The organism is Streptomyces sp. NPDC056628 (assembly GCF_042792555.1).
GTDB lineage: Bacteria > Actinomycetota > Actinomycetes > Streptomycetales > Streptomycetaceae > Streptomyces.
The window spans coordinates 169,658-225,804 of sequence record NZ_JBHTWG010000008.1; the positions used below are offsets into that span (position 1 = coordinate 169,658).

54 protein-coding genes and 1 riboswitch (2 of these 55 running past the window's edge) are annotated in these 56,147 nt (G+C 73.3%); of the genes, 22 read left to right on the plus strand and 32 right to left on the minus strand.

All coding sequences use genetic code 11. The features are described 5' to 3' along the window. The 5 genes from murF to rsmH all read right to left on the minus strand — a co-directional run. Window positions 1-288, minus strand: the beginning of a protein-coding gene (murF, locus tag ACFRAC_RS13960; protein WP_382924114.1) for a UDP-N-acetylmuramoyl-tripeptide--D-alanyl-D-alanine ligase. Its footprint begins 1,119 nt before the window's first position; the window shows 288 of its 1,407 coding nt (coding positions 1-288); its start codon is at window positions 286-288; its stop codon lies beyond the left edge, outside the window. A 4-nt stretch (window positions 289-292) separates the two neighbouring features. Further along, a complete protein-coding gene (locus ACFRAC_RS13965) occupies window positions 293-1,822 on the minus strand; it encodes a UDP-N-acetylmuramoyl-L-alanyl-D-glutamate--2,6-diaminopimelate ligase (RefSeq protein ID WP_382924115.1) in 1,530 nt (509 codons plus the stop codon). Between the two features lie 171 nt (window positions 1,823-1,993). Beyond that, entirely contained in the window at window positions 1,994-3,955 is a 1,962-nt protein-coding gene (locus ACFRAC_RS13970) for a peptidoglycan D,D-transpeptidase FtsI family protein (RefSeq protein ID WP_382924116.1), read from the minus strand. A gap of 5 nt (window positions 3,956-3,960) precedes the next feature. Continuing rightward, a complete protein-coding gene (locus ACFRAC_RS13975) occupies window positions 3,961-4,509 on the minus strand; it encodes a septum formation initiator family protein (RefSeq protein WP_382924117.1) in 549 nt (182 codons plus the stop codon). Between the two features lie 76 nt (window positions 4,510-4,585). Beyond that, entirely contained in the window at window positions 4,586-5,581 is a 996-nt protein-coding gene (gene rsmH, locus ACFRAC_RS13980) for a 16S rRNA (cytosine(1402)-N(4))-methyltransferase RsmH (RefSeq protein ID WP_382924118.1), read from the minus strand. Window positions 5,582-6,002: 421 nt separating this feature from the next. On the opposite strand from rsmH, the gene ACFRAC_RS13985 reads away from it, so the two are divergent. The 4 genes from ACFRAC_RS13985 to ACFRAC_RS14000 all read left to right on the plus strand — a co-directional run bounded on the left by ACFRAC_RS13985 (window position 6,003) and on the right by ACFRAC_RS14000 (window position 11,619). Beyond that, a complete protein-coding gene (locus ACFRAC_RS13985) occupies window positions 6,003-6,551 on the plus strand; it encodes a beta-class carbonic anhydrase (protein ID WP_382924119.1) in 549 nt (182 codons plus the stop codon). Window positions 6,552-6,830: 279 nt separating this feature from the next. After that, a complete protein-coding gene (locus ACFRAC_RS13990; protein ID WP_382924120.1) occupies window positions 6,831-7,874 on the plus strand; it encodes an AAA family ATPase in 1,044 nt (347 codons plus the stop codon). Then, on the plus strand, window positions 7,871-9,238 hold the full coding sequence (locus tag ACFRAC_RS13995) for a DUF58 domain-containing protein (protein WP_382924121.1): 1,368 nt from the start codon (window positions 7,871-7,873) through the stop codon (window positions 9,236-9,238). The genes ACFRAC_RS13990 and ACFRAC_RS13995 overlap by 4 nt, the downstream gene beginning before the upstream one ends. Continuing rightward, a complete protein-coding gene (locus ACFRAC_RS14000; protein ID WP_382924122.1) occupies window positions 9,235-11,619 on the plus strand; it encodes a DUF3488 and DUF4129 domain-containing transglutaminase family protein in 2,385 nt (794 codons plus the stop codon). Before ACFRAC_RS13995 ends, ACFRAC_RS14000 begins: the two co-directional genes overlap by 4 nt. A 184-nt stretch (window positions 11,620-11,803) precedes the next feature. Here the strand turns inward: ACFRAC_RS14000 and ACFRAC_RS14005 are convergent, their stop codons facing one another. The 3 genes from ACFRAC_RS14005 to ACFRAC_RS14015 form a co-directional block, all read right to left on the minus strand. Further along, window positions 11,804-12,196, minus strand: coding sequence for a DUF3040 domain-containing protein (locus ACFRAC_RS14005; protein ID WP_382924123.1), 393 nt, complete (start codon window positions 12,194-12,196; stop codon window positions 11,804-11,806). Between the two features lie 289 nt (window positions 12,197-12,485). Next, the gene (locus tag ACFRAC_RS14010) at window positions 12,486-13,310 is read right to left on the minus strand and encodes a methyltransferase (RefSeq protein WP_382924124.1); all 825 of its coding nucleotides are present in this window, start codon (window positions 13,308-13,310) and stop codon (window positions 12,486-12,488) included. 246 nt (window positions 13,311-13,556) lie between these two features. Then, on the minus strand, window positions 13,557-14,123 hold the full coding sequence (locus tag ACFRAC_RS14015; RefSeq protein ID WP_382924125.1) for an SAV_6107 family HEPN domain-containing protein: 567 nt from the start codon (window positions 14,121-14,123) through the stop codon (window positions 13,557-13,559). A gap of 171 nt (window positions 14,124-14,294) precedes the next feature. Between ACFRAC_RS14015 and ACFRAC_RS14020 the strand changes: the two genes are divergently transcribed. From ACFRAC_RS14020 to ACFRAC_RS14040, 5 genes are all read left to right on the plus strand, one after another. Continuing rightward, window positions 14,295-15,086 (plus strand): ATP-binding cassette domain-containing protein, encoded by a 792-nt coding sequence (locus ACFRAC_RS14020; RefSeq protein WP_382924126.1) that lies wholly within the window; start codon window positions 14,295-14,297, stop codon window positions 15,084-15,086. Further along, window positions 15,058-17,142: a YhgE/Pip family protein gene (locus ACFRAC_RS14025; RefSeq protein WP_382924127.1), complete on the plus strand. Its 2,085-nt coding sequence runs from the start codon at window positions 15,058-15,060 to the stop codon at window positions 17,140-17,142. Before ACFRAC_RS14020 ends, ACFRAC_RS14025 begins: the two co-directional genes overlap by 29 nt. Window positions 17,143-17,165: 23 nt before the next feature. After that, complete coding sequence (locus ACFRAC_RS14030) at window positions 17,166-17,795, plus strand: TetR/AcrR family transcriptional regulator (protein WP_382924128.1); 630 nt, start codon at window positions 17,166-17,168, stop codon at window positions 17,793-17,795. 382 nt (window positions 17,796-18,177) lie between these two features. Beyond that, window positions 18,178-18,795, plus strand: a complete 618-nt coding sequence (locus tag ACFRAC_RS14035) for a DUF4126 domain-containing protein (RefSeq protein WP_382924129.1) — start codon at window positions 18,178-18,180, stop codon at window positions 18,793-18,795. A 55-nt stretch (window positions 18,796-18,850) separates the two neighbouring features. Then, complete coding sequence (locus ACFRAC_RS14040) at window positions 18,851-20,359, plus strand: phytoene desaturase family protein (protein ID WP_382924130.1); 1,509 nt, start codon at window positions 18,851-18,853, stop codon at window positions 20,357-20,359. Between the two features lie 30 nt (window positions 20,360-20,389). On the opposite strand, the gene ACFRAC_RS14045 is transcribed toward ACFRAC_RS14040, so the two are convergent. The 6 genes from ACFRAC_RS14045 to ACFRAC_RS14070 form a co-directional block, all read right to left on the minus strand. Continuing rightward, window positions 20,390-21,337, minus strand: a complete 948-nt coding sequence (locus tag ACFRAC_RS14045) for a hypothetical protein (protein WP_382924131.1) — start codon at window positions 21,335-21,337, stop codon at window positions 20,390-20,392. A gap of 57 nt (window positions 21,338-21,394) precedes the next feature. Continuing rightward, window positions 21,395-22,318 (minus strand): methylenetetrahydrofolate reductase [NAD(P)H], encoded by a 924-nt coding sequence (metF, locus tag ACFRAC_RS14050; RefSeq protein WP_382924132.1) that lies wholly within the window; start codon window positions 22,316-22,318, stop codon window positions 21,395-21,397. A gap of 179 nt (window positions 22,319-22,497) precedes the next feature. Next, window positions 22,498-23,145 carry a thiamine phosphate synthase gene (gene thiE, locus ACFRAC_RS14055; protein ID WP_382924133.1) on the minus strand — a complete coding sequence of 216 codons (648 nt, stop codon included), beginning with the start codon at window positions 23,143-23,145 and terminating at the stop codon, window positions 22,498-22,500. Window positions 23,146-23,361: 216 nt separating this feature from the next. Further along, complete coding sequence (locus tag ACFRAC_RS14060) at window positions 23,362-23,727, minus strand: Rv2175c family DNA-binding protein (protein WP_382924134.1); 366 nt, start codon at window positions 23,725-23,727, stop codon at window positions 23,362-23,364. A gap of 76 nt (window positions 23,728-23,803) precedes the next feature. Continuing rightward, complete coding sequence (locus ACFRAC_RS14065) at window positions 23,804-24,988, minus strand: NAD(P)/FAD-dependent oxidoreductase (RefSeq protein WP_382924187.1); 1,185 nt, start codon at window positions 24,986-24,988, stop codon at window positions 23,804-23,806. 61 nt (window positions 24,989-25,049) lie between these two features. Beyond that, a complete protein-coding gene (locus ACFRAC_RS14070; RefSeq protein ID WP_382924135.1) occupies window positions 25,050-25,397 on the minus strand; it encodes a hypothetical protein in 348 nt (115 codons plus the stop codon). Between the two features lie 52 nt (window positions 25,398-25,449). Further along, a riboswitch (TPP riboswitch) is annotated at window positions 25,450-25,561 on the plus strand. Between ACFRAC_RS14070 and thiO the strand changes: the two genes are divergently transcribed. From thiO to ACFRAC_RS14100, 6 genes are all read left to right on the plus strand, one after another. Beyond that, a complete protein-coding gene (gene thiO / locus ACFRAC_RS14075; protein ID WP_382924136.1) occupies window positions 25,559-26,719 on the plus strand; it encodes a glycine oxidase ThiO in 1,161 nt (386 codons plus the stop codon). It overlaps the preceding riboswitch by 3 nt. Then, a complete protein-coding gene (gene thiS, locus ACFRAC_RS14080; RefSeq protein ID WP_382924137.1) occupies window positions 26,716-26,916 on the plus strand; it encodes a sulfur carrier protein ThiS in 201 nt (66 codons plus the stop codon). The genes thiO and thiS overlap by 4 nt, the downstream gene beginning before the upstream one ends. Before the next feature lie 3 nt (window positions 26,917-26,919). After that, window positions 26,920-27,714: a thiazole synthase gene (locus tag ACFRAC_RS14085; RefSeq protein ID WP_382924138.1), complete on the plus strand. Its 795-nt coding sequence runs from the start codon at window positions 26,920-26,922 to the stop codon at window positions 27,712-27,714. 118 nt (window positions 27,715-27,832) lie between these two features. Next, window positions 27,833-29,764 carry a Stk1 family PASTA domain-containing Ser/Thr kinase gene (pknB, locus tag ACFRAC_RS14090; RefSeq protein WP_382924139.1) on the plus strand — a complete coding sequence of 644 codons (1,932 nt, stop codon included), beginning with the start codon at window positions 27,833-27,835 and terminating at the stop codon, window positions 29,762-29,764. A 90-nt stretch (window positions 29,765-29,854) separates the two neighbouring features. After that, entirely contained in the window at window positions 29,855-30,748 is an 894-nt protein-coding gene (locus tag ACFRAC_RS14095; protein ID WP_382924140.1) for a deoxyribonuclease IV, read from the plus strand. 74 nt (window positions 30,749-30,822) lie between these two features. Continuing rightward, a complete protein-coding gene (locus tag ACFRAC_RS14100) occupies window positions 30,823-31,314 on the plus strand; it encodes a DUF4396 domain-containing protein (RefSeq protein WP_382924141.1) in 492 nt (163 codons plus the stop codon). Between the two features lie 19 nt (window positions 31,315-31,333). On the opposite strand, the gene ACFRAC_RS14105 is transcribed toward ACFRAC_RS14100, so the two are convergent. Beyond that, window positions 31,334-31,966, minus strand: coding sequence for a sulfite oxidase-like oxidoreductase (locus ACFRAC_RS14105; protein WP_382924142.1), 633 nt, complete (start codon window positions 31,964-31,966; stop codon window positions 31,334-31,336). A gap of 175 nt (window positions 31,967-32,141) precedes the next feature. Here ACFRAC_RS14105 and bfr point away from each other — a divergent pair, with 175 nt between their 5' ends. Further along, entirely contained in the window at window positions 32,142-32,618 is a 477-nt protein-coding gene (bfr, locus tag ACFRAC_RS14110; protein ID WP_382924143.1) for a bacterioferritin, read from the plus strand. 21 nt (window positions 32,619-32,639) lie between these two features. Here bfr and ACFRAC_RS14115 read toward each other — a convergent pair whose 3' ends face one another. Together ACFRAC_RS14115 and ACFRAC_RS14120 are read right to left on the minus strand one after the other, a co-directional pair. After that, the gene (locus ACFRAC_RS14115; protein ID WP_382924144.1) at window positions 32,640-32,897 is read right to left on the minus strand and encodes a bacterioferritin-associated ferredoxin; all 258 of its coding nucleotides are present in this window, start codon (window positions 32,895-32,897) and stop codon (window positions 32,640-32,642) included. Between the two features lie 109 nt (window positions 32,898-33,006). After that, a complete protein-coding gene (locus ACFRAC_RS14120) occupies window positions 33,007-34,359 on the minus strand; it encodes a class II 3-deoxy-7-phosphoheptulonate synthase (protein WP_382924145.1) in 1,353 nt (450 codons plus the stop codon). 96 nt (window positions 34,360-34,455) lie between these two features. Between ACFRAC_RS14120 and ACFRAC_RS14125 the strand changes: the two genes are divergently transcribed. Next, window positions 34,456-34,512: a trp operon leader peptide gene (locus ACFRAC_RS14125; RefSeq protein ID WP_382924188.1), complete on the plus strand. Its 57-nt coding sequence runs from the start codon at window positions 34,456-34,458 to the stop codon at window positions 34,510-34,512. A 94-nt stretch (window positions 34,513-34,606) separates the two neighbouring features. Then, window positions 34,607-36,487: an anthranilate synthase family protein gene (locus ACFRAC_RS14130; protein WP_382924146.1), complete on the plus strand. Its 1,881-nt coding sequence runs from the start codon at window positions 34,607-34,609 to the stop codon at window positions 36,485-36,487. Here the strand turns inward: ACFRAC_RS14130 and ACFRAC_RS14135 are convergent. From ACFRAC_RS14135 to ACFRAC_RS14155, 5 genes are all read right to left on the minus strand, one after another. Then, window positions 36,439-37,434: a 2-hydroxyacid dehydrogenase gene (locus tag ACFRAC_RS14135; RefSeq protein WP_382924147.1), complete on the minus strand. Its 996-nt coding sequence runs from the start codon at window positions 37,432-37,434 to the stop codon at window positions 36,439-36,441. The two genes, ACFRAC_RS14130 and ACFRAC_RS14135, sit on opposite strands and share 49 nt — an antisense overlap. Window positions 37,435-37,515: 81 nt before the next feature. Next, window positions 37,516-38,544, minus strand: a complete 1,029-nt coding sequence (locus ACFRAC_RS14140) for a 6-phosphofructokinase (protein WP_382924148.1) — start codon at window positions 38,542-38,544, stop codon at window positions 37,516-37,518. A 138-nt stretch (window positions 38,545-38,682) separates the two neighbouring features. After that, window positions 38,683-39,375 (minus strand): response regulator, encoded by a 693-nt coding sequence (locus ACFRAC_RS14145; protein ID WP_382924149.1) that lies wholly within the window; start codon window positions 39,373-39,375, stop codon window positions 38,683-38,685. Further along, entirely contained in the window at window positions 39,372-40,607 is a 1,236-nt protein-coding gene (macS, locus tag ACFRAC_RS14150) for a MacS family sensor histidine kinase (RefSeq protein ID WP_382924150.1), read from the minus strand. Before macS ends, ACFRAC_RS14145 begins: the two co-directional genes overlap by 4 nt. A 121-nt stretch (window positions 40,608-40,728) precedes the next feature. Then, window positions 40,729-41,478: a lysophospholipid acyltransferase family protein gene (locus ACFRAC_RS14155; protein WP_382924151.1), complete on the minus strand. Its 750-nt coding sequence runs from the start codon at window positions 41,476-41,478 to the stop codon at window positions 40,729-40,731. Window positions 41,479-41,668: 190 nt separating this feature from the next. Here ACFRAC_RS14155 and ACFRAC_RS14160 point away from each other — a divergent pair, with 190 nt between their 5' ends. Further along, complete coding sequence (locus ACFRAC_RS14160; RefSeq protein ID WP_382924152.1) at window positions 41,669-42,448, plus strand: alpha/beta hydrolase; 780 nt, start codon at window positions 41,669-41,671, stop codon at window positions 42,446-42,448. Next, window positions 42,441-43,079: a hypothetical protein gene (locus ACFRAC_RS14165; protein ID WP_382924153.1), complete on the plus strand. Its 639-nt coding sequence runs from the start codon at window positions 42,441-42,443 to the stop codon at window positions 43,077-43,079. The genes ACFRAC_RS14160 and ACFRAC_RS14165 overlap by 8 nt, the downstream gene beginning before the upstream one ends. Window positions 43,080-43,100: 21 nt before the next feature. Here the strand turns inward: ACFRAC_RS14165 and ACFRAC_RS14170 are convergent, their stop codons facing one another. From ACFRAC_RS14170 to ACFRAC_RS14195, 6 genes are all read right to left on the minus strand, one after another. Beyond that, entirely contained in the window at window positions 43,101-43,856 is a 756-nt protein-coding gene (locus ACFRAC_RS14170; RefSeq protein WP_382924154.1) for an endonuclease/exonuclease/phosphatase family protein, read from the minus strand. A gap of 126 nt (window positions 43,857-43,982) precedes the next feature. Beyond that, window positions 43,983-44,936 (minus strand): ROK family glucokinase, encoded by a 954-nt coding sequence (locus ACFRAC_RS14175; RefSeq protein ID WP_382924155.1) that lies wholly within the window; start codon window positions 44,934-44,936, stop codon window positions 43,983-43,985. Between the two features lie 135 nt (window positions 44,937-45,071). Further along, complete coding sequence (locus ACFRAC_RS14180; RefSeq protein ID WP_382924156.1) at window positions 45,072-45,608, minus strand: DUF5304 domain-containing protein; 537 nt, start codon at window positions 45,606-45,608, stop codon at window positions 45,072-45,074. A 57-nt stretch (window positions 45,609-45,665) separates the two neighbouring features. Further along, window positions 45,666-46,841: an ArsA family ATPase gene (locus ACFRAC_RS14185; RefSeq protein WP_382924157.1), complete on the minus strand. Its 1,176-nt coding sequence runs from the start codon at window positions 46,839-46,841 to the stop codon at window positions 45,666-45,668. A gap of 63 nt (window positions 46,842-46,904) precedes the next feature. Then, window positions 46,905-47,345, minus strand: coding sequence for an SRPBCC family protein (locus tag ACFRAC_RS14190; protein ID WP_382924158.1), 441 nt, complete (start codon window positions 47,343-47,345; stop codon window positions 46,905-46,907). Window positions 47,346-47,486: 141 nt separating this feature from the next. Further along, a complete protein-coding gene (locus ACFRAC_RS14195; RefSeq protein ID WP_382924159.1) occupies window positions 47,487-48,293 on the minus strand; it encodes a metallophosphoesterase in 807 nt (268 codons plus the stop codon). Window positions 48,294-48,589: 296 nt separating this feature from the next. Here ACFRAC_RS14195 and ACFRAC_RS14200 point away from each other — a divergent pair, with 296 nt between their 5' ends. Further along, window positions 48,590-50,386 (plus strand): AMP-dependent synthetase/ligase, encoded by a 1,797-nt coding sequence (locus ACFRAC_RS14200; RefSeq protein WP_382924160.1) that lies wholly within the window; start codon window positions 48,590-48,592, stop codon window positions 50,384-50,386. 92 nt (window positions 50,387-50,478) lie between these two features. Here the strand turns inward: ACFRAC_RS14200 and ACFRAC_RS14205 are convergent, their stop codons facing one another. Continuing rightward, window positions 50,479-51,621 (minus strand): glycosyltransferase family 4 protein, encoded by a 1,143-nt coding sequence (locus ACFRAC_RS14205; protein WP_382924161.1) that lies wholly within the window; start codon window positions 51,619-51,621, stop codon window positions 50,479-50,481. 117 nt (window positions 51,622-51,738) lie between these two features. Here ACFRAC_RS14205 and ACFRAC_RS14210 point away from each other — a divergent pair, with 117 nt between their 5' ends. Then, a complete protein-coding gene (locus ACFRAC_RS14210; RefSeq protein WP_382924162.1) occupies window positions 51,739-52,974 on the plus strand; it encodes a glycosyltransferase 87 family protein in 1,236 nt (411 codons plus the stop codon). A gap of 16 nt (window positions 52,975-52,990) precedes the next feature. On the opposite strand, the gene ACFRAC_RS14215 is transcribed toward ACFRAC_RS14210, so the two are convergent. From ACFRAC_RS14215 to ACFRAC_RS14225, 3 genes are all read right to left on the minus strand, one after another. Then, on the minus strand, window positions 52,991-54,184 hold the full coding sequence (locus ACFRAC_RS14215; protein ID WP_382924163.1) for a hypothetical protein: 1,194 nt from the start codon (window positions 54,182-54,184) through the stop codon (window positions 52,991-52,993). A 32-nt stretch (window positions 54,185-54,216) separates the two neighbouring features. Continuing rightward, window positions 54,217-55,230: an NlpC/P60 family protein gene (locus tag ACFRAC_RS14220; RefSeq protein WP_382924164.1), complete on the minus strand. Its 1,014-nt coding sequence runs from the start codon at window positions 55,228-55,230 to the stop codon at window positions 54,217-54,219. A gap of 229 nt (window positions 55,231-55,459) precedes the next feature. Beyond that, window positions 55,460-56,147, minus strand: partial view of an NlpC/P60 family protein gene (locus tag ACFRAC_RS14225; protein WP_382924189.1) — the 3' portion only. It continues 347 nt past the right edge of the window; only the last 688 of its 1,035 coding nucleotides appear in the window; the start codon falls outside the window, past its right edge; the stop codon is at window positions 55,460-55,462.

Below are 56,147 nucleotides of genomic sequence, written 5' to 3' on the forward strand. Positions count from 1 at the left end.
GACGTGGCGGGCGAGGGCGCCGAGGGCCTTCTGGACGTCCGGCACGACGATGGCGGGCACGCCCACCGGGCGTGAGCCGAGGACGGCGGCGGCGCCGGCCGCGACGACCGCCTCGGCGTAGTCGTGGCCGTCGGCGCGTTCGCCGACGAAGGCGACGAAGAGGCTGCCGGGCTCCACCTCACGGGAGTCCCGGACGACGGATCCGGTGACCTGGACCGACGGATCCGGTATGTCGTACGTCTGCCCGCCGACGACTTCTGCGATCTCGGCGAGAGAGAGGGCGATCACAAGTTCATCCCTGGGTCTTCTTGATGGCTTCGCGCAGTACCTGGCGGTCGTCGAAGGGACGGACCACCCCGGCGATGTCCTGGCCCTGCTCGTGGCCCTTGCCCGCGATCAGCACCGTGTCCCCGGGCTGCGCGCGGGCGACGGCCGCGGCGATCGCGGCGGCCCGGTCCTCGAAGACCTGCACCTCGCCGCGCTCGTGCGCCGGCACGGAGGCGGCGCCCCGGAGCATGGCCGCGAGGATCGCGAGGGGGTCCTCGGAGCGGGGGTTGTCGGAGGTCAGGACGGCGGTGTCGGCGAGCCGCGCCGCGGCCGCGCCCATCGGCTCCCGCTTGGTCCTGTCCCGGTCACCGCCGCAGCCGAGCACCACGTGCACCTTGCCGTCGGTGACCTTGCGCAGGGCCTTGAGCACGGACTCGACGGCGTCGGTCTTGTGGGCGTAGTCCACGACCGCGAGGTACGGCTGCCCGGCGTCCACGCGCTCCAGCCGGCCCGGCACGCCCGGTACGGCGGCGATGCCGTCGGCGGCGGTCTGCGGGTCGAGGCCGGCCGCGGCCAGGGCGACGATCGCGGCGAGCGTGTTCGCCACGTTGAAGGGCCCGGCCAGCGGCGAGGTGGCCGCGATCCGCTCGTCCTTCGGGCCGATCACCGTGAACCGCGCGTCCATGGGGCCGATCCGGACGTCCTCGGCACGCCAGTCGGCGTCGGGGTGGCCCTCGGCCGAGAAGGTGACGATCGGGACGCCGGCCTCCTTCACGAGCCTGCGGCCGTAGTCGTCGTCGAGGTTGACCACGCCGAGCCGGCTGCGCGCCGGGGTGAACAGCTGCGCCTTGGCCTGGAAGTAGTCCTCCATGTCGGAGTGGAACTCCATGTGCTCCGGGCTGAGGTTGGTGAAGACGGCGATGTCGAAGACACAGCCGTCGACCCGCCCGAGCACCAGGGCGTGGCTGGACACCTCCATGGCGACCGCCTCGACGCCGCGTTCGCGCATGACGGCGAAGAGGGCCTGGAGGTCGGTGGCTTCCGGGGTGGTGCGCTCGGACTTGATCCGCTCGTCGCCGATGCGCATCTCGACCGTGCCGATCAGGCCGGTCGAGCGGGCCGTCCTGAGGCCGCCCTCGACGAGGTAGGCGGTGGTGGTCTTGCCCGAGGTGCCGGTGATGCCGATCTGGAGCAGGTCGCGGCCCGGCCGGCCGTAGATGGTGGCCGCGAGTTCGCCCATCCGGCCGCGCGGGTCGTCGACGACCAGGACCGGCAGGCCGGTCGCGGCGGCGCGTTCGGCGCCGGTCGGGTCGGTCAGCACGGCGGCCGCGCCGAGGCCGGCGGCCTGGGTCACGAAGTCGGCGCCGTGCAGGCGGGCGCCCGGGAGGGCGGCGTACAGGTCGCCGGGGCGGACGGCACGCGAGTCATGGGTGATGCCCGTGACCTCGGCGGGGCCGTCCGGCTGCGCCGGCGCGGCGGCACCCAGCTGATCGGCGAGATCCGCCAGGGGTGTGGCGGCGACCTGTACCGGCCTGGGCGGTCCCGGATACGTCACGGGGTGCCCCTTCTGGGTGGTTTGGGACTGATCAGCGTGTGGCACGGCGGTGAGCGTACCGGGAGTACCCCCTTGCGGGCGAAGTGAGGGGCGGGAGGTGCCGTGGTTCCCGGGGTCGGGGGTGATCGTCGTCACGGGGCGGTTCCTGGCTGCTCGGTGCTGATCAGGTGGTCAGGGTTTGTAGGAGACCGGAAGGCTGGCGGGCTTGGCTCCGGTCGGCGGGACCTGGAGGGTCTTCAGCGCGAACTCCATGACCTCCTTGTAGATGGGGCCGCAGATCTGGCCGCCGAAGTAGTTGCCCTGGGTGGCGTTCTGGATGGCGCAGTAGACGGTGATCCGGGGCTTGTCCGCGGGTGCGAAGCCGGCGAACGACGAGGTGTAGCCGCGGTACTTGCCGGTGGCCGGATCCACTCGGTTCGCCGTCCCCGTCTTGCCCGCGACGCGGTAGCCGGGGATGCGTGCCTTGGTGCCGGTGCCCTCGCGGTCGTCCACGACGGACTCCAGCATCCGCGCGAGCGTCTTCGCCGTCTTCGCGCTGATCACCCGGGTCTTCCTGGGCTTGGACGCCTCGGTGAACTGCCCGTCGGGGCCCTTGGTGCCGCGGACGAGCGTGGGTTCGACGCGGACACCGCCGTTGGCGATCGTCGAGTAGATGGACGCCGCCTGCATGGCGTTGAGGGACAGGCCCTGGCCGAAAGGAATCGTGTACTGCTGCGACGTCGACCACTTGCCGGGCGCGGCCAGGATGCCCGGCGTCTCGCCGGGGAAGCCGAGCCCGCTGTAGCTGCCGAGGCCGAACTTGCGCAGGTACTCGTACAGGACCTTGTTCGCCTGCGGCTGGGTCTTGCCGAGCTGGCCGGTGGCGAGGATCGTGCCGATGTTGCTGGACTTGGCGAGCACGCCGTTGAGCGTGAGGTGCCAGGTCTCGTGGTCGATGTCGTCCTTGAAGAGTCGGTCGCCGCGGTGCAGCCGGTTCGGTACGACGACGTACGTGCCGGGGGTGGCCACGCCCTCCTCCAGCACGGCGGCCATCGACATGACCTTCGCGGTGGAGCCGGGCTCGTAGGCGTCCTGCAGGGCCGCGTTGCCCATGTTGGCGCCGCTGGCCTCGGACAGGTCGTTGGGGTCGAAGCCGGGCGCGTTGGCCATGGCGAGGACCTCGCCGGTGCGGGTGTCCTGGACGATCACGTACCCGCGGTCGGCCTTCGACTTCGCGACCTGTTCGGTGATCGCGTTCTGCGCGGCCCACTGGATGTCGCGGTCGATGGTGAGCTCGACGTCGCTGCCGGGCACGGCCGGGGTCTCGGTGGCGTTGACGGTGGGGACCTGCCGCCCGCCGGACTGGGCGTAGCGGATCTCGCCGTCCTTGCCGGACAGTTCACCGTTCAGCTGCTGCTCGACACCGCCGCCGCCCTTGCCGTCGGCGTTGACCCAGCCCAGTATCCCGGCGGCGAGGTCGCCGTTGGGGTACACCCGCTTGCTGCTGGCGACCGACAGGACGCCGCCGAGGACGTTCACCGTGGCCTTGTCGGCCTCGGACTTGGTGGCCAGCGCGGTCTTCAGGTCCTTGATCTGCTTCCAGACCTGCGGGGTCTGGCGGCTGGCCAGCAGGGTGTAGCGCAGGTTCTTGTTCGCCGGCCGGAGCTTCCTGACGATCGCGTCCTGCTCCTGCCCGAGGATCGGTGCGAGCAGGGCGGCCGCCTGCTCGGGGCCGTCGTCGACGCCGAGCTGCTCGCGGCTGAAGAGGGTGGGGTCGGCCGTGATGTCGTACGCGTCGACGCTGGTCGCGAGGGCCACGCCGTTGCGGTCGGTGATGCCGCCGCGCTCGGCGGCCAGGGTGTAGCCGACGTAGCGGTTCTTCTGGGCCTTGGCGGCGTACGTGCTCGCGTCGACACCCTGCACCTGGAGCAGGCGCAGCACGAAGGCGCTCAGCACGAGGGTCAGGGCCAGGCCGACCATGCGCAGCCGGGGCCGGGGGCTGCCGAGCCGGATGGTGTCCCGGGCGCCGGGGCGGGGCCGGGCCGGTCGGCGGGCCGGGCGCGCGCCGGGTCCCGGGCGCCGCTGGACGCCGCCGGAGTGGGCGGGCTTCGCGGGGCCGGGCACACGGCGGCGACGCGGTTCCCTGTCGGACACTTCCGTCACCTGCCGGGGGTCGGGTACGGGGAGGGCTGTGCGTCGGAGGGGTACGGGGCCGCAGTGGGCGTGCCCTGCGGCGGCGCGGCGGACGGGTCGGGCTCGGCGGGTGCCGCGCCGGGCGTCGCGAGGTCCCCGGCGAGGGCCTCGGGGGCGAGCACGAGCGGTTCGCGCGCGGCCGCGGGGTCGACGGCCGCGATGCTGGGGACGCCCTTGACGGTGCCGTCGGGGCCGAGGAACGCGGGGTCGCCGCCGGGCACCATGCCGAGTTCACGGGCCCGGCGCTGGAGGGCGTCGGGCGCGGAGTAGGCGTCGATGTCGCGCTGCAGGGACTGCTCCTCGTCGGTGAGGGACTTCGTCTGCCGTTCGAGGTCGTCCAGCCGGAACGCGCCCTCGCTGATGGCGGAGTTCAGCACGAGCAGCCCGATGAGTCCGCCGCCGAGGAGGAGGACGACGAGGAGGACGAAGGGGGCGCGGGCGGCTCGCCCGGCCCCGGCGGGCAGGAGCCGGGCGAGCCGGGCCGCCCGGCCCCTCAGTTCGGGTTTGCTGCTCACGCGCCCTCCCTGATCCGGTGCTCCGGCCCGGCTGCGTGCTGCCCGGGACCGGGCGTCCGCCCCTGCCTGCCGTCCGTCATTCGATGGACTCCCTGATGCGCTCGGCGCCGCGCAGCCGCGCCGGTGCGGCACGGCGGTTCTCGGCGACCTCTTCCTCCGAGGGAAGTTCGGCACCGCGTGTCAGCAGCTTGAGCCGGGGCTGGTAGCGCTCGGGCACGACCGGCAGCCCGGGCGGGGCGGTGCTTGCCGCGCCGGCCGCGAAGACCTGCTTGACCAGCCGGTCCTCCAGCGAGTGGTACGACAGCACGGCGATCCGCCCGCCCACGGCGAGTGTCTCCACGGCCGCCGGGATCGCCCGCTCCAGGACCGACAGCTCGCCGTTGACCTCGATGCGCAGCGCCTGGAAGGTGCGCTTGGCCGGGTTGCCGCCGGTGCGCTTGGCGGCCTGCGGCAGCGCGTCCCGGATGAGCTCCACGAGCCGGGCGCTGTTGGTGAACGGCTCCTTGTCGCGCTCGCGCACCACGGCGGCCACGATCCGCTTGGCCTGCTTCTCCTCGCCGTAGGCGCGCAGGATGCGGACGAGCTCACCGGGCGGGTAGGTGTTCAGGACCTCGGCGGCGCTGATCCCGGTGGTCTGGTCCATGCGCATGTCGAGCGGGGCGTCCTGCGCGTAGGCGAAGCCGCGGCCGGCCTCGTCGAGCTGCATGGAGGAGACGCCGAGGTCGAACAGGACGCCCTGGACACGCGGGATGCCGAGGCGGGCGAGGACGTCCGGGAGCTCGTCGTAGACGGCGTGCACGAGGTGGGCGCGCTCGCCGTAGGGCGCGAGCCGTTCGCCGGACAGGCGCAGCGCCTCGGTGTCCCGGTCGAGCGCGACGAGCCGGGCCTCGGGGAAGCGCCGGAGAAGGGCCTCGCTGTGCCCGCCGAGCCCGAGGGTGCAGTCGACGACGACGGCTCCCGGCTCCTCCAGCGCGGGCGCCAGCAGGTCGAGGCACCGCTGGAGCATCACCGGGACGTGCCGGTCCTCCCGTCGCCCGCCGTCCGTGTTCGGAAGCGCTTCGCGCCCTTTCACTCTTGGGGCCCTCTCAGATCCGGCGGCGCACGCACCGCCGGGTCTCCCGCCGCTCGTGAAGGGGCGGTCCGCCGGCGCCTGGAGCGTCAGCCGACCGGGAGCGGGAGGAGGCCGAGCCATACGTACGCGCCGCGCACGCGGGGAGGTCTCCGGAAAGTCGCCGGAGCCTCCGGGGTTTGCTGTCCAGCAGGGGGAGTCTCGCCTCCCGCTTCGCGTCACTTTAGTCCACGGTGTCGCGCGGTCAATCAACCGGCCTGCGCGTCGCCGCCCCGGGTCTCGGTGACGCCGCCCGGCCGGCGAAACCGCCCGTATGGGGGCACTCACACCACCCCTGTGGGTTAGCTCACAACCAGCCTCGATGACGTTCTTTGTCCCCTCTCACGAGGGGTCCGGCGCCGAAGTGACCAGTACCGTCATGGGTATGACGACCTCTGCATCGATTCCTGCCGGCTCCGACAGCGCGACAGACCGCAGCGGGACGGTCACCGACCGGCTCGTCGACGCCAACGCGCGGTACGCGGCCGAATTCGCCGACCCGGGCATGGACGCCCGTCCGGTCCTGCAGGTGGCCATCGTGGCGTGCATGGACGCCCGTCTCGACCTGCACGCCGCGCTGGGCCTGGAGCTCGGCGACTGTCACACCATCCGCAACGCGGGCGGTGTCGTCACCGACGACGTGATCCGCTCGCTCACCATCAGCCAGCGGGCGCTCGGCACCCGCAGCGTCGTGCTGATCCACCACACCAACTGCGGTCTGGAGTCCCTCACCGAGGAGTTCCGGCACGAGCTGGAGATGGAGGTCGGCCAGCGCCCGGCGTGGGCGGTGGAGTCCTTCCGGGACGTCGACCAGGACGTCCGTCAGTCGATGCAGCGGGTGCGCACCTCGCCGTTCCTGCTGCACAAGGACGATGTGCGCGGCTTCGTCTTCGACGTGAAGACGGGCCTGCTGCGCGAGGTCGACGCGGCCTGAGCCCGGCGCCGCACCCCCCGTGGTGACACCGAGGGCACCCCTGGCGGCCTTCGGTCTCACCTGTCGTTCCACTGTCGATTTCGCGCTCCGGCGCGTACAAAAACCCCTAAGACCGACATAACGCAGGCAGTTGTCCACAGTCGAGTGACACGAATCGGTAACGGCAGCAAGAATGCGAGTGTGGCAGCACGCGGAACGTTTCCCGCGTGGTGTCCGTGTTTCAGGGGAGGGCCGGTCCGCCGTGTGTCGGCCCGGGAAGAACGGGCCGAGGAGGGCCGGGTGACGACCTATGACGATCGAGCGAGCCTTACAGATCTGACCGCCACAGCGGAGCGAGTCCGCAGTTCGGTGGAGGGTGTGATCGAGGGCAAGCCCGAGGTCGTACGGCTTTCGCTGACCGTACTGCTCGCCGAGGGGCATCTTCTGATCGAGGATGTCCCCGGCGTGGGCAAGACCATGCTGGCCAAGGCGCTGGCGCGATCCATCGACTGTTCGGTGCGGCGGATCCAGTTCACGCCCGACCTGCTGCCGTCCGACATCACGGGCGTGTCCATCTGGGACCAGCAGCGCAAGGACTTCGAGTTCAAACCGGGCGCGATCTTCGCGCAGATCGTCATCGGCGACGAGATCAACCGCGCCTCGCCGAAGACCCAGTCCGCGCTCCTGGAGTCCATGGAGGAGCGCCAGGTCACCATCGACGGACAGACCTACGAGCTGCCCAGCCCCTTCATGGTGGTGGCCACGCAGAACCCGGTCGAGATGGAGGGCACCTACCCGCTGCCCGAGGCCCAGCGCGACCGCTTCATGGCCCGGGTGTCCGTCGGCTACCCCAGCGTGGAGGCCGAGCTGCAGATGCTGGACGTGCACGGCGGGGTGTCCCCGCTGGAGGACCTCCAGCCGGTGGCCCACGCGCACGACATCGTCAAGCTCATCGACGCCGTGCGCGGTGTCCACGTGGCCGAGCCGGTGCGCCGGTACGCGGTGGAGCTGGTCGCGGCCACGCGCATCCACCCGGACCTCAGACTCGGCGCCTCCCCGCGCGCGACGCTGCACCTGCTGCGCGCGGCGAAGGCGTCGGCGGCCCTCAGCGGCCGGGACTACGCGCTGCCGGACGACGTCCAGGCCCTCGCCTCGGCCGTCCTGGCCCACCGTCTGCTGCCCACCGCGCAGGCCCAGCTCAACCGCCGTACCTCCGAGCAGGTCGTCCAGGAGATCCTGCAGCGCACCCCGGTGCCCGCGGCGCCCCACCAGCAGAGCGGCTTCGGAGGTCTCGGCCGCGGCGCCGTCGCGTACGGCCGGCAGCCGCCGCGGAGGCTGGGATGACCTTCGGCGAGGCCGGCCCGGCCGACGCGGACCGCGGTGACCACAGCGGGGTCCGCACGGCACTGGCCGGTCTGACCACGCGCGGGCGGTCGTTCCTCGCCGCGGGCGTCGCGGCCGCCGTCTGCGCCTATGTGCTCGGCCAGAGCGATCTGCTGCGCGTCGGGCTGCTGCTCGCCGTGCTGCCTCTGGTCTGCGCGACCGTGCTGTACCGCACCCGCTACCGGGTCGCGGCCAGCCGTCGCCTGTCCCCCGCGCGCGTGCCCGCGGGCAGCGAGGCCCGCGTGCACCTGGGGATCGAGAACGTCTCCCGGCTGCCCACCGGACTGCTGATGCTCCAGGACCGGGTGCCCTACGTCCTCGGGCCCCGGCCCCGCTTCGTGCTGGACCGCGTGGAGGCCGGCGGCCGGCGCGAGGTGTCCTACCGGGTGCGCTCGGACCTGCGCGGCCGCTACCCGCTGGGCCCGCTGCAGCTGCGCCTGAGCGACCCGTTCGGCATGTGCGAGCTGACCCGCTCCTTCTCGGCGTACGACGACCTCACCGTCGTCCCGCGCGTGGAGCCGCTGCCGCCGGTCCGCTTCGGCGGCGAGGCGAAGGGGTACGGCGACGGGCGGCAGCGCTCCCTGGCGCTGGCCGGCGAGGACGACGTGATCCCGCGCGGCTACCGCTACGGCGACGACCTGCGCCGGGTGCACTGGCGCTCCACCGCCCGCTACGGCGAACTCATGGTGCGCCGCGAGGAGCAGCCGCAGCGCTCCCGCTGCACCGTGCTGCTGGACACCCGGGGCGACGCCTTCCAGGGCGCGGGCCCCGACTCGGCGTTCGAGTGGGCCGTCTCGGGCGCGGCCTCCGTCCTGGTGCACATGCTGGAGCGGGGCTTCTCCGTACGGCTGCTGACCGACACCGGCTCGTCGGTGCCCGGCGAGGGCGCGGACGGGTTCGCGGGCGCCAGCCAGGAGTCGGCGGACGCCGCCGGGCTGATGATGGACACCCTCGCGGTGATCGACCACTCCGACGGCACCGGCCTGTCGCGCGCGTACGACGTGCTGCGCGGCGGCAACGAGGGACTTCTGATCGCCTTCTTCGGCGACCTGGACGAGGAGCAGGCGGCGGTGGCCGCCCGGATGCGGCAGCGCAGCGGGGGCGCGATCGCCTTCGTGCTGGACAGCGGGAGCTGGATGCGGGAGGCGTCGGACGTCCCCGGGCCCCTGACCTCCCGGCAGGAGGAGCGGCTGCACCTGCTGCGCGAGGCCGGCTGGACGGTCCTGGGCGTGCCGCGCGGCGCCTCGCTGGAAGAGATGTGGCGGCAGGCGGACCGGGATCGCAGCGGGCTCGCCGCGGCCGGGGGCGGGGAGGCACGGGGATGAGCGGGCGGACACGGATGGCGCTGTGCGCCGCGGCGGCCACCCTGATGGCGTCCTGCGCCCTGCTGCCGCTGGTCATGTCGGTGAGCTGGCTGGTGCAGGCGGCGCTGCTGCTGGCGATCCAGACCGGGGTGGGCATGCTGACCCGGCGGGTGCCGCTGGCCCGGCCGCTGACCGTGGCGGCCCAGGCCGTCGTCGCGCTGGCGCTGCTGACCCTGGCGTTCGCGAGCAGCCAGGCCGTGCTCGGGGTGGTCCCGGGACCGGAGGCGTTCCGTCACTTCGGCGACCTGCTGCGGGCGGGCGGCGAGGACGTCAGCCACTACTCGGCCCCCGCCCCGCTCACGCCGGGCATCAGGCTGATGCTGGTCGGCGGTGTCCTGGTCATCGGGCTCGCGGTGGACGCCGTCGCGGTGACGTACCGCAGCGCCGCCCCCGCCGGGCTGCCGCTGCTCGCGCTGTACTCGGTGGCCGCCGGGCTGTCCGACGGGGCGGCGGACGGGCTGTGGTTCGTGGTCGCCGCCGTCGGCTATCTGATGCTGCTGCTGGCCGAGGGGCGCGACCGGCTCTCGCAGTGGGGCCGGGTCTTCAGCGGGGCCCCGCGCCACCCCGGCGCGGCGCCGGGCGCGGCGGTGGCGCCGGTGCGCACCGGACGGCGGATCGGGGCGGTCGCCCTGGGCATCGCCCTGGCGGTGCCGCTGGCCCTGCCCGCCATGAACGACGGCCTGCTCGGCCCGGCGGGCACGGGGATCGGCGCCGGCAGCGGGAACGGCGGGACGATCTCCGCCGTGAACCCGCTGGTGTCGCTGCGCGACAGCCTGAACGTGGAGGAGGACCGCCAGGTCCTGTCCCTGCGGACCGACTCCACCGACATCTCGAACATGTACCTGCGGATCGTGTCCCTCGACGACTTCGACGGCACCACGTGGCAGCCGTCCAAGCGGACCATCGAGGCGGTGCCCGAACCGTTCCCCACCCCCTTCGGGCTGGGTCCGGACGTCAAGCGCACCGAGGTCGCGACGACCGTCCGGGCCGCCGACTGGTACGCGCAGAACTGGCTGCCGATGCCGTACCCGCCGAGCGGTGTGCAGATCCCCGGCGACTGGCGGTACGAGCCGCTCGGCATGACGGTCGTCGGCGACCGCCGGCAGACCACGCGCGGCGTCGCCTACACCGTGCGCTCCCTGGACGTGCGGCCGACGGCCAAGCAACTGGCGAGCGCGCCCGAGGCGCCGACCGCGCTGCGGCGCGAGTTCACCCAGCTGCCCGACTCGCTGCCGGACGTGGTCGCCCGCACCGCGCGCGAGGTCACCCAGGGCGCGACCAGCCAGTACGACCAGGCGGTCAAGCTCCAGGACTACTTCTCGCTGACCGGCGGGTTCCAGTACGACACCGCCGTCAAGGTGGGCAGCGGTCCGGGGGCGATCGCCCGTTTCCTGAAGGACAGGGAGGGCTTCTGCGTCCACTTCTCCTTCGCGATGGCGGCGATGGCCCGCTCGCTGGACATCCCGGCCCGGGTCGCGGTCGGCTTCGCGCCCGGCACCCCGCAGGGTGACGGCACGGTGTCGGTGGGGCTCAGGGACGCGCACGCCTGGCCCGAGCTGTACTTCGAGGGCGTGGGCTGGACCCGCTTCGAGCCGACGCCGACCCGTGGTTCGGTGCCGTCGTACACCCAGCCCGACACGTCCAGCAGCGCGCAGCCGGACGAGGCACGCCCCTCGCAGTCGGCGAGCGAGGCGCCCTCGCCGTCCGCGTCGGAGAGCGACAGCTGCGCGGGCCGGCGCCCGGAGCTGTGCGCGAGCGAGTCCACGGCGCCGGCCCTCGGCTCGGACGACCACGGCCCCCGCTGGTACGTGGCGCCGGCCTGGGCGCTCGGCGGGCTGCTGGCCCTGCTGATCCCGCTGGCCCCGGCGCTGTGGCGGCTGCGGACCCGAGCGGTCCGGCTCGGCGGGCACGGCCGGTCGGACGAGGAGACGGCCCTGCACACCCTCGCGGTATGGCAGGAACTGACCGACATGGCGTGGGACTTCGGGATCGCGCCGGACGACAGCCGGACACCGCGCGGGACCGCGGCCCGGATCGTCCGTCTCGGCCGACTCGATCCTCCGGCCGCGGAGGCCGTCCACCGCGTCGCGGACGCGGTGGAGCAGGTCCTCTACGCACCGAGTCCCCGTCCGGTGGCCGGCCTCGCGGAGGAGGTCCGCGGGGTCCGCGCCGACCTGGCGTCGAAGGTGAGCCGGACGACCCGTATGCGGGCGCTGCTCGCCCCGCGTTCGACCGTGCGGGTGGCCTGGGTCCTGTCGGAGCGCTGGACGGCGCTGAAGCAGCGCGTCTCGGCAGCCCGGCCGGCCTGGCGGCGGCCGTCAGCGCCTGGTCAGCGGGGGTGACGGCCGGATCGGCCGGGAGCGCGGCGCCGGGTGAGCGCGAGGGCGGGCTGCCCGGCGCCCCATGCACCGGGCAGGCCCGGCACGGAGCCCCCGCACGCCGGAGGAGTCCGGGTCGCTGAGGGCATACGTCAGGGGGTGACCACCATCCGGTGGTCACCCCCTGTTGTCGTCACGGGAGCCGCGGCTAGTGGCCGCCCTGCTCGTCGCGGCGGCGCTGCCAGCGCTGCTCGATCCTGTCCATCATGGAGCGCCTCTGGCGGGCGGACCGGCCTGCGGGCGGACCGCCCGCGGGCTGCTCGCCCGGCTTGGGGGCCTTTCGCCAGCCGGTCACGGCGAGGACCGCACAGCCCAGCATCACCAGGAAGCCCACCACACTGAGCCACACCTGCTTGGCGACCATTCCAGCCATGAGGAGCGCGATACCTACGAGGAAGCCCGCGACCGCCTGGTAGACCCGTCGCCGGGTGTACGTGCGCAGCCCGCTTCCCTCAAGCGCTGTCGCGAACTTCGGATCTTCGGCGTACAGCGCTCGCTCCATCTGCTCGAGCATGCGCTGCTCGTGCTCCGAGAGCGGCACGGAGTCCTCCTCATCGTGCAGTCGCCGGGGCGACCCGGGGGGTCCCTTCAGGATAGGCAGGGAATCGCCCCCGTGAAACCCGCCCCTCTACGCCAATTGGCCAACCGGGCCCCGGCATGGCGCCCCGGCTCGCTGAGACCTACTTTCCCCAGCGGCCGACCCGTCATGCCGGAACGGTCTCCCCCGATCATACGGCGCCGGGCGCGCGGACGGGGGGCCTGTGGCGTACTCCATGTGCGGCCAAGTCCCTGATCAAGGCATGCCCGGCGGGGTGAACGCGGAGGGCGCCTCAGGCCCCGGCCGTCTCCGGCGTCTCGCCGAGCACATGGAGCTGGGTGGCCACCGACTGGAACGCGGGCAGCTCGGCCGCCGCCTCCTCCAGCTTCAGCAGCGCCTCCAGCGCACCGGGCTCGGTGTCCACGAGCACGCCCGGCACGAGGTCGGCGAAGACCCGCACCCCGTGCACGGCTCCGACCCGCAGGCCCGCGCCCTCGACGAGTCCGGTGAGCTGCTCGGCCGTGAAGCGCCGGGGCACCGGGTCGCCCTGGCCCCAGCGCCCGTCGGGGTCCTCCAGGGCCCGCTTGGCCTCCGTGAAGTGGCCGGCGAGGGCCCGGGACAGCACCGCGCCGCCGAGCCCCGCGGCGAGCAGGCTGAGCACGCCCTCGGTCCGCAGCGCGGCCACCGCGTTGCGCAGGCCCTCGGCGGGGTCGTCGACGTACTCGAGCACGCCGTGGCAGAGCACGACGTCGTACGCGCCGCGCTCGGCCACGTCGAACAGGCCGTGGGCGTCGCCCTGGACGCCCTGCACGCGGTCCGCGACATCGGCCTCGGCGGCGCGCCGCTCCAGGGCGAAGAGCGCGTTGGGGCTGGGGTCGACGACGGTGACGCGGTGCCCCAGGCGGGCCAGGGGCACGGCGAAGTTGCCGCTGCCGCCCCCGGTGTCCAGGACGTCCAGCGCGGGGCGGCCCGTGGCCTTGACCCGGCGGTCCAGGGCCTCTTGGAGGACCTCCCAGACCACGGCGGTGCGCAGAGCGGCGCGGGACCGGGAGGGGCCGGAGCGCGGTGTCCCCTGGGGGTGCGGGGCGGAGACGGGCGGGCGCATCGGGTCCGACACGGCGATTGACTCCTCGGCGCGGGACCGCCGTCTGCACGGCGGAGCGAACGGTCTGCCTCACCGGGCCGGATGACGGGCGCGGGAAGGCTGCAGGCACCTCCCACCCTATTGCCTCCCGGGCGCCGGGCGGCCATCGCGGTGCCGGGCGGACCCGGGCGTCCCGCCCACCGGACTCCCCCGCCGGACTCCCCCGCCGACCAGGGCCGCCGTACGCCCGAGGGGCCGGCGGGCGCCGGTCCACGGGTCTCACCCCGCGTCCGGCATCTCCGCGGAGCGTGCGCCGTCGGCCGGGTCGGCGTCGGTGTCCTGGCGGGGCTGGGGCAGGACCGGCTGGAGCACCAGCATCCGCTCGACGAGGCGCAGGAACATCGCCACGTCGCGTATCAGGTCGTCGGCCTCCCGGCGGCCGGCCGCGCCCCGGATACCGGCCTCGGCGCGGGCGCGGCGCTCGGCACCGGAGGCGAACAGCGCGCTCCACTCGGCGAGTTCGGGCGCTATCTCGGGGAGCACTTCCCAGGCGCTCCGGATCCTGGCCCGGCGCCTGGGCGTGGCCTCCGGGCGGCCGCGTGCGGCGAGTACGGCGGCGGCGACGCGCAGGGCGGCCAGGTGGGCCGTGGCGTAGCGCTCGTTCGGGGTCTCGAGGACGGTGGCCTCGTCCAGCCCGGCGCGGGCCTGGGCGAGCAGGTCGAGGGCGGCGGGCGGGGCCGTGGCCCTGCGGAGCACCGGGTGGACGTCGCCGGCGGGGCCGGTCAGTGAGGGGGCAGGGCCGGTGGCGCGGCGCCGGCGGGCGGCGGCTGCGTGCGAGCTGGCCATGACGAACCTCCTGTCGTCTGTGTGACGGCATGCCCCGATACGGGACGCCGTATGTGCCCATCGTGGGGTACGGCACTGACAATCCGTTCCGACCTGGGGTTTTGCCTCGCTCGCAAGTTCGGGCTACCTTTTGCACTGACCAGTCAGTTCAAAAACAATGAGGGGGCGGGGATGGGGGGAACCGTGACAGCCGACGGCGTCACGGCCCGGGATCTCGGGCTTCGGGGACCGCGCGGGTGGGCGTTCCGCGCGGTCTCCTTCGAGGCCGGGCCCGGTTCGCTGATCACGATCGAGGGGCCGTCCGGCAGCGGCCGTACGTGTCTTCTGCTGGCCCTCACGGGGCGGATGAAACCCACCGAGGGCACGGCGGTGGTCGACGGGGCGGAACTGCCCCGGCGGATGGCGGCGGTGCGGCGCGTCAGCGCCCTCGCCCATGTGCCCGGGGTGACCGACCTCGACCCGGCCCTGACCGTCGCCGAGCACCTGCGGGAACGCGCGCTGCTCCAGTGGCGGTTCGGCGACTCGCTGCGGGCGCTGCTGCGCCCGCGCCACGAGGGGCGAGAGGAGCGACGGCGGCGGATCGACAGCGCCCTGGCCGCCGCGGGCCTGGACCTGGCGTCCCTGCCCAAGGGCCCGCGCACCGCCGTACGCGACCTGGAGCGCGCGGAGGCGCTGCGGCTGTCCCTGGCGCTCGCGCTCGTCGCGCGCCCGCGCCTGCTCGGCGTCGACGACACCGACCTGAAGCTCTCGGACGCCGAACGCGCCGAGGTCTGGGCGCTGCTGAAGTCGGTCGCCGAGTCCGGGACCACGGTCCTGGCGGTGTGCCGCGAGGCCCCGGACGGCACGGTGCGGGTGTCCACCACGGGCGCCGACGGGGCCCCCGGAGAGGACGAGGACCGCGACGAGGACGGGACCGACGGAGAGGAGGCCGCCGATGCGCTCACCCAGGCTGGCCGCGCTTGAACTGCGGCGCTTCGGCCGGGGGAAGCTCCCCCGTGCCGCGCTGGTCGCCCTGCTGGTGCTGCCCCTGCTGTACGGCGCCCTGTACCTGTGGTCCTTCTGGGACCCGTACGGCCGCCTCGACCGCATCCCCGTCGCCCTGGTGAACGAGGACGCGGGGACGACCGTGCGGGGGAAGAAACTCACGGCGGGCGACGACATCACCGAGGGGCTGCACGAGAGCGACGTCTTCGACTGGCGCGAGGTGAGTGCCGACGATGCCGAGAAGGGCGTCGAGGACGGCACCTACTACCTGTCGCTGACCATGCCGTCCGACTTCAGCGAGCGGATCGCCTCCAGCGCCGGCAAGAGCCCGGAGACGGGCGCCCTGCAGGTGCGGACGAACGACGCCAACAACTACATCGTCGGGCAGATCTCGCGGACGGTGTTCAGCGAGGTGCGCGACGCGGCGTCCACCAAGGCGTCCCGGTCGTTCCTGGACCGGATCTTCGTGTCGTTCTCCGACATCCACGGCGAGACCGTGAAGGCCGCGAACGGCGCCGACAAGCTCGAGGGCGGCATCGGCAAGGCCGAGAAGGGCTCCAAGGACCTCGCCAAGGGGCTCAAGGACGCCAAGGACGGCAGCGGCAGGCTGTCGTCGGGTCTGAAGCGGCTCGACAAGGGCGCGCGGGACCTGGAGGACGGCTCGCGGCGGGTCGCCGCCGGCACCCGGACGCTGGCCGACAAGGTCAACGCCGTCGACAGGAAGGTCGGCCCGTTCCTGGCGGACAACGAGAAGACCATCGGCGACACCGCTCGCCTGGTCTCCGACTCCTCGGGCGCCCTCCGCGACAACCTCGACGACCTCGTCGAGCGCGCGCCGGGAGCCGCCAAGGGCGCCCACGCCGCCTCCGACGTCCTGGACACGGTCTACCGGACGCGCTGCGAGGACGCCGTCCTGCCCGACCCGGTCTGCGCCGACCTGAAGAAGGCCAAGCAGTCGGCGGCGGACGTGGCGACGATCGCGGACGACCTGAACACCCTGATCGCCGACCAGCACGGCGATCTGAAGAAGCTCGACAAGCACCTCGCCACGCTCCAGAAGCAGGCCGACGCCCTCGCCGAGCGCGCGCCCCGCCTCTCGGAGGACCTCGACGACGCCGTCAGCCGGATCAACAAGCTGAACGACGGGGCCGCGCAGGTCGCCGCCGGGGCCAGGAAGCTGCACACGGGGCTCGGCACGGCGAGGACCGGCGCCGTGGATCTGGACACCGGCGTGGGCCGGCTGAAGTCGGGCGCGTACGACCTGAACGGCGGCATGTACAAGCTGGTCGACGGCTCCGGCAAGCTCTCGAACGGGCTGCACGAGGGTGCCGGGAAGATCCCCGACTACGACAAGAAGGACCGCGACCGGCGCACCGAGGTGATGGCCGACCCGGTCCAGCTCGTCTCCCGGGACCTGCACAAGGCGCCCAACTACGGCACCGGCTTCGCCCCGTACTTCATCCCGCTGTCCCTGTGGGTGGGCGCGATGGTGGCGTACATGCTGATCGCGCCGATGAACCGGCGCGCGCTCGCCGCCGGCGCCTCGGCGTGGCGGATCGCGCTGGCGGGCTGGCTGCCCGTGGTCGCGATCGGTGTGCTGCAGACCGTGGCGCTGATGTCCGTGCTGCACTGGGCGGTCGGGCTCCAGATGGAGCGGGCGGCCGGGACGGTGGGCTTCCTCTTCCTGGTGACGGCGTGCTTCGCGGCGATCGTGCAGTGGCTGAACGCCCGCTTCGGCGCGGCCGGACGGATCCTCGTCCTGGCGCTGCTGATGCTCCAGCTCACGTCCGCGGGCGGCACCTACCCGGTGCAGACCAGCCCGGGCTTCTTCAACGCCCTGCATCCGTTCCTGCCGATGACCTACGTCGTCGAGGCGCTGCGCCGGCTCATCACGGGCGGCGGTCTGCAGCCGGTGTGGACCGGATGCCTGGTCCTGGCCGCCTTCACGGCCGGCGCTCTGGCGCTGACCGCGCTGTCGGCCCGCCGCCGGCAGGTGTGGACGCTCGACCGGCTGCACCCGGAGCTGAGCCTGTGAGCGGGCGCGGGACAATCGGGGTCATGGAAAGCAGCAGCGCCGCGTCGGGCGGCAGCACGCGCCGTGAGGCCACCCGGCAGAAGCTCTACGAGGCGGCCGTCACGCTCATCGCCGAACAAGGCTTCTCCGCCACCACGGTGGACGAGATCGCCGAGCGTGCCGGGGTGGCGAAGGGCACCGTCTACTACAACTTCGCCAGCAAGTCGGTCCTCTTCGAGGAGTTGCTGCGGCACGGGGTCGGCCTGCTCACGGCCTCCCTGCGGGACGCGGCCGAGACGACCGCCCGCGAGGGCGGGAGCAGGGTGGACGCGCTCGACGCGATGGTCCGCGCGGGTCTGGTCTTCATCGACCGCTACCCGTCGTTCACCCAGCTCTACGTCGCCGAGCTGTGGCGGACCAACCGCGCCTGGCAGTCCACGCTGATGGTGGTCCGGCAGCAGGCCGTGGCGGTCGTCGAGGGCGTGCTGCGCGAGGGCGTGGAGGGCGGCGAGTTCAGCGACGAGATCGACGTCCCGCTGACCGCCGCCGCCCTGGTCGGCATGGTGCTGGTGGCCGCGCTGGACTGGAAGTCGTTCCAGCCGGAGCGCTCCCTGGACGACGTCCACGCGGCGCTGTCCCGGCTGCTGCAGGGCCGGGTGAGCGGGCGCCGCTGAGGCCCGCACCCGGCACGCGCGCACGAAAGCGCCGGTCCGTGACGGCCGCGTCCCCCGCGGGCCGTCACCGGACCGGCGCCTCCTCGTGCACCCCCGTGCTCCCCCGTTCCCCCCAGACCCCCGTTCGGTCCGTCCCCCGTATCCCCCGGTCTCGCTCCCGCCGACGCCGGGCCGGCGGAAGGAGCGGATCCGGGGCCGCTCCGTTCCGGCGCCCCGTGTCGCCGGTGCCGGAGCCGGTCCCCTTCTCCGTGCCTCCACTCTGCCGTCCGGGCAGGTCGCGGCCCATCCGCGCGCGTACTCATCCAGCCGCCTAGGTACGGGTACTCAGAGCTGCGCGCCGGACCTCATGACCCGCCGTCGCCGACTGGCTACGATCCCCTGCGTGTCCGTACTCCCTCTGGTGTTCACAAGCGGCTGGGCCAGCGGCGTCAACGCGTACGCGGTGGTCCTGCTCCTCGGCATATTCGGCGCGACCGGACTGAGCGACGACGTCCCCGAGGCCCTGCAGCGCCCGGACGTCCTGATCGCGGCCGCTGTGCTGTTCCTGTGCGAGGCCGTCGCCGACAAGATCCCGTACGTGGACTCGGCCTGGGACGCGGCGCACACCGTGATCCGCCCGGTGTCCGGCGCGGTCGTCGCCGCGCTGCTCGCCGGTCAGAGCGGATCGGTGCCGGAGCTCGCGGCGGGCGCGCTCGGCGGTTCCACGGCGCTGGTCAGCCATCTGGTCAAGGCCGGGACGCGAATGGCGGTCAACAGCTCCCCCGAGCCCTTCAGCAACATCGTGGTGAGCCTCGCCGAGGACCTCGGGGTCGCCGCGCTCCTCACCTTCGCGATCTTCCACCCCGTCGCGGCCGCCGTCATCACGGGCGCCCTGCTGCTGGCCGGGGTGCTGCTGCTGTACTTCCTCGTCTCGCGCATCCGCCGCTTCCTGCGGCGCCGGGCCGAGCGGCGGGCCGAGAAGCGCCCGGCACGCACCGCGGTGACCCGGCGCCCCGGCTGAGCTGCGACGGAGCCCGGCGGTCCGGTTGTCGGCGGCGGCCGATAAGGTCCCCTCCATGGCACGGATTGCGGTGATCGGCGCCGGGATGGGCGCCCTGGCGGCCGCGGCCCGGCTGGCCGTCGCGGGCCACCGGGTGGCGGTGTACGAGCGGACGGAGACGTACGGCGGAGCGGTGCGCCGCTTCGAGCGCGACGGCTTCGCCTTCGACACGGGCCCCGGTCTGCTCCCGCTGCCCGCCGTGTACCGCGACCTGTTCGTCAAGACCGGCAAGGAGCCGCTGGAGGAGTGCGTCGACCTCGTCCAGGTCGACCCCTCCGCGCGGCACCTCTTCGCGGACGGCTCCGAGGCCGCGCTGCCGAACGCCTCACGCGCGGGCGTCGTCTCGGCCCTGGACGCGGCTCTGGGCGCCGGAGCGGGGCGCCGCTGGGGCGACTTCCTGGTCCGCGCCCGCGAGACCTGGGACCGCACCCGCAGACCGCTGCTGGAGGAGCCCCTGTGGCCCGACTGGCAGGTGCTGGCCGGCCGTGAGCCGTACCCGTCTGTCCCCCACAAGCGGCTGCTGCGCACCCGCCGCGCCGGCACCCTCGCCGAGGTCGGCGCCTGGGAGCTGCGCGACCCCCGGCTGGCCGCCCTCCTGGAGAGCCACGCGCTCGCGTACGGCCTCGATCCCCGTGAGGCTCCGGCGAACGCGGCGGTGCTGCCGTACATGGAGCACGCCTTCGGGACCTGGTATGTGCGCGGCGGTGTGCGGGAGTTGGCGCGGGCGGTGTACGAGCGGTGCGTGGCCCGCCGGGTCGCGTTCCACTTCGGCGCGCAGGTCGCGGCGGTCCTGGAGAAGGACGGCCGGGCGGCCGGGCTGGAGCTGGCCGACGGGACGGCGGTGGAGGCCGATCTCGTGGTGAGCGGGGTCGCGCCGGGCGTACTGGACCGGCTGGTGCGGGGCACGGCGGTGCGCGCCGAGGGCGAGGTCCCGCCGAGGCGCCGGGCCCCGAGCCGGCTGACGGTGCTGCTGGCCCTGCGGGGCGGCCGCCCGGACGGCACGGCGCACCGCACGGTGGTGCACGCCGAGGACCGGGGCGCCGAGCTGGACGCCCTGTTCGGGGCCGCCGCGGGCATGGCGGCGCGCCCCACGGTCTCGGTGCTGCGGCCCGGCGACCCGGCCCTGGTCCCGGACGCCGGTCATGAGGCGGTCACGCTCGTGGCGACGGTGCCGGCCGGGTCCGGCGGCGGTTCCGCCGAGGAGACGGCCCGGCGTGCGGACGCCCTGATGACCGTCGCCGAGCGGGCGGTGCCCGATCTGCGGGAGCGCCTGCTGTGGCGCGAGGTCCTGACCCCCGCCGACGTCGCGGAGACGACGGGCGCGGAGGGCGGCGCGGTTCCGGCTCCGGCGCTGGCCGCCGCGGACGGGCGGATGCTGCACGCCTCCAACAGCACGGCCCTGGCAGGGCTGTTCACGGTCGGCGGCTGGTCGCACCCCGGCGGCGGGCTTCCGCACGCGGGCATGTCCGGCGCGCTGGTGGCCGGGCTGATCGTGGAAGGGCCTCAGTTCCAGGGCTCCCGGTGAGCCGGGCGTGAGCCCCGGTGCGCGGACCCGTCAGAAACGGTACTGCTCGTCGTAACCCGGGCCCTGCTGCTGCCCGTTGCCCTGGTAGGGGTACTGCTGCTCGGGCGGGAGCTCGGCGCCGTACTCGTCGGTGCGCTGCTGCGGGACCCAGACACCGCCGGGCGGGGTGCCCTCGGGGTAGGTTCCGGTGGCGTACGCGTCCTGCCCGTAGGACTGCTGGCCGTACTGCTGCTGCCCGTAGGCGTCGTACGAGGCGCCGCCGTAGGTCTGGGTGCCGATGTACGGGTCGGAGTAGGCGGCGTACTGCTGCTGGCCGTTCGCGTCATAGCCGTACTGCTGCTGGTCGTACCCGGCGTAGCCGTCGTACGAGTAGCTCTGGTCGGCGGTGGCGTACTGCTCCTGGGACTGGCCCGCGTCGGCGTAGCCCTGCTGGGCGGCCGCGTAGGCGGCGTCGCTGTACACGCCGTAGGAGCCGGTGTCCTCCGGCAGGGGCTGCGGCTCGTAGACGGAGGTCGACTCGGCGGCCGTCTCCCGGCCCCCGCGCGCGGGGGTGAAGACGTCGTCGTGGTCGTAGTCGTCGGTGCCGTAGGCGGCGTGGTCGCGGCCGTAGTCGGCGCCGTCGTCCGGGTAGCCGTCGGCGGCCTCCAGGTCGGAGACCTCCAGGCTCGGCTCCTGGCGGTCGGCCTCGTCGCGGCGGCGCCTGGCGGCCAGCGGGCCGAGGGCCGGCGCGGAGACCGCCCAGCCGGCGGAGAAGCCGCGGCGGAACGACAGCGTGACGTAGGTCTGCCCGATCGCGAAGGCCGCGGCGCCCACTCCGATGACGATCACGGACTGCGTGAGCACGCCGAGGACGACGCCGAGGAAGCCGACGAAGGCGACCAGCCGCCAGCGCAGCCGTGCCTTGTACTGCAGCAGCACCTCACCGAGCAGCCACAGCGCGACGAAGCCGAACGCGATGTAGAGGACCGTCAAGCCCATGTACGCCCCTCTCCCAGTGGCCGCCTACGCAGTGTGACGTATATCAGGACGACCGGTCTAGGCCTGCGGTGGGTGGTGCAGGCCCAGGTTCTCGTGGATTTCCAGTGTCGCCGTGGAGTTGTTGAGCGTGATGAAGTGCAGTCCGGGCACTCCCTCGGCCAGCAGCCGTGCGCAGAACTCGGTGGCGAACTCGATACCGATGGAGCGTACCGCCGCGGGATCGTCCTTCGCTGCGAGGATCCGCTCTCTCAGGGCGTCCGGGAACGCGGCGTTGGTGAGGGAGGGGATCCGTTCCAGCGTCCGTACGCCGGCGATGGGCATGATCTCCGGGATGATCGGGGTGTCGCAGCCGGCGGCGGCGACCCGGTCGCGCAGCCGCAGATAGTCCTCCGGATCGAAGAACATCTGCGTGATCGCGTAGTCGGCGCCGGCCCGGCACTTGTCGACGAAGTGCCGCACGTCGGTGTCCCGGTCGGCGGAGCGCGGGTGCATCGCCGGGAAGGCCGCGACGCCGACGCAGAAGTCCCCGGACGCCTTGATCAGCTCGACGAGTTCGGCGGCGTAGGTGAGGCCGCGGGGGTGCGGCACCCAGTCGCCCAGCGGGTCGCCCGGCGGGTCGCCGCGCAGGGCCAGCATGTTGCGGATCCCGGCGTCGGCGTACTGCCCGATGATGTTCCGCAGGTCGGCCACCGAGTGGTCGACGGCGGTGAGGTGGGCGATCGGCGTGAGCGTGGTGTCCGAGGCGATGGCCTCGGTCGCCTTGACGGTGCCCGCGCGCGTGGAGCCCCCGGCGCCGTAGGTCACCGAGACGAAGTCGGGCCGGACGGCCTCGACCCTGCGCAGCGCGTTCCACAGGTTCCGCTCGCCCTTCGGGGTCTTGGGGGCGTAGAACTCGAAGGAATACGTCGTCTTGCCGGTCGCGAGCATCTCGCGCACGGTACGAGCGTGGTCCGACCTGATGGATGCGGTGCCGAGGGCCATACTCGCAGGTTAACCAGGGGCACCCGGTCCCCCAACCGGACACTGGACATTTGCCCGATTTGTCGCGTCCCTGTCCATCCCTTGGACAGATCGGGGCCGAAAGCGCCCCGCACGGCCCCCAAGATCCTCGAACGCCCACCATCCGAGACGCCGCGGTACGGAAAATGAGACGAGCCGGTTCAGTCCTGGCGCAGTCGCCCGGCGAGCTCGGCCGCGGCCGCGCCGGGGTCGTCCGCCTCCGTGAGGGCCCGTACGACGACGACCCGGCGGGCTCCGGCCTCCAGCACCCGGTCGAGGTTGCCGAGGTCGATGCCGCCGATGGCGAACCAGGGACGCTCGGTGCCGAGGGCGGCGGTGTGGCGGACCAGGCCGAGACCGGGGGCGGGCCGGCCGGGCTTGGTCGGGGTGGGCCAGCAGGGGCCGGTGCAGAAGTAGTCGACGCCCTCCTGGACGGCCGCCGCGGTGGCCTCCGCCTCGGTGTGCGTGGAGCGGCCTATCAGGACGTCGGGGCCGAGGATCGCCCGGGCGGCCGGGACGGGCAGGTCGCCCTGGCCCAGGTGCAGGACGTCGGAGCCGGCGGCATGGGCCACGTCGGCCCGGTCGTTGACCGCGAGGAGCTTGCCGTGCCGGGCGCACGCCTCGGCCAGGACCCGCAGGTGCTCCAGCTCCTCGGCGGCCTCCATGCCCTTGTCGCGCAGCTGCACGATGTCGACGCCACCGGCGAGCACGGCGTCCAGGAACTCCACGAGGTCGCCCTGGCGCCTGCGGGCGTCGGTGCACAGGTACAGCCGGGCGTCGGCGAGTTGCGCACGGGCGGTGTCGGACATGCGGAGCCCCCTGGGATCGGTGGTGCCGGGTGCCGGGCGGGTGCCGGACGCTGGCACGGTACCGGGAGCCGTCGCCGGGGTCCGGCGGCGGGCACGGGTGCACCGCGGGGCGCGGGATACGGATGCGGCGCCCGGGGCGTACGCCTGCCGGCCGGCGCCCCGGGCCGCGTGTCGTACGCGACCCGGGACCGGCCGAAGGGGGCTTGTGCGGGTCGGTCAGACGGCGAGCGCCTGGGCGCGGCGCTTCACCTCCGTGCCGCGGTTCTCGCTGAGGGCCTGCGCGGGCGTGCCGGGCAGGGAGGGGTCGGGAGTGAAGAGCCACTCCAGCATCTCTTCGTCCGTGAAGCCGTCGTCCCGCAGGAGCGTCAGGGTCCCGGACAGGCCCTTGACGACCTTGTCCCCGTCGATGAAGGCGGCGGGGACGTGCAGCGCGCGGTTCTCACCCCGGCGTACGGCGATGAGCTGGCCCTCCTTGACCAGCTGCCGGACGCGGGTCACCTCGACGCCGAGCATCTCGGCGATGTCGGGGACGGTGAGCCAGGCGGGGACGAGAGCATCGATCTTTGCGTCAATCTCGGTCACGGGAACAAGCCTGCCATCTGGCACCGACAGTCGGAAGTCAGGCCGGTCCGGCCGGGCGCGGCCGCCTGCCCGTGCGTCACGCCAACGCCGCCTTCAGGGGCCGCGCGGGGTCCGTCAGCAGCGAGGCGTCCATCGGCGCCCCCGCCTCGATCAGCCGCCGTCCCTGGGCGAGGTCCCGGGGGCGGCCCACCGCCAGGAGGGCGGCCAGCCGCCCCTCGCGCAGCCAGCACACCGACCAGGCGGGGCCGGCCGGGTCGCCGCGCCACAGCAGCGTGTCGGCGCCCGGGTGGTGTCCGGCGTACTGCACGAACCGGCCGAACTGCTCGGACCAGAAGTAGGGCACGGGGTCGTAGCGCGCGGTGGTCTCGCCGAGGATGTCGGCGGCGACCGTGCGGGGCCCCTGGAGGGCGTTGTCCCAGTGGTGGACCAGCAGCCGCTCGCCGTAGCGCCCGGACGGGAAGGAGGCGCAGTCGCCCACCGCGTACACGTCCGGGGCGGAGGTGCGCAGCCGGTCGTCGGCCAGCACCTCGCCCTGCGCGCCGAGCGCGATGTCCGAGCCGGTGAGCCAGGCGGTGGCGGGCCGGGCCCCGATGCCGACGACGACGGCGCCGGCGGGCACGCGCGTGCCGTCGCCCAGGACGACGGCGCCCTGCTCGACGCGCTCCACGCGCGTGCCGGTGCGCAGCACGGCCCCGCTGTCCGCGTACCAGGCGGCCATCGGCTCGGCCACCTCGGCGGGCAGGGCGCCCGCGAGCGGCCGCTCGGCGGCCTCCACGACGGTCACCGCGCAGCCCGCCTCCCGGGCGGCGGTGGTGAACTCGGCTCCGATCCAGCCCGCGCCGACGACCACGACGTCGTGCTGCCGGGCGAGCACCGGGCGCAGCCGCTCGGCGTCGTCCAGGGTGCGCAGCAGGTGCACGCCGGGGACGCCCTCGGTGCCGGGCAGCCGCAGAGGTTCGGCGCCGGTGGCGAGCACCAGCGCGTCGTAGGGGACGGGCCCGGTCTCGGTGTCCAGGACGCGGTCGGCGGTGCGGACGCCCAGCACCTCGCAGCCGAGCCGCAGTTCGACGCCGAGCGCCTCGAAGTCGACGTCGAAGGCGGAGCCCTCGGCGGTGCCGAGCAGCACGGCCTTGGACAGGGGCGGGCGGTCGTACGGCTGGTGGGGCTCGGCGCCGATCAGGGTGATCGTCCCCGAGAAGCCCTTCTCCCGCAGGGCGACCGCCGTCTGTACACCGGCCATGCCGGCGCCGGCGACGACCACGGACCGCTGCGACTGGGTGGTTGGCTCGCTCACCTGATCACCATAGACACGTGACGTGCCGTCAGTCAGGACGCGGGACCTGCTCGACCACACTGGTGCCGCTGCCCGGCTGCGACTCCCACTCCCAGGTCTCCGTCAGCCGCACGCGCCCGTCGGGGAGTTCGCCCACCGTGGACACGCAGTGGCCCGAGGAGGTCGTGCCGTCCCGCTTGAGCTGCACATACCGGAAGTCCAGCCGGTCGCCGTCCCGGGTGCCGACGAGGTGCCCGCGCACGACGTCGCCGCCGCCGTACTCGGCCCAGACCACGCCGTCCTGCTCGTGGTACGTGAACCGGGTGCGCGTCCCCACCTGCCCCGGCGCCTGGTCGGCGACGGGGGCGAGGAGGAGACCGTCGAGCGAGCGGGCCATGCGGGGAGGCTCCCTTACCGATACCTGGGACTGCGGGCTAGGGTGGCCACCGTAGAGCACTCGCGGGAGCCCGGACGCACCGGGCTGAGAGGGAGGCTGGCGGCCTCCGACCGTACGAACCTGATCCGGGTCATGCCGGCGAAGGGAGGGGCTGGACGCCCATGTCCTCACGTACGTCAGACGTCCTCGTCGTCGGGGGCGGGATCATCGGCCTGGTCACGGCGTGGCGGGCCGCGCAGCGCGGGTTCGCCACGGCCGTGGTGGACCCGGAGCCGGGCGGCGGGGCCGCCCAGGTGGCGGCCGGGATGCTGGCCGCGGTCACCGAACTCCACTACGGCGAACAGAGCCTGCTCGGCCTGAACCTCGACTCGGCCCGCCGCTACCCGGACTTCGCGGCCGAGCTCGCCGACCTCACCGGACACACCCTCGGCTACCGCCGGTGCGGCACGCTGGCCGTGGCCCTCGACGCGGACGACCGCGCCCACCTGCGGGAGCTGCACGCCCTGCAGACCCGTTCGGGGCTGGACTCCGAGTGGCTGACCGGCCGGGAGTGCCGGCGCCTGGAGCCGATGCTCGCGCCCGGTGTGCGCGGTGGGCTGCGGGTGGACGGCGACCACCAGGTCGACCCCCGGCTGCTCACCGGGGCGCTGCTGGAGGCGTGCGAGCGGGCCGGTGTGACCTTCCACCGGGCCTGGGCCGAGCGCCTGGACGTCACGGCGGACCGGGCGACGGGGGTCACCACCACGGAGGGCACGGCGCTGCGCGCGGACCGGGTGGTCCTCGCCGCCGGCAGTCGGAGCGGCCGGCTCGCGGGCGTCCCGGACGACGTACGGCCGCCCGTGCGGCCCGTGAAGGGGCAGGTGCTGCGGCTGACCGTGCCGCGGGGCCTCGCGCCGTTCCTGAACCGGACGGTGCGGGCGATGGTGCGGGGCAGCCAGGTGTACCTGGTGCCGCGCGAGAGCGGGGAGCTGGTCGTCGGGGCGACGAGCGAGGAGCTGGGCTGGGACACCACGGTGACCGCCGGCGGCGTGTACGAGCTGCTGCGCGACGCCCACGAGCTGGTGCCCGGCCTCACCGAGCTGCCGCTGGCCGAGACCCGGGCGGGCCTGCGCCCCGCCTCCCCCGACAACGCGCCGCTGCTCGGCCCGACCGCCCTGGACGGGCTGCTGCTCGCCACCGGGCACCACCGCAACGGCGTGCTGCTCGCGCCGGTCACCGGGGACGTCCTGGCGCATGTCCTGACCACCGGTGAACTGCCGGACGTTGCGCGTGACTTCACGCCGTTGCGGTTCGCAGCCGCCCCCCAGGAGCAGCCGGCATGAACATCTCGCTCAACGGGCAGCGGCGGCGGGTCGCCCCCGGCACGGCGCTCGACGCCGCCGTCCGGCTGCTCACGGCGGCCCCCTCCGGGGTGGCCGCCGCCCTCAACGAGACCGTCGTCCCGCGCGCGCAGTGGCCGTCGACGCCGCTGCGCGAGGGGGACCGCGTCGAAGTCCTGACCGCCGTGCAAGGAGGCTGACCCATGGCCGACGACCCCCTCGTCATCGGGGACCTGTCCCTCACCTCCCGGCTGATCATGGGCACGGGCGGGGCGCCCAGCCTGGACGTGCTGGAGCGGGCACTTGTGGCGTCCGGGACGGAGCTGACGACCGTCGCGATGCGGCGGGTGGACCCCTCGGTGCACGGCTCGGTCCTCTCCGTGCTCGACCGGCTCGGCATCCGGGTGCTGCCGAACACCGCGGGGTGCTTCACCGCGGGCGAGGCGGTGCTGACGGCACGCCTCGCCCGCGAGGCGCTCGGCACGGACCTGGTCAAGCTGGAGGTCATCGCCGACGAGCGGACCCTGCTGCCGGACCCGATCGAGCTGCTGGACGCGGCGGAGACGCTGGTGGACGACGGGTTCACGGTGCTGCCGTACACCAACGACGACCCGGTGCTGGCGCGCAGGCTGGAGGACGCCGGGTGCGCGGCGATCATGCCGCTGGGCTCCCCCATCGGCTCCGGGCTCGGCATCCGCAATCCGCACAACTTCGCGCTGATCGTGGAGCACGCGCGCGTGCCGGTGATCCTGGACGCGGGAGCCGGGACGGCCTCGGACGCGGCGCTCGCGATGGAGCTGGGCTGCGCGGGCGTGATGCTCGCCTCGGCGGTGACGCGGGCCCAGGAGCCGGTGCTGATGGCCGACGCGATGCGGCACGCGGTGGAGGCGGGCCGGCTGGCCCGCCGGGCGGGCCGGATCCCCCGGCGGCACTTCGCCGAGGCGTCCTCCCCGGTGGACGGCCTGGCGCGGCTGGATCCGGAACGGCCGGCCTTCTGAAAATACGTTCGGTCAAGGCGCCCGGAGGGTGAGGCGTCCGTCACAGGACGGTCGCAGTCCCGCCCCGATCTCTTCGGGACCGGACGGGGTGTCGGTGTCGGCTCGTACACTCACCTGCGTGGATACGACCCTTCAGGACCCTCTGGTCGGGCAGGTGCTCGACGGCCGGTATCGCGTGGACGCGCGGATCGCGGTCGGCGGGATGGCCACGGTCTACCGGGCCCTGGACACCCGCCTCGACCGCGTGCTCGCGCTCAAGGTGATGCATCCGGCGCTGGCGGTGGACGGGGCGTTCGTCGAGCGGTTCATCCGGGAGGCGAAGTCCGTCGCCCGGCTGGCCCATCCGAACGTGGTGCAGGTCTTCGACCAGGGCGCCGACGGGTCGTACGTCTATCTCGCGATGGAGTACATCGCCGGCTGCACCCTGCGGGACGTCCTGCGCGAGCGCGGGGCGCTCCAGCCGCGGGCCGCGCTCGACATCCTGGAGCCGGTGCTCGCCGCGCTCGGCGCCGCGCACCGGGCCGGGTTCGTGCACCGGGACATGAAGCCGGAGAACGTGCTGATAGGGGACGACGGCCGGGTCAAGGTCGCCGACTTCGGCCTGGTGCGCTCGGTGGACACCGTGACCAGCACCACCGGGGCCGTCCTCGGCACCGTCTCGTATCTCGCGCCCGAGCAGATAGAGCAGCCGGGCGCCGCCGACGCCCGTGTCGACGTGTACGCCTGCGGTGTCGTCCTGTACGAGATGCTGACCGGCGGGAAGCCGCACGACGGGGACTCACCCGCTGTGGTCCTCTACAAGCACCTGCACGAGGACGTCCCGCCGCCCTCCGCGGTGGTGCCGGGCCTGGCCTACGAGCTCGACGAGCTGGTCGCCTCCGCCACCGCCCGCACCCCGGGCGTCCGTCCGTACGACGCCGTGACCCTGCTCGCGCAGGCCCGGGTGGCGCGCGCGGCGCTCACCGACGGGCAGCTGGACGCGATGCCCCCGCAGGCGCTGTCCGGCGGGCACGACAACGCCGACGACCGCACGAGCGTGATCCCGCGCGGGCTCACCGTGGCCCGGCCGCTGCCGGTCGACGGGGACGGCCGCGTCGACCGCACCAGCCGCCTGGAGATGCCGCCGCCCCCGCCGTCCGGGCCGCCCCGCGCGCGGGCCGCGCGCCGGCCGCGCGGCCCCCTGGTCGTGGTGGCCGCCGTGCTGCTGGCCCTGGGTCTGGGCGCGGGCATCTGGTACATCAACTCCGGCCAGTTCACCGAGGTCCCGCCGCTGCTGTCGAAGACCGAGGCGCAGGCCCGGGACCGTCTGGAGCAGGACGGGCTCGACGTCGGCCGGGTGCGGCGGGCGTACAGCGACACCTTCGACCGCGGCACCGTCGTCGGCACGGACCCGAGGCCGGGCGCCCGCATCCGGCAGAACGACTCCGTGGACCTGGTCGTCTCCCTCGGCCCGAGGACGGTGAAGGTGCCGGATCTGCGGGACCGCCCGCTCGCCGAGGCGCGGGCCGCGCTGAAGGACCGCGGCCTGGAGCCGGGCATGGTGACGCGCGAGTTCGACGACGAGGTCGCGCGCGGCTCCGTGATCTCCTCGTCCCCCGGCGACGGTGCCACGGTCCGCTCGGGCTCCGCGGTCGCGCTCACCGTCAGCAAGGGCAGCCCCGTCGACATCCCGGACGTCACCGGCGACAGCGTGGAGGACGCGCGGGCCGAGCTGCAGGAGGCCGGCCTGAAGGTGAAGATCGCGCCCGCCCGGGTCAACTCCGAGTTCGACGCGGGCCAGGTCGCCCGGCAGTCGCCGCGCGAGGGCCTCCAGGCGGCCGAGGGCGACACCGTCACGCTGACCCTCTCCAAGGGCCCGGAGATGATCGAGGTCCCGGACGTGGTCGGCGAGAGCGTCGACGACGCCACGGACCGCCTGGCGGCCGCCGGTTTCGAGGTCGACGAGGACCGCGGGCTGCTCGGCCTGTTCGGGGACACGGTCAAGAAGCAGTCCGTGAAGGGCGGCGACACGGCGCCCAAGGGGTCGACGATCACCATCACCATCCGGTGAGGCGATCCCCTGGACGACGACTGCCGGCGGGACGGCCCCGGTCACCGGGCGGGTGACCGGACATTTGACGCCGCATGGCACCCTGGACCGGTGAGAAGTCAGCAGTTCGGCACCCCCCTCCCCGGCCCCTCCCGCAATCCCGTCGGCGGCCATGTCCCCGTGGCCGGCGGCCTCAGCTCCGTCGGTCTCGCCTACGCCCGTGACCTGAAGGCCGAGGCGGTCCAGGTCTTCGTCGCCAACCCCCGGGGGTGGGCGACCCCGGCCGGCAACGCTCGCCAGGACGAGGAGTTCCGGGCCGCCTGCGCCGCCGAGTCGATACCGGCGTACGTGCACGCTCCGTACCTGATCAACTTCGGCTCGCACACCGAGGCGACCGTCGAGAGGTCCGTGGAGTCGCTGCGGCACTCGCTGCGGCGCGGCCGGGAGATCGGCGCGCTCGGCGTGGTGGTGCACACGGGCAGCGCGACCGGCGGCCGGGACCGCTCCGTCGCCCTGAAGCAGGTCCGCGAGCACGTGCTGCCGTTGCTCGACGAGCTGACCCACGACGACGACCCCTTCCTGCTGCTGGAGTCCACCGCCGGGCAGGGCTCCTCGCTGTGCTCGCGGACCTGGGACTTCGGGCCGTACTTCGAGGCCCTGGACGCCCATCCGAAGCTGGGGGTCTGCCTGGACACCTGCCACATCTACGCGGCCGGCCACGACCTCACCGGCCCCTCCGGGATGCACCAGACCCTGGACCTGCTGGTGGACACGGTCGGCGAGGGCCGGCTGAAGCTGATCCACGCCAACGACTCCAAGGACGTCGTCGGCGCGCACAAGGACCGGCACGAGAACATCGGCGCGGGGCACATCGGGGAGGACCCGTTCCGCGCGCTGATGACCCACCCGGCGACCGCGGGCGTTCCGCTGATCATCGAGACCCCCGGCGGCATGCAGGGGCACGCGGCGGACGTGGAACGGCTGAAGAAACTCCGCGACGGCTGACCCGCCCAGGAATACCCCCAGGGGGTATGTGGTTCTGGTGGAGCGAGAAACGGAACCGCGCGTCAGGGGGCGTCATGGAGCACGAGGCACACGCGTCACACGTTCATCACCACCACGAGGCGGCAGCCGCCGGCGGCGGGTGGCAGACCGCCGTCCGGGCCACGCTGCACTGCCTCACCGGCTGCGCCATCGGCGAGGTGCTGGGCATGGTGATCGGCACCGCGCTCGGCTGGAGCGCCGTGCCGACCCTGGTCCTGGCGATCGTCCTGGCCTTCTTCTTCGGCTACGCGCTCACGCTGCGCGGCGTCCTCGAGGCGGGCCTCGGACTGGGCGCCGCAGTGAAGGTGGCGCTGGCCGCCGACACCCTGTCCATCGCGGTGATGGAGCTGGTCGACAACGGCGTGATCGCGCTGTGGCCGGGCGCCATGGACGCCGAGCTCGGCGACCCGCTGTTCTGGTGGGTGCTGGCGATCGCGCTGGCCGTCGCCTTCGTCCTCACCACTCCGGTCAACAAGTGGATGATCGGCCGGGGCCGCGGGCACGCGGTGGTGCACCAGTACCACTGAGTCCCGTCCGCACCAGGAGTCAGAGCTCGGGGCCCTCCCCGGGCTCCTCCTGGTAGGAGTAGCGCTGCTCGCGCCACGGGTCGCCCACGTTGTGGTAGCCGCGCTCCTCCCAGAAGCCGCGCCGGTCGGCGGTCATGTACTCCACGCCACGGACCCACTTGGGTCCTTTCCAGGCGTACAGGTGGGGAACGACCAGACGCAGTGGGAAGCCGTGCTCGGCGGTCAGCAGCTCGCCGTCCCGATGGGTGGCGAAGATCGCGCGGTCGGAGGCGAAGTCGTCCAGCCGCAGGTTGGAGCTGAAGCCGTATTCGGCCCACACCATGACATGGGTGACGGCGGGCGCCGGCGGCGCGATGTCCAGGATCGTGCGCGCCGGGATGCCGCCCCACTCGGCGCCGAGCATGCTGAACTTCGTCACGCAGTGCAGGTCGGCGACGAGGCTGGCGTACGGCAGGGCCGTGAACTCCTCATGGGTCCAGCTGTGCTTCTCGCCGTCGGCCGTGGCGCCGAAGACCCGGAAGTCCCAGCGCTCGGGGCGGAACTTGGGCACCGGGCCGTAGTGCGTGACAGGCCATCCGCGCTGGACGCGCTGCCCCGGCGGGAGCTCGGAGTGTGCTGCTGCCTCACCTTCGCGCTCCACCGGCTGACCCATGCCTCCATCCTGACAGACCCGGGACAGTGCACCTGACCACACCCCCCACCCAACCGTGCAAAACGGACTAAGCGTGGACTTACTTACTAAGTGAAGACTTACTGGACGATCTTCGCGTCCGGTGGAATCATGCGCCGCATCCTGCCAGTCCCTCGCTTGGAAGGAGCCCGAAGCGATGCAGGGCGACCCCGAGGTCCTCGAATTCCTGAACGAGCAGCTCACCGGTGAGCTCACCGCGGTCAACCAGTACTGGCTGCACTACCGCATCCAGGACAACAACGGCTGGACGAAGCTCGCGACGTACACGCGGGAAGAGTCCATCGACGAGATGAAGCACGCGGACAAGCTCACCGAGCGCATCCTCATGCTGGACGGCCTGCCCAACTACCAGCGGCTCTTCCATGTGCGGGTGGGCCAGACGGTCACGGAGATGTTCCAGGCCGACCGGCAGGTGGAGATGGAGGCGATCGACCGCCTCAAGCGCGGCATCGAGCTGATGCGCTCCAAGGGCGACGTCACGTCCGCGAACATCTTCGAGGAGATCCTGGCGGACGAGGAGCACCACATCGACTACCTGGACACCCAGCTGGAGCTCATCGACAAGCTCGGGGAGGCGCTCTACATCGCCCAGCAGATCGAGCAGCCGAGCTAGGGCCGGCCCGGACCTTTCGGTCTAGGCGGCGTCCTCGAGGTCGGAGACGACCGACCCACCGCGGTCGGCGAGCTCACGGCGGGTGCAGGCGCCCCGGCCCAGCAGCGCCTGGATACGGCGCACGCACGATCCGCAGTCGGTGCCGGCCTTGCAGGCCGAGGCGACCTGGCGAGGGGTGCAGGCGCCGTTCTCCGCGTGCTTCTTGACCTGCTGTTCGGTGATGCCGAAGCAACTGCAGACGTACACGCGGTTCACCTCCCGGCGGGGTCGAAGTGCCATCCCCTGATCGGTGAGGCAAACCTAACCTTACTCGTCCTGGCAGGAGCGCAAAAGTGGTGTGGGGCGCGGATCGTGTGATCCGCGCCCCACACCTACGTGATCGGAAAGATCACTGGTCGCGGTACATCTCCGCGACGAGGAACGCCAGGTCGAGCGACTGGCTGCGGTTCAGCCGCGGGTCGCAGGCCGTCTCGTAGCGCTGGTGCAGATCGTCGACGAAGATCTCGTCGCCGCCGCCCACGCACTCGGTGACGTCGTCGCCGGTGAGCTCCACGTGGATGCCGCCCGGGTGGGTGCCCAGCGACTTGTGGACCTCGAAGAAGCCCTTGACCTCGTCCAGGACGTCGTCGAAGCGGCGGGTCTTGTGCCCGGAGGCCGCCTCGAAGGTGTTGCCGTGCATCGGGTCGGTCACCCAGGCCACGGTGGCACCGGAGGCGGTGACCTTCTCGACGAGCTCGGGGAGCTTGTCCCGGATCTTGTCGGCGCCCATGCGGACGATGAAGGTCAGCCGGCCCGGCTCGCGGTCCGGGTCGAGGCGGTCGATGTACTGCAGCGCCTCCTCGGCCGTCGTCGTCGGGCCGAGCTTGATGCCGATGGGGTTGCGGATCTTCGAGGCGAACTCGATGTGCGCGCCGTCGAGCTGCCGGGTGCGCTCACCGATCCACACCATGTGCCCGGAGACGTCGTACAGCCGGCCGGTGCGGGAGTCGACCCTGGTCAGCGCGGACTCGTAGTCGAGCAGCAGCGCCTCGTGCGAGGCGTAGAACTCGACCGTCTTGAACTCCTCCGGGTCGGCCCCGCAGGCGTGCATGAAGTTGAGCGCCTGGTCGATCTCGCGGGCCAGCTGCTCGTAGCGCTGTCCGGACGGGGACGACTTCACGAAGTCCTGGTTCCAGGCGTGTACCTGGCGCAGGTCGGCGTAGCCGCCGGTGGTGAAGGCGCGCACCAGGTTGAGCGTGGAGGCGGAGGCGTTGTACATCCGCTTCAGCCGCTCGGGGTCCGGGACGCGGGCCTTCTCGGTGAAGTCGAAGCCGTTGACGGAGTCGCCGCGGTAGGTCGGCAGGGTGACGCCGTCGCGGGTCTCGGTCGGCTTGGAGCGCGGCTTGGAGTACTGGCCGGCGATCCGGCCGACCTTCACGACCGGCACCGAGGCGGCGTACGTGAGCACGGCGCCCATCTGGAGCAGGGTCTTGAGCTTGTTGCGGATGTGATCCGCGGACACCCCGTCGAACGCCTCGGCGCAGTCGCCGCCCTGGAGGAGGAACGCCTCTCCCTTGGCGACGGCCGCCAGACGGGCGCGCAGCTGGTCGCACTCGCCCGCGAAGACGAGTGGCGGATACGACTCGAGGTCCGCGATCACTGCGCGCAGAGCCTCGGGGTCGGGGTACTCGGGCTGCTGCGCCGCGGGCAGGTTTCGCCAGGTGTTGCCAGCGCTCGCGCTGGTCTTAGCGTTCACGGTCACGTCCTCAACATTACGGGGTCGTGTCGGGCGTCCCGCCCCATGCCCAGCAATTGAGACACGGGGTACACGACTCGGACATGGGGTAGGGTGCCAGGCATGTTCGCGCACTCGATCCAGAACTGGTGGTGGACCGCTCATTCGGCGGCCCGCTGACTGCGCGTATCCAGACTTCGCGAAGGCCGCCCGAGGGGCGGCCTTCGGTGTTTCCCGGGGTCCGTTCCTCCCAGCGAGAAGGAACATCGGACCCATGCAGCTGCTCGACCTGCTCGACGATCCCCGCCCGTTCGCCCTGCTGCGCCGTCGCGCGCCGGGCCACGACGAGAACACCGTGGAGGTCCTCCTCGGCCCCGTCGCCTCCCGCGACCGGCTGGCCGACCTCCCCGACGAGGGCCTGGCGCTGGTGCCCTTCCGGCAGATCCGCGAGCGCGGCTTCGACGTCCGGGACGACGGCACCCCCTTGCTGGTGCTGACGCCCGAGGAGTCGCACACCGTGCCGCTGGCCGACGCCCTGGCGCAGCTCCCGGCCCACGAGGTGCGGGTCGAGGGCGGCGGCTTCGACGTCGGCGACGAGGAGTACGCGGAGATCGTCGGGCGGGTGCTGGACGAGGAGATCGGGCGGGGCGAGGGCGCCAACTTCGTGATCCGGCGGACGTACGAGGGCCGGATCGACGGGTTCTCCCGGGCCGACGCGCTCGCGCTGTTCCGGCGGCTGCTGGAGGGCGAGCGGGGCGCGTACTGGACGTTCGTCGTCCACACCGGCGACCGCACGCTGGTCGGGGCCAGCCCCGAGGTGCATGTGCGGATGTCGGGCGGCACGGTCGTGATGAACCCGATCAGCGGGACGTACCGCTACCCCGCGGAGGGGCCGACCCCCGAGCACCTGCTGGACTTCCTCGCCGACGGCAAGGAGATCGAGGAGCTGTCGATGGTGGTCGACGAGGAACTGAAGATGATGTGCACCGTCGGCGACATGGGCGGGGTCGTCGTCGGGCCCCGGCTGAAGGAGATGGCGCACCTCGCGCACACCGAGTACGAGCTGCGCGGGAAGTCCTCGCTGGACGCGCGGGACGTGCTGCGGGAGACCATGTTCGCGGCGACCGTGACCGGCTCGCCCGTGCAGAACGCCTGCCGGGTCATCGAGCGGCACGAGTCCGGTGGGCGCGGCTACTACGCGGGCGCCCTGGCCCTGCTCGGCCGGGACTCCGGCGGGGCGCAGACCCTCGACTCCCCCATCCTGATCCGCACCGCCGACATCGACGCCGGCGGGCGGCTGCGGGTGCCGGTCGGCGCCACGCTGGTGCGCGGCTCGGACCCGGCAGGCGAGGTGGCCGAGACCCACGCGAAGGCGGCCGGGGTGCTGGCGGCGCTGGGGGTGGGGCCGTCCCGGCCGCGCGCCGGGCACGCGCGCGTGCGGCTCTCCGACGACCCGCGCGTGCGGGCCGCGCTGGACGGGCGGCGGACGTCGCTGGCTCCGTTCTGGCTGCGGATGCAGGAGCGGGGCGACGAGCTCACCGGTGACGCCCTGGTCGTCGACGGCGAGGACACCTTCACCGCGATGCTGGCGCACCTGCTGCGCGCCGGCGGCCTCGGGGTGAGCGTCCGGCGCTACGACGAGCCGGGGCTGCGGGAGGCGGTGCTCGCGCACGAGGGGCCGGTGGTGCTCGGCCCCGGTCCCGGCGACCCCTGCGACCTGTCCGACCCGAAGATGCGCTTCCTGCGGGACCTGACCGCCGAGGTCGTACGGCACCACCGGCACGGCGTGCTCGGCGTCTGCCTCGGCCATGAGCTGATCGCGGCCGAGCTGGGCCTGGACATCGTGCGCAAGGACGTGCCGTACCAGGGCGCGCAGACCACGATCGACCTGTTCGGGCGGCCGGAGACGGTCGGCTTCTACAACAGCTTCGTGGCGCGCTGCGACGACGAGGCGCTGCAGGAGCTGGCCGCGCGCGGCGTCGCGGTCAGCCGGGCGGAGAACGGGGAGGTGCACGCCCTGCGCGGTCCCGGCTTCGCCGGGGTGCAGTTCCACCCCGAGTCGGTGCTGACGCTGAACGGCGCCGCCGTCGTCCGGGAGCTGGTGGGTCAGCTGCGCGGGACCAGCACGTTCTCCGAGCGGCGGCCCGCGGTGTAGTCGAGGACGTTGCGCACGGTGGTGTCGACGATCTGGCCGACGGCGTCCCGTGTGTAGTACGCCTGGTGGGAGGTGACCAGGACGTTCGGGAAGGTGACCAGGCGGGCCAGGGTGTCGTCCTCGATGGCCTGGAGCGACTTGTCCAGGAAGAACAGTCCGGCCTCGGCCTCGTAGACGTCGAGGCCGACCCCGGTGAAGCGGCCCTCGCGCAGTTCGGCGACGAGGGCCGCGGTGTCGATGAGCCCGCCCCGGCTGGAGTTCACGAGGATCGCGTCGTCCTTCATCGTCCGCAGCGCGTCCGCGTCGATCAGCCGGCTGGTCTCGGGCATCAGCGGGACGTGCAGGCTGACCAGGTCGGACTCGGCGAGGAGCCGCTCCTTGGGGACGTACCGCATGCCGAGCTGCATACAGGCGGGGTTCTCGGCGACGTCCCAGCCGAGCAGTTTCATGCCGAACCCGTGGGCGATGCGGGCGAAGGCCTCGCCGATCTTCCCGCTGCCGAGGACGCCCGCGGTGCGGCCGTGCAGGTCGCGGCCCATCAGCCCGTCGAGGCGGAAGTCGAAGTCACGCGTGCGCGTGGAGGCCCGCACGACGCGGCGGTTGACCGCCATGGCGAGGGTCCACGCGAACTCGGCCACCGAGTAGGGCGAGTAGTACGAGACCCGGGCGACGGTCATGCCGAGGGCACTGGCGACGTCGAGGTCGATGTTGTTGAAGCCGGTGGAGCGCTGGGCGACCATCCGGGTGCCGCCGGCCGCGAGGGCCCGCAGCACGGAGGCGCCCAGGTCGCAGTTGACGCTGGTGCAGACGATCTCGTGGCCCGCCGCGATGGGGGCGGTGTCGTCGTTGAGGAAGACGTCCAGGCAGCGGACGGCGTGGTGGTCCCTGAACGCCTCCTGGATCAGGGGTTTCTCGTCGGCCTGCACGCCGAAGGCGACGATCTCCAAGGCTGCTCCCGCTCGTAGGGCTGTGGGCCGCAATATACGGCCCACAACCCGTCGCCGCCGGGCGGTCGGGCCCGGCGCCGGTCAGCCGAAGAAGACGCCGGCCTCGTCGTAGAGCGTGGCGTCGACCGTCTTCAGCTTGGCCGTCGCCTCGGCGATCGGGACGCGCACGATGTCCGTGCCGCGCAGCGCGACCATCTTGCCGAAGTCGCCGTCGCGGACCGCCTCGATGGCGTGCAGTCCGAAGCGGGTGGCGAGCCAGCGGTCGAAGGCGCTCGGGGTGCCGCCGCGCTGGATGTGCCCGAGGACGGTGGTGCGGGCCTCCTTGCCGGTCCGCTTCTCGATCTCCTTGGCCAGCCACTCGCCGACCCCGGAGAGCCGCACGTGCCCGAAGGAGTCGAGCGACTCGTCCTTGAGCACCATGTCGCCGTCCTTGGGCATGGCGCCCTCGGCGACCACCACGATCGGGGCGTACGACGCCTTGAAGCGGGAGGTGATCCAGGCGCAGACCTTGTCGACGTCGAAGCGCTGCTCGGGGATGAGGATGACGTTGGCACCGCCGGCCAGCCCGGAGTGCAGGGCGATCCAGCCGGCGTGACGGCCCATCACCTCGCAGACCAGCACCCGCATGTGGGACTCCGCGGTGGTGTGCAGCCGGTCGATGGCCTCCGTCGCGATGCCGACGGCGGTGTCGAAGCCGAAGGTGTAGTCGGTGGCGGACAGGTCGTTGTCGATGGTCTTCGGCACGCCGACGCAGGGCACGCCGTACTCGTCGGACAGCCGGGCGGCGACCCCGAGGGTGTCCTCGCCGCCGATGGCGATCAGCGCCTGGATCTCCTGCTTGGCGAGGTTGTCCTTGATGCGCCGGATGCCGTCCTGTTCCTTGAGGGGGTTGGTGCGCGAGGAGCCGAGGATGGTGCCGCCGCGGGGCAGGATGCCGCGCACGGCGGGGATGTCGAGACGGACGGTGTCGTTCTCGAGCGGACCTCGCCAGCCGTCCCGGAAGCCCACGAATTCGTAGCCGTACTCCTGGACGCCCTTGCGGACGACGGCCCGGATGACGGCGTTGAGACCGGGGCAGTCGCCGCCTCCGGTCAGTACTCCGACCCGCATGGAAATGTCCCTTCGCCGGGGTTGCCTGGTGAGGCCACGCTAATGGTGAGCCAGGTCACACAGCGATGGGTCGGACCGGCAATTCCGGTGAACGACCGGGTATTTCGTTTACGGCTCGTCAAGCCGGCGACGCGCGGTTCACTCCTCGTCGAGGCCCCGCTCTATCGCGTACCGCACCAGCTCCACGCGGTTGTGCAGCTGGAGCTTGCCGAGGGTGTTCTGCACGTGGTTCTGCACCGTGCGGTGGGAGATGACGAGGCGTTCGGCGATCTGCTTGTAGCTCAGGCCCTTCGCGACCAGCCGCAGCACCTCGGTCTCCCGCTCGGTGAGCTGCGGGGCGCCCGGCCGCCCGGCCTCCTGCGCGGGCGGCGCCGGCTCGGAGGCCAGCCTGCGGTACTCGCCGAGGACCAGCCCGGCCAGGCCCGGCGTGAACACCGGGTCGCCGACGGCGGTGCGGCGCACCGCGTCCAGCAACTCCTCGGTCGACGCCGACTTCAGCAGGTAGCCGGTCGCGCCCGACTTCACGGCCTCCAGGACGTCGGCGTGCTCGCCGCTCGCGGACAGCACGAGGACGCGCAGCGCGGGGTTGTGCGCGACGAGTTCCTTGCAGACCTGGACACCGGGCTTGGCGGGCAGGTTCAGGTCGAGCACCAGCACGTCGGGGCCGGCGGCCTTGGCGCGGCGCACCGCCTGCTCGCCGTCGCCCGCGGTGGCGACGACCTCGAAGCCGGACGCGTCCAGATCGCGGGCGACCGCGTCACGCCACATCGGGTGGTCGTCGACCACCATCACCCTGATCGGCTCCCGCTGTCCGCTCGCGCCGTCCGTCATCGCTGCTCCGCCTTCCCCCGCGAGGCACTGCCGGCCTTCGGTACCTTCAGTTCCACCTCGGTGCCCTGCCCCGGCACCGAGATCACCTCGGCGGTGCCGCCGAGGTCGCGCAGCCGTCCGCGGATCGACAGGGCGACCCCGAGCCGGCCTTCGCCCTCGGCCTCGGCGAGCCGGCCCTCGGGGATGCCGGGGCCGTCGTCCCGGACGGTGACGACCACCTCGCCTGGCTCGTCCTCGACGAGGATCCACGCGCGCGCCTCGGCCCCGGCGTGCGCGCGCACATTGTCCAGGGCGGCCCCGACGGCCGCCGTCAGCTCCCGCGCGACGGCCGGGGGCAGCGACACCGGAGCCCCGGGCTCCGCGAGGCTGACCCGCGCACCGGCGTACGGGGCGAGCAGCGACCGCACGTCCACCGGCCCGCCGTCGCCGCCGTCGTCTGGCTCCTCCACGGCCCGCACGACGGCGCCCTCGGCGGCGTCCTCCGAGACCCGGGAGACCGGCACCAGTCCGCCGGAGACCAGGGTGCGCAGGGCCACCTCCTGCTCGCCGGCCATCCGGCCGAGCTCGGCCGCCTCGCCGCCGATGACGGCGCCGCGCCGCTGCACCATCGCCAGTACCTGCAGGACGCTGTCGTGGATGTCCCGGGCCAGCCGCTCCCGTTCCCGGGTGGCCGCCTCGATCTCCAGGGCGCGGGCGAGGGTGCGCTCGGAGGCGCGGGCGACCTCGACGACGTAGCCGATGGCGATGGACGCGATCCAGACGAGCAGCACCATGTGGATGGTGTCCCGGGTGGGCACCCCGGAGCGCTCGGCCAGGTTGGCGGCGGCCACCAGCGTGGAGGCGAACGCGGCCCAGCGCCAGCCGCCCTTGATGGCGAAGGCCAGCACGGCGCCCGCGGTCCAGATCGACGGCAGGGTGGGCGCCCCGGCGTCGATCCGCTCGGGCGACTCCGCGACCCGGGTCAGCAGGATGCCGGCGACGGCGACGGACAGGTCCACGGCGAGGAAGGCCCGGGTGCAGCTCGCGGCGTTGGCGACCCTCGGCAGGGTGGCGAGGGTCCAGACGACCAGGACGGCGAAGTAGCCGAGGGCGACCCAGGGCCGGGCCACCTGGTCGTGCGCGCTGACGAACAGGCCGATCGCGTAGACCGCGGTCAGTACCCGGTACCCGGCGAGCGCACGCCACAGCGGCTGCTCGACCGACATCCTCATGACCCGCTCACGCCTGGCCACGCCCCCACCCCCTGTGTGCCGGACCCGGCCCCGGACGGCCCCTGGGGAGTGTCTCGCCGATCATGCCGGGCTCCCGGCGCCCGGCACCGCTCGCTGATCCGGCCCGATCGACGGGACTCCCCTAGGCCCCGGGACGCTCCTCGTCCGGCTTCCTCGTCTTCTTCGCCTGTTCCTTCTCGGCCTTGGCGGCCTCCGCGATCTGCCGCTTGGCGGCGGTCGCGTATATGTCGACGTACTCCTGGCCGGAGAGCTTCATGATCTCGTACATGACCTCGTCGGTCAGCGCCCGCAGGACGAAACGGTCGTGCTCCATGCCCTGGTACCGGGTGAAGTCCATGGGCTTGCCGATCCGGATGCCCGGCCGCATCAGCTTGGGCATGACCTGCCCGGGCGGCTGGATCTTCTCGGTGTCGATCATGGCGACGGGGATGACCGGCGCCCCGGTGGCGAGCGCCACGCGCGCGAGGCCGCCCGGCTTGCCCCGGTAGAGCCGTCCGTCGGGCGAGCGCGTGCCCTCCGGGTAGATCCCGAACAGCTCGCCCCGCTCCAGCACCTCTATGCCGCTGCTGATGGCCGCCTCGCCCGCGCCGCGCGCGCCCGAGCGGTCCACCGGCAGCTGGCCGACGCCCTTGAAGAACGCCGCCGTCAGCCGGCCCTTGACCCCCGGGGTGGTGAAGTACTCGGCCTTCGCGATGAAGGTCACCTTGCGGTCGAGGATTGCGGGCAGGAAGAACGAGTCGGAGAACGACAGGTGGTTGCTCGCCAGGATCGCGGCACCCTCGGGGGGAATGTTCTCCAGGCCCTCCACCCAGGGCCGGAAGGCGACCTTCAACGGTCCTCCGATGGCCACCTTCATCGCGCCGTACAACAACCCTGTGCCTCCTGTGTGTGTGGAGGAGACCTTAACCCGGAGCGCGGCGGAAGGACCCGACGGCCCTGGTCGGTGTCAGTGCGGTCGCGTACGGTGAACCTCACCGGGCTGTAGTGACACGCGGCTGCCGCGTGAGCCGATGTCGTCGTGCACGTCCATGCCGTCCCTCTCACGAACGGGAGACCGTAAGGTGCCGGTCCTTCCTGGAGCCGAGCCGTACCGCCGCGAGGGCACAGAGGTCGGGGTCCTCCTGTGCCACGGATTCGCCGGCTCCCCGCAGTCGCTGCGCCCCTGGGCGGAGCATCTCGCCGCGCGCGGGTTCACCGTCTCGGTGCCACTGCTGCCGGGGCACGGCACGCGCTGGGAGGACCTGCGGATCACCGGCTGGCAGGACTGGTACGCCGAGGTGGACCGTGAGCTGCGCGCCCTGCGCGACCGCTGCTCCCAGGTCTTCGTCGGCGGCCTGTCCCTGGGCGGCGCCCTGGCGCTGCGGCTGGCCGCCCGGCACGGCCGGGACGTGTCCGGGGTGCTGGCCGTCAACCCGGCGAGCCGGCTGCACGGCCTGCCCGCGCGCACCCTGCCGGTCGCGCGTCACCTGGTGCGCACGGGGCCGGGGATCGCCGGCGGCATCGCGAAGGAGGGCGCCGGCGAGGTCGGCTACGACCGGGTGCCGCTGCACGCCGCGCACTCCCTGCGGTCCTTCCTCCGCCTGGTCGACGGCGAGCTCCCGCAGGTCACACAGCCCCTGCTGCTCCTGCGCAGCGGACAGGACCGCGTCGCGCCCGCGGCGGACGCGGCCCGGGTCCTGAGCCGGGTGTCCTCCACCGACGTGACGGAGATCGTGCTGGAACAGAGCCGTCACGTCGCGACGTTGGACCATGACGCGGACCGGATCCACGAGGAGAGCCTCGCATTCATCGGCCGGCTCGCGACCGGTGCCGGCAAGGAAGGGACGACCGCACGTGGCTGAGCACGACTCCGGCTCCGACCGTGACAGACACGAGGAGCGCGAGCCCGACGAGCAGCACGTCCCGTTCGACGAGGACGCCGCCTGGGCCGCGATCGTCGCCGGGTACGGCGAGGAGCCGACGGACCCGCCCGGGACCAAGCCGTTCAAGTCGGTCGAGGACCTGGCGCGGCTCGAATCGGGCGTCAACGACTCCGCGGCCGGCGCCGCGGACGCCGAGCCGAAGGCGGAGCGGACCGAGCCCGGCGACACCGCCGTGAAGGACGACGACGGTGGGGACGCGCCGGTGCGCCCGCTGGGCGCCTCCGTCTCCTTCGCGCCCGGCGTCGGCCCCCGCGACTACAGCGCGCCCGAGCCGACGGAGGACGACTTCGACGCCGACGACGAGGGCCACTTCGTCCCGCCGGAGCCGCCGCCGCTGCCCGAGGCGGACGCGACCGCGAAGTTCGCCTGGCTCGCGGTGGTCGGCGGGCCGGTGCTGCTGCTGCTCGCCGTCCTGTTCGGCTGGGACATGACGTGGTGGCTGGCCACGCTCGGCATCGGCGGTTTCCTGGGCGGCTTCGGCACGCTGGTGATGCGGCTGAGGACGGACGACGAGGACGGCGACGACCCCGGGCGGGGCGCTGTCGTCTGACCCGGCGCTCGCCGCCCCGGGTCAGCCCTGTTGCGCGGCGGGCACCCTGAGGGCGGCGAGGACCGGCAGATGGTCCGTGGCCGCCCGCAGGTCCTCCTGCGTCACCCCGGGCAGGTCCAGCGGGACACCGCAGCCGAGCACCTCCACGCCCTCGGTGGCGAAGATCGCGTCGATGCGCTGGTGCGGGTCGAGCGGTGTCGAGGTGTGCTCGCCGCCCCAGGGGGCGGTGGCCCAGCCGTCCTGGAGGCTGCCGGCGAGCCGGCGGAAGGTGCGGCCGGTGGGCCGGTCGTTCAGGTCTCCCCCGGCGACGGCGTGCTCCACACCGAGCGCGGACAGCCGGTCCAGCAGCATGCCGCCCTGTTCCAGACGCTCGTCCGCGTACAGGGAGAGGTGGCAGCTCAGGACGCCGAGGCGGGCACCGCCGAAGCGGACCACGGCGGTGGCGAAGCCGCGCCGATGGTGCCCGGGGACCAGCGGCAGCAGCACGTCCTCGGTGCGTTCCACGGTGGCCCGCAGACCGCACAGGATCGCCGGTCCCGCCGCGGTGGCCCCGCCGGTGAGGATGACGAGGTCGGCGGCGCGGGCCAGCCGGGCGAGTTTCTTGCGCCAGCGGAAGAACCGCGGTGCCTCCTGGACGAGGACCAGGTCGGGGGCGCAGGCGCGGATCACTCGGGCGAGGGCCGCGGTGTCGTCGCGCAGGGAGCGGACGTTGTAGCTCAGGACGCGGAGGGTGGCCGAACCGTCGGGGTCGGTGCGGGACTCGGGGAGCGGCGCCATGCCGGTCAATGTACGCCCGACGGCCCCGGGGCGCGGGGTCAGGGAGACGGCCTGTCCGTGGCCGGTCACGCAGGTCCCCGCGCCCCTGAGCGGTGGCGCGTGCGGTGCCTTACGAGGCGTAGCGCGTCACATGATCGGGTCGGGCTCGCGCGCCAGGTCGGCGGCGCCCACGAGTCCGGCCTTGTTGCCGAGCTGCGCGGCGATGACGTCGGCGACCGGGCGCCAGTTGCCGCCCACCAGCCAGCGCTTGTAGGACTTGCGGATGGGGTCGAGGACCAGTTCGCCCTCGTCGGAGAGGCCGCCGCCGACGATGAACGCGGACGGGTCGAACAGCGAGGCCAGGTCGGCGAGGCCGGCGCCGGCCCAGCGGGCGAGCTCCCGGTAGGAGTCGACGGCGACCGGGTCGCCCTGCCGGGCGGCCATGGAGATGTGCTTGCCCTCCACGCCGTCGGGGGTGCCGTCGCCCAGGCCGAGCAGGATCTCGGCGTTCTCCGGGGTGGCGTTGGCGCGCTGCTTGGCGTAGCGCACGAGGGCGCGGCCGGAGGCGTACTGCTCCCAGCAGCCCTGGCTGCCGCAGCCGCACATCAGGCCGTCCGGCACCATGCGGATGTGGCCGAACTCGGCGGCCACGCCGAAGTGCCCGCGGCGCAGCTTGTTGCCGATGATGATGCCGCCGCCGAGGCCGGTGCCCAGCGTGATGCAGATGACGTTGCGGTGGCCCTTGCCCGCGCCGAACTTGTACTCGCCCCAGGCGGCCGCGTTGGCGTCGTTCTCCACGACGACGGGGAGGCTGACGCGGGCCTCGACCTTCTCCTTCAGCGGCTCGTTGCGCCAGTCGATGTTCGGCGCGAAGTACACCTCGGAACGCTGGCGGTTGACGTATCCGGCCGCACCGATGCCCACGCCGACGATCTCGTGCCCGGCGCGCGCGCCCTCCACCGCGGAGGCGATGGCGTCCACGATGCCCTCGGGCGTGCCCGGGGTCGGCACCTTGTGGGTCGAGAGGATGTTGCCTTCCTCGTCGACCACGCCGGCCGCGATCTTCGTGCCGCCGATGTCGACGCCGATGGTGAGTCCCATGAATCCCTCAGTTTCGGTCGAGCCCCGCTACGGCCAACCGTACCCGAGGCCCTTGCCGTCGGGTTCGCGTCGTCCGTTCGGTGGACGGGACCGGGGATCCGCGCCCGTGCCGGGGTGCGCCCGGCACGGGCGGGGTCAGTCGAGGTCGATCCGCTCGCCGGGGCCGGCGTCGTCGCCCCGGTCGCGGCCGTCCCCGGGGGCCTGGCCGCCGCCGTCCCCCGCGGTCCAGCGGCGCTCCTGGTTCTGGGCGGCCGAACGGTAGGCGGCCAGCAGTTCGTTGCCGGCGGCGGCGAGATGGTCAAATACGTCCGGGTTGCGCTCGATGACCGGTTCGACGGCGGCCTTGGCCTGCTCCACGACCTGCTTGACCATCTGCTGGGCGGCGGGTCCGGCGACCGCGCCGAGCAGCGGGGACCGCAGGGTGGAGAGCCGGTCGGCGATGGCGTCGACGAACTTGCGCAGTTCCTCGGCGGCCGAGCCGGGCGGCTGTCCGTCGCGGGCCCGGCGGCGGGCCTTCTCCTCGGCGAGGTCCTCGGCGCAGGCCGTCGCCCAGGCGTCGGCGTCGGCCTTTCGCGCCTCGTTCACGGGCTCGTGCCTGTCGGCGTCGGCCGTCCGTGCCTCGTCCACCGGCTCGTGCCCGTCGGCGTCGGGCGGGGGGAGCTCTTCGCTCATGACGGACTCCTGACTACGGCTCGTCCCTATGACGTTACCCGACCGGCGGTGGCCGCTTCACTGGGCGCGGGGCCACAGATCGGGGTCCGGGGCGAACCGGATCCGCAGCTCGCCGTCGCGCAGCCCGGCCCCGTCCACGGCGCACCTCCGCAGCGCGGAGGGCAGCGGCACGATGCGCCGGAACTGCCCCGCCGCGAGGACGAGTTCGTCGCCGCGCCGGATCAGGTCGAGCTCGTCGCGGTGCGCGCCCGGCAGGGGGATGTGCCAGACCAGGACGCCGTCGTCGGCGAGCCGGTCGATGACGGGCCACTCGACCGTGGAGGACGTCCCGTTGACGACGGGCACCGCGAGCGCGGCGAGGTCGTGGGCGCCGCGCGGGTCGTGCCCGAGGTGGGCGACCTCGTGGACGTCGTGGGCGCCGCGCCACCCGTCGGTCACCTTGCGCTGGTGGGCGACGGGCCCGGCGAGCCAGCTGCCGGGGCCGGCCTCCGCCTCGGGCAGCACCCGGTTGGCGATCAGCAGGTCGGGGCGCAGCCCGCGCAGGGCGAGGCCGAGCTCCGCGGCGCGCACGGCGTCGGCGCCGCCCGGACCGGGTTCGGCGACGAGCCGTACGACGGTGTCGCGGTCGGCGACGACGGCCTCCACGGCGGCCAGCTCGACGTCCCAGCGGGCGGCGGTCTCGTACAGCCACTCCGCCGGCATCGGGACGCCGGCCAGCCGGCCGAGGACAGGGCGCAGGGCGCGGGCCGCCTGGCGTTCCGGCGGGAGCAGGCGGCGCAGGTAGCGGCGCAGCTCCTCGGGCAGGGAGAGCAGGGCGAGGGCGTGCGCGGTGGCGGGGAGGTCGACGACGAGGAGGTCGTGGGCCTCGGCGAGCGCGGCGTCGCGCAGGGCCCGCAGCAGCGCGAGCTCCTCCGCGCCGGGCAGGGGGGTGACCTCCTCCGGGTCGAGCCGGGAGGCACCGAGCAGGTCGAGGGCACCGGTCGCCCGCTCCTGGAAGGCGGCGAGGTCGTCGCGGAAGCCGGTGGCGGCGTCGGGGCGCCAGGCGGTGAGCCGGGGCGCGGCCTCGACGGGGGCCGCCCCGGTGCGCACCCCGAGGGCCGCGCCGAGGGTGTCGGTGCGGTCGGCACTCAGCACGAGCGTGCGGGCGCCGTCGGCGGCCGCGGCGAGCGCGGTGGCCGCCGCGACGGTCGTACGGCCGCTGCCGCCCGGGCCGGTGATCAGGATGGTGCGCATAGGGGTGAACCGTAACGGACGGCGCGGTCCCGTCCGGCGCGGTGCTCCCGGCCGGGAGCGGAGCTACGTGGCGGACTCCACGCGCTTCTTCAGACCGGCCAGGGCCCGGTCGATGATGACCTTCTCGGCCTTGCGCTTGATCATCCCCAGCATCGGGATCTTGACGTCCACGGTGAGGGCGTAGGTGACCTCGGTGGCGCCGGCGCCGGCCGGCGCGAGGAGGTAGGAGCCGTCCAGGGAGCGCAGCATCTGGGACTTCACCAGCGTCCAGGACACCTCGTGCTCGCCGGTCCAGGTGTACGCCAGCACCTGGTCGTCCTTGATCGCCCCGGCGTCCATGACGAGGCGGACCTGCTCGGCGCGGCCCTGGCCGTCGGTCGCGAGGACCTCCGCCTCCTTCACCTCGCCGGTCCAGTCCGGATAGCGGGCGAAGTCGGAGATGACCCCCATGACATCGGCCGGTGCCGCCTCGATCGTGATGCTCGAGCTGGTGTGTTCCGCCATCGCCGTGGCTCCTCCAGAAGCGGCCGGTAAAAAGTGGTGTGCGCACGCGGGCGCAGCGTGAAGGCTACCGCGCGCAGGGCCGGGCGCAGCCACCCCCACCTGGGCGATCGCGCGGAAACCGCCCGGGGGGCCGGAATCCGCTCACCACTGCAGCGCCCACGGCTTCCCCGACCGGGCGAAGTGGCCGACGTTCACGCACTCGGTGGCGCCGATCCGCATGCGCCGGACCAGCGGCTGGTGGACGTGTCCGAACAGCGAGTACCGGGGCCGGGTGCGGCGGATCGCCTCCAGCAGCGCCCGGCTGCCGCGCTCGAAGCGCCGCGCGACGGTGTCGTAGACGAGTTCCGGCACCTCCGGCGGGATGTGGGTGCACAGCACGTCCACCTCGCCGACGGCCTCGATCTTCGCGGCGTACTCCTCGTCGCTGATCTCGTAGGGCGTGCGCATCGGGGTGCGCAGGCCGCCGCCGACGAACCCGAAGGTCCAGCCGCCGATCTCGGCCCGCTGCCCGTCGAGGACCGTGACGCCGGGTCCGGCGTACTCCGGCCACAGGGGCGGGATGTCGACGTTGCCGTAGGTGGCGTACGTCGGTGTCGGCAGGACCGAGAACATCTCGCGGTACTGCTTGCGGACCGCCTTCTCGATCACCGCGGCCCGGTCCGCGCCGATGCCGGCCCACAGCCGCGCCCCGAGCTCGCGGGCCTCGTCGAAGCGCCGGGCGGTGCGCAGCTCCACGATGCGGTCGGCGTTCTCCACGCCGAACAGGTCGGGGAAGATGCCGCGCGAGTGGTCGGCGTAGTCCAGGAACAGCACCAGGTCGCCGAGGCAGACCAGGGCGTCGGCGCCGTCACCCGCGCGGGCCAGGTCACGGGCGTTGCCGTGCACGTCGCTCACCACGTGGACGCGGGTGCCGCGCGTGCGGTTGTTTCCCGTCGGTGTCGCTGCCATGGCGATCAAGGGTAGGCGGATGGGGAAGACGTGAACAGTGGCGGCCGAACCGATGGTTACTGGCCAGTCGTCCGAACGCTCGACTACTCTGCGCGCAGAAACACCAATCCGTGTGACGCAGAGAACATCTCGCCGGGACCCCCTGTCGGAGAAGCCATACCGACGGGTAACGTCCGGTCGGTCCAGTCGTGCTCAGGATTTCAACAGCTGAATCCCCGAGCACCTGCCCGAGCCTTGGACCGATCGGTCGCATCACACAACGTCGTGGCGCCGGCGCCCTATGAGGAGCAGCAGTCTTGCGCGAGTTCAGCCTTCCGGCTTTGTACGAGGTCCCTGCGGACGGCAACCTCACCGACATCGTCCGCAGAAACGCCGCGCAGCACCCGGACGTGGCCGTCATCGCCCGCAAGGTCGGCGGTGCCTGGCAGGACGTCTCGGCCACCGCGTTCCTCGCCGAGGTGCGCGCGGCCGCCAAGGGCCTGATCGCCGCCGGGGTCCAGCCGGGCGACCGGGTCGGCCTGATGTCCCGCACCCGCTACGAGTGGACCCTGCTGGACTTCGCGATCTGGTCCGCGGGCGCGGTCACCGTGCCGGTGTACGAGACCAGCTCGCCGGAGCAGGTGCAGTGGATCCTCGGCGACTCGGGCGCCACCGCCGTCGTCACGGAGCTGGACGCCCACACCGCGGTTGTCGAGTCGGTGCGCGACCGGCTGCCCGCCCTCAAGCACGTCTGGCAGATCGACGCCGGCGGCGTCGAGGAGCTGGGCCGGCTCGGGCAGGACGTCGCCGACGCCACCGTCGAGGAGCGCGGCTCGCTGGCGAAGGCCGACGACCCGGCGACCATCGTGTACACCTCGGGCACCACGGGCCGCCCCAAGGGCTGTGTGCTGACCCACCGCAGCTTCTTCGCCGAGTGCGGCAACATCGTGGAGCGGCTGCGGCCCCTGTTCCGCACCGGCGAGTGCTCGGTCCTGCTCTTCCTGCCGCTGGCCCACGTCTTCGGGCGCCTGGTGCAGATCGCCCCGATGATGGCGCCGATCAAGCTGGGCACCGTCCCGGACATCAAGAACCTCACCGACGAACTGGCCGCGTTCCGGCCGACGCTGATCCTGGGCGTCCCGCGGGTCTTCGAGAAGGTCTACAACTCGGCCCGGGCCAAGGCGCAGGCCGACGGCAAGGGCAAGATCTTCGACAAGGCGGCGGACACGGCGATCGCGTACAGCCGGGCGCTGGACACGCCGTCCGGGCCGTCCGTCGGCCTGAAGTTCAAGCACAAGGTCTTCGACAGGCTGGTCTTCAGCAAGCTGCGCGCGGTCCTCGGCGGCCGCGGCGAGTACGCGATCTCCGGCGGCGCCCCGCTGGGTGAGCGGCTCGGGCACTTCTTCCGCGGCATCGGCTTCACCGTCCTGGAGGGCTACGGCCTGACCGAGTCCTGCGCGGCGACCGCGTTCAACCCGTGGGACCGGCAGAAGATCGGCACGGTCGGCCAGCCGCTGCCGGGTTCCGTGGTGCGCATAGCGGACGACGGCGAGGTGCTGCTGCACGGCGAGCACCTGTTCAAGGAGTACTGGAACAACCCGGGCGCCACCGAGGAGGCGCTGGCCGACGGCTGGTTCCACACCGGCGACATCGGCACCCTCGACGAGGACGGCTACCTCCGCATCACCGGCCGCAAGAAGGAGATCATCGTCACCGCGGGCGGCAAGAACGTCGCCCCGGCCGTGATCGAGGACCGCATCCGGGCGCACGCGCTCGTCGCGGAGTGCATGGTGGTCGGCGACGGGCGTCCGTTCGTGGGCGCGCTCGTCACCATCGACGACGAGTTCCTGGGGCGCTGGTGCGCCGACCACGGCAAGCCGGCCGGTTCCACGGCGGTGTCGCTGCGCGACGACCCGGATCTGCTCGCCGCCGTCCAGTCGGCGATCGACGACGGCAACGCCGCGGTGTCGAAGGCGGAGTCGGTGCGCAAGTTCCGCATCCTGCCCGCCCAGTTCACCGAGGAGTCGGGCCATCTGACGCCGTCGCTGAAGCTCAAGCGCAACGTGGTGGCGAAGGACTTCGCCGACGAGATCGAGGCGATCTACCAGAAGTAGGGCACGCCGCCCGTACGGCGGTCCCGGGCGCGGTGTCCCCGGCGGGGAGCCGCGCCCTCGTGCGTACGGCGTCCGGCGTCCGGCGGGACAGTTCAGAGCAGGGCTTCGAGCCGCTCGGCCAGCAGGTCCCAGCGCCACTTCTCCTCGACCCACGCCCGGCCCCGCTCCCCCATGCGGGCCCGCAGCCCGGCGTCCCCCAGCAGCGTGACGATGCGGTCGGCCGCCTCCTGCGGGGAGCCGCCGCGCACGACCCAGCCGGTCTCCCCGTCCAGCACGGCGTCCGGCGCCCCGCCGGAGTCTCCGGCCACGACGGGCAGCCCGGTCGCCGACGCCTCCAGGTAGACGATGCCGAGCCCCTCCACGTCGAGGCCGCCCCGGCGGGTGCGGCACGGCATGGCGAAGACGTCACCGGCGCCGTAGTGCGCGGGCAACTCGGACCACGGCACGGCCCCGGTGAACCGCACCGAGTCGGCGACGCCGGTCTCCCGGGCCAGCCGGCGCAGGTCCTGCTCGTAGGGCCCGCCGCCGACGATCAGCAGCACGGTGTCCGGCTCGGCGGCCAGGATGCGGGGCAGCGCCCGGATCAGGGTGTCCTGGCCCTTGCGCCGCACCAGCCGGGACACGCACACCACGACGGGCCGGTCCGTCAGCCCGAGCCGGGCCCGGACCTCGTCGCCGCCCGATCCGGGGTGGAAGGTCTTCTCGTCGACGCCGGGCGGCAGCTGCACCATCCGCGCGGCCGCCTCGGGCGTCAGGGCGCCCGCGATCCGCGAGCGGGTGTACTCGCCGAGGTAGGTGAGGATGTCGGTGCTCTCCCCGATCCGGCCCAGCAGCTGCCGGGCCGCGGGCAGCTGCGCCCAGCCCGCTTCGTGGCCGTGGGTCGTGGCCACCAGCCGCTCGGCGCCCGCCCGGCGCAGCGCCGGCGCCATCAGGCCGAGCGGCGCGGCCGCCCCGAACCACACCGACGTGCAGCCGTGCTCACGCAGCAGACCGACCGCCCGCCGGGTCGCCCCCGGCGTCGGCAGCAGCATCGTCGTCCGGTCCCGTACGACCGTGAAGGGCTGCTCGGCGTCGAAGGCGGCGGTGGCCTCGGCGCCCTCCCGCCCACGTTTCCAGGTGGAGGCGTGGACGACGAGGCGCTCGGGGTCGAGCCGCAGCGCCATGTTGTGCAGGAACGCCTGGATGCCGCCGGGGCGGGGCGGGAAGTCGTTGGTGACGATCAGGGTCTTGTGCATCGCCGCCGACCCTATCGAAGCCGTCGTTCGCGCCCCGGCCCGGCCGCGTATGTGGCCCGCGCCCCGCCGGGCAGGACATCATGTCCCTTCGAGCCGGATCGAACGGACGGGGTTCTGGTGGAGACGACGGGCACGCGGCGGTCCCTGGCGTGGCTGGTGGGCGTCTGGTGCCTGACCAGGACGGCCCTGCTGCTGTTCGTGTTCAAGGTGTACGTCTTCCCCGGCCCGGACGTCACCAGCGACGTGTCGGTCATCTACCACGACTGGTACGAGGTGCTGCGCACCGGCACCTTCCCGCTGGACGACGTCACCTGGCAGTACCCGCCCGCCGCCGCCCTCGCGGTCCTGGCGCCCGCGCTGGTCTTCTGGCTGGACTACACCTCGGCGTTCTTCGTCCTCGCCTTCTGCGCGGACCTCGTGGTCCTGCTGCTCCTGCTGTACGCCGGGCTGCGCCCGGGCCGCCTCGTCCGCGGGGCCTGGGTGTGGGTGGTGGGCGTGCCGCTGCTCGGGCCGACGGTGTACGCGCGCTACGACGTGATGGTGACCGCCGTCGCCGTGGCCGCGCTGCTGGCCGGCGCCCGGCGCCCCGCGCTGATGGGCGCGCTGACGGCGTTCGGGGCGATGCTCAAGGTGTGGCCGGTGCTGCTGCTGGTGGCGGCCCGCCGGCGCGGGGTGTGGCTGTGGGCGGCGCTGACCGCGGGCGCCCTCGCGACGGCGTTCGCCGTCGCCATGCCCGGCGCGTTCGCGTTCCTCACGTTCCAGCGCGACCGGGGCACCGAGGTCGAGTCGCTGGGCGGGCTGGTCCTCCATGTGGCCCGGCAGCACGGCTGGGACGGCCAGGTCCTGCTGAACTACGGCTCGGTGGAGTTCCTCGGCCCGTACGTCGACGCCGTCAGCTCGGCCGCCCTCGCCCTGAGCGCCCTCGCGTTCGGCTGGCTGTCGCTGTGGCGGCTGCGGGCGCGTCGTTTCGCGCCGCACACGCTCGCCGACGCCGCGTTCGTGGCGGTGCTGATGTTCACCACGACCAGCCGGGTGATCAGCCCGCAGTACCTGGTGTGGCTGGTCGGTCTCGCCGCCGTCTGCCTGTGCTTCCGCGGCAGCCCCATGCGCCTCCCCGTCTCTCTGGTGCTCGCCGCGTGCCTGGCGACGGTGCTGGAGTTCCCGGTGTGGTTCGCGCACGTCGTGGCGAGCGACGCCCTCGGCGTCACCCTGCTGTTCGTCCGCAACGGCCTGCTGGTCGCCGCCACCGTGCTGGCGGCCCGCGCGCTGTGGCGCTCCACGACCGGGCGTCCCGCCCCGCTCCCGGTGCCGCGGCCGACGGAACGCGCCCGCGAGACGTCCCTGCCCTCCTGACACCGGCCGCCTCGGCTCAGCCGAACTCGGTGCGCAGATAGGCCTGCCACTCCTCGGTGAACCGCTCCGCCGAGGTGCCGAGCACGTCCTCCAGGGCGTCCGCCACCGCGCCCGCGCGGCCGTCGTGCGCGCCGACGGCCCGATAGAACGCGGCGAGCCGGTCCTCGCCCCAGCGCCCGGCGATCATCCGGCAGGCCATCCAGCCGCTCTCGTACGCCTGCGCGAGGCGCCCGGCCTCGCCGGTGAAGCCGAAGTCCGCGTCGGCCGGGAGCGCGGCGGGCACCCGTCCCTCGCGCACCGCGCGCGCCAGCTCGGGCGCCGCCTCGGCCGGGGTGCGGGCGCCGCCCAGGTAGCCGATCCAGTCGGCATAGCCCTCCGAGAGCCACAGCGGGGTCGCGCGGGTGGTGTGGGCGCGGGTGGCGACGTGGGTGGTCTCGTGGGTGAGGACGACCTGCCGGCCGAGGTCGCCGAGGACACCGTACGCGTCCGGGTTGACGATGATCCGGTCCGCGGGGGCCTTGGCCGGGGCGTCGGTCTCCCCGGTGGTGACGGCGGCGATCCCCCGGTAGGACGACTCGGGCGAGCCGAGCAGCGCCGCCATGCCGGTCAGGGACTTCGGGACGAGGACGACGACGTGCCCGGACCAGTCGCTGTCCCAGGCGCGTGACACGGCGGGCACCGCGCGGTCCGCGAGCCGCGCGAATCCGCGCAGGTCGTCCTCGGACCTGCCGACGCCCAGGACGAGGCTGTGGTCGCCGCGGACGGCCTCGACCGGGCCCTGGTCCCACAGCTGCTCGGCGGAGCCCTCGGCGGGCCGGTCCGTCTTCACGTACCAGGCGCCGTCGGCGTCCCGGCCGAGGGCGAGGACGCGGCCGGCGGTGACGGGCGCCCGGTCGTAGCCCTCGACGCGGTAGCGCAGCTCGGCCTCGGCCACCGCCTCGTCGCCGTCCCAGCGCAGCCCGGTGACGCGGTAGGACCAGTCGGCGAGGGGCACCTCGCGCAGATACGCGGACCAGCCGCTCGCGCCGGTGCGCAGATACGCCGTGCGGTCGTGGTGGAGCAGCGCGGCGGCACGCCGGTCCAGGAGCCGCTGCACCTCGGCGCGGGTGCCGTCGGCGCCGGGCCGCCCGCCGCAGCCGACGAGCCCGGCGAGCAGCAGGCAGAGGGCGACGACGACCCGTGTTCCCGGCACCCGCCCGCGACCAGACATTTCCCGATCGTACGGCGGGGCGGGCGCGGAGGTCAGACCCTGGTGACCGTCGCCCCGGGGATCATGCCCACCGGGTCGTAGCGCACGGGCGCCCCCGGGTAGGGCGCGTGGATCACCTGGCCGTTGCCCATGTACATCCCGACATGGCTGGCGTCGGAGCGGTAGGTGACGATGTCGCCGGGCCGGGCCTCGGAGAGCGGGACCTGCCGCCCGGCGTACCGCTGGCCCTGCGAGGTGCGCGGCAGACCGACGCCGGCCTGGGCGTACGACCACTGGATCAGGCCCGAACAGTCGAAGCCGGACGGCCCGTTGGCGCCCCACACGTACGGGCGGCCGAGGGCGGACTGGGCGGCGGCGACGGCGGCGGCCGCCCGGCCGGAGGCGGGCAGGGCGTCGCCGAAGCCGGGCAGTTCGGTCCGGCCGGAGCGGGAGGCCCGGTCGTAGGCGGCGCGGTCGGCGGCCGTCAGGGAGTTGAGGAGCCGGCGCGCCTGGCTGAGCTTCCGCTCGACGGTGCGCTTGTGCGTGGCGACGGCCTGGCGGCTCTTGTCGAGTTCGACGAGTTTCCCGGCCGCCTCGGAGCGCTCCTGGGCGAGTTCGCGCATGGCGTCCTGGAGCTCCTTGAGCTCGCCCGCGTGGTGGGCGCTGATCCGGGCGAGGGTGGCGGCCCGGTCGAGGTAGTCGCCCGGGTCGTCGGCGAGCAGCAGGGCGAGGGACGGGTCGATGCCGCCCGAGCGGTACTGGGCGCCGGCCAGCGAACCGAGCGCGTCCCGCTTGGAGTTGATGTCCTGCTGCTGGCGGGCGATGCGGTCCTGGGCGCTCCTGACCTCGGTGCGCAGCTTCTCGGCGCGTTCCTCGGCCCGGTTGTACGCCTCGGTGGCCTTCTCGGCCTCCGTGTAGAGGCGGTCCACCTCGGCCCGGGTGTCGTCGTGCGGCGCGGCGACCGCCGGTACGGCGCCGAGAGCGGCGGCCGCTGCGGACAGGACGCACAGCGCTGCGCCGGCGCCCCGGTCGAACCCGGATGATTCAAGGCGACGATGGGACCCCACGGGAAGCCGCGCTCCTTCCGCTGGCGGACAACGACTGCTCCCCCGGCGTCGGGGGAAACGCGGCAGACAGTAGCTCCGTGCGAGGGGCGGCCACCAACGGCCGTCGCGGGCACACACCGTGACGCCCCGCCTCTGACGCAGGTCATCGGCGGGGCGCGGGGTCAGGCGGTGGTGCCGTAATTCGCCCGATCGGGCGGCACTCCGTGTTGATCTTGCGGGGTGCTCCGGGTCAGATCCGGACGCCGAACTGGAACGGCATGTTGTTGATCGACTCGTAGCGCACGACCGTGCCGGAGCGCGGGGCGTGCAGGATCTGGCCGTTGCCCGCGTAGAAGCCGACGTGGTGCTGGTCGCCGTAGAAGATGACCAGGTCGCCGACCTTCAGCTGGGACTGGCTGTAGATCCTGGTGCCGTAGTTGGCCTGCGCCTGCGAGGTGCGCGGGATGCCGACGCCGGCCTGGGCGAAGGCCCAGGAGGTCAGGCCCGAGCAGTCGAAGGAGGACGGGCCGGAGGCGCCGTAGACGTAGGGCGAGCCGATCTTGCTCTGGGCGGCCTGGAAGGCGGCCATGGCGCGGCCCGTGCCCGGGGTGGTGTTGCCGAGGTCCACGCGGTCGGAGGCGGAGCGGCTGGCGCGGGCGTCCTCGGCGGCGAGGGCGGCCTTCTCGGCGGCGGTGAGGCTGTTGAGCAGCTTCTGCGCATCGCCCAGCTTGGCCTGGACTTCCTTCTTCTTCTTGCCCAGCTCGGTGCGGGTGGAGGAGAGGTCCTTGAGCTTGTCCGCGGCCTCGGCGCGCTGCTGCGCCAGCTCGCGCTGCTTCTCCTGGATCTTCTTCAGCGACTCGACCTGCTGAGCGCTCAGCTGGTCCATCGTGGACGCCTTGTCCAGATAGTCGTCCGGGTCGGCCGACAGGAACAGCTGG

What these genes read in the sequence shown, in the direction of transcription:
- ACFRAC_RS14070 (WP_382924135.1), bottom strand. Translation starts at nt 25,397, where the DNA reads ATGGCCCGCTCGCTCGACGGTCTCCTCCTCGCCCCCGTCGCCGACCAG.
- ACFRAC_RS14025 (WP_382924127.1), top strand. Translation starts at nt 15,058, where the DNA reads ATGCGCTCACCCAGGCTGGCCGCGCTTGAACTGCGGCGCTTCGGCCGG.
- ACFRAC_RS14045 (WP_382924131.1), bottom strand. Translation starts at nt 21,337, where the DNA reads ATGGGCTTGACGGTCCTCTACATCGCGTTCGGCTTCGTCGCGCTGTGG.
- ACFRAC_RS14015 (WP_382924125.1), bottom strand. Translation starts at nt 14,123, where the DNA reads ATGGCCAGCTCGCACGCAGCCGCCGCCCGCCGGCGCCGCGCCACCGGC.
- thiS (WP_382924137.1), top strand. Translation starts at nt 26,716, where the DNA reads ATGAACATCTCGCTCAACGGGCAGCGGCGGCGGGTCGCCCCCGGCACG.
- ACFRAC_RS14185 (WP_382924157.1), bottom strand. Translation starts at nt 46,841, where the DNA reads ATGCGCACCATCCTGATCACCGGCCCGGGCGGCAGCGGCCGTACGACC.
- ACFRAC_RS14040 (WP_382924130.1), top strand. Translation starts at nt 18,851, where the DNA reads ATGGCACGGATTGCGGTGATCGGCGCCGGGATGGGCGCCCTGGCGGCC.
- ACFRAC_RS14030 (WP_382924128.1), top strand. Translation starts at nt 17,166, where the DNA reads ATGGAAAGCAGCAGCGCCGCGTCGGGCGGCAGCACGCGCCGTGAGGCC.
- ACFRAC_RS14115 (WP_382924144.1), bottom strand. Translation starts at nt 32,897, where the DNA reads ATGGCACTTCGACCCCGCCGGGAGGTGAACCGCGTGTACGTCTGCAGT.
- ACFRAC_RS14130 (WP_382924146.1), top strand. Translation starts at nt 34,607, where the DNA reads ATGCAGCTGCTCGACCTGCTCGACGATCCCCGCCCGTTCGCCCTGCTG.
- ACFRAC_RS14175 (WP_382924155.1), bottom strand. Translation starts at nt 44,936, where the DNA reads ATGGGACTCACCATCGGCGTCGACATCGGCGGCACGAAGATCGCGGCC.
- ACFRAC_RS14205 (WP_382924161.1), bottom strand. Translation starts at nt 51,621, where the DNA reads ATGCACAAGACCCTGATCGTCACCAACGACTTCCCGCCCCGCCCCGGC.
- thiO (WP_382924136.1), top strand. Translation starts at nt 25,559, where the DNA reads ATGTCCTCACGTACGTCAGACGTCCTCGTCGTCGGGGGCGGGATCATC.
- ACFRAC_RS14195 (WP_382924159.1), bottom strand. Translation starts at nt 48,293, where the DNA reads ATGGCAGCGACACCGACGGGAAACAACCGCACGCGCGGCACCCGCGTC.
- ACFRAC_RS14140 (WP_382924148.1), bottom strand. Translation starts at nt 38,544, where the DNA reads ATGCGGGTCGGAGTACTGACCGGAGGCGGCGACTGCCCCGGTCTCAAC.
- ACFRAC_RS14000 (WP_382924122.1), top strand. Translation starts at nt 9,235, where the DNA reads ATGAGCGGGCGGACACGGATGGCGCTGTGCGCCGCGGCGGCCACCCTG.
- ACFRAC_RS14100 (WP_382924141.1), top strand. Translation starts at nt 30,823, where the DNA reads ATGGAGCACGAGGCACACGCGTCACACGTTCATCACCACCACGAGGCG.
- ACFRAC_RS14145 (WP_382924149.1), bottom strand. Translation starts at nt 39,375, where the DNA reads ATGACGGACGGCGCGAGCGGACAGCGGGAGCCGATCAGGGTGATGGTG.
- ACFRAC_RS14085 (WP_382924138.1), top strand. Translation starts at nt 26,920, where the DNA reads ATGGCCGACGACCCCCTCGTCATCGGGGACCTGTCCCTCACCTCCCGG.
- metF (WP_382924132.1), bottom strand. Translation starts at nt 22,318, where the DNA reads ATGGCCCTCGGCACCGCATCCATCAGGTCGGACCACGCTCGTACCGTG.
- ACFRAC_RS14180 (WP_382924156.1), bottom strand. Translation starts at nt 45,608, where the DNA reads ATGAGCGAAGAGCTCCCCCCGCCCGACGCCGACGGGCACGAGCCGGTG.
- ACFRAC_RS14215 (WP_382924163.1), bottom strand. Translation starts at nt 54,184, where the DNA reads ATGTCTGGTCGCGGGCGGGTGCCGGGAACACGGGTCGTCGTCGCCCTC.
- thiE (WP_382924133.1), bottom strand. Translation starts at nt 23,145, where the DNA reads ATGTCCGACACCGCCCGTGCGCAACTCGCCGACGCCCGGCTGTACCTG.
- ACFRAC_RS14190 (WP_382924158.1), bottom strand. Translation starts at nt 47,345, where the DNA reads ATGGCGGAACACACCAGCTCGAGCATCACGATCGAGGCGGCACCGGCC.
- ACFRAC_RS14170 (WP_382924154.1), bottom strand. Translation starts at nt 43,856, where the DNA reads ATGGCGCCGCTCCCCGAGTCCCGCACCGACCCCGACGGTTCGGCCACC.
- ACFRAC_RS13995 (WP_382924121.1), top strand. Translation starts at nt 7,871, where the DNA reads ATGACCTTCGGCGAGGCCGGCCCGGCCGACGCGGACCGCGGTGACCAC.
- ACFRAC_RS14020 (WP_382924126.1), top strand. Translation starts at nt 14,295, where the DNA reads ATGGGGGGAACCGTGACAGCCGACGGCGTCACGGCCCGGGATCTCGGG.
- bfr (WP_382924143.1), top strand. Translation starts at nt 32,142, where the DNA reads ATGCAGGGCGACCCCGAGGTCCTCGAATTCCTGAACGAGCAGCTCACC.
- ACFRAC_RS14105 (WP_382924142.1), bottom strand. Translation starts at nt 31,966, where the DNA reads ATGGGTCAGCCGGTGGAGCGCGAAGGTGAGGCAGCAGCACACTCCGAG.
- ACFRAC_RS13985 (WP_382924119.1), top strand. Translation starts at nt 6,003, where the DNA reads ATGACGACCTCTGCATCGATTCCTGCCGGCTCCGACAGCGCGACAGAC.